At 53.8% G+C, this 57,671-nt stretch carries 51 protein-coding genes (1 of these 51 running past the window's edge); 36 read left to right on the top strand and 15 right to left on the bottom strand.

What is annotated here, in order from left to right; genetic code table 11:
* The 5 genes in view from ACQKE4_RS14165 to ACQKE4_RS14145 are tightly spaced (at most 4 nt apart) and all read left to right on the top strand, a layout consistent with a single transcriptional unit that may run on beyond the window.
* Positions 1-1,254, top strand: partial view of a MotA/TolQ/ExbB proton channel family protein gene (locus ACQKE4_RS14165; protein WP_427389061.1) — the 3' portion only. Its footprint begins 45 nt before the window's first position; only the last 1,254 of its 1,299 coding nucleotides appear in the window; the start codon falls outside the window, past its left edge; its stop codon occupies positions 1,252-1,254.
* A gap of 1 nt (position 1,255) precedes the next feature.
* A complete protein-coding gene (locus tag ACQKE4_RS14160) occupies positions 1,256-1,798 on the top strand; it encodes a MotA/TolQ/ExbB proton channel family protein (RefSeq protein ID WP_427389057.1) in 543 nt (180 codons plus the stop codon).
* Complete coding sequence (locus tag ACQKE4_RS14155) at positions 1,791-2,198, top strand: ExbD/TolR family protein (protein ID WP_290837255.1); 408 nt, start codon at positions 1,791-1,793, stop codon at positions 2,196-2,198. Before ACQKE4_RS14160 ends, ACQKE4_RS14155 begins: the two co-directional genes overlap by 8 nt.
* Positions 2,195-2,974, top strand: a complete 780-nt coding sequence (locus ACQKE4_RS14150; protein ID WP_427389056.1) for a TonB family protein — start codon at positions 2,195-2,197, stop codon at positions 2,972-2,974. Before ACQKE4_RS14155 ends, ACQKE4_RS14150 begins: the two co-directional genes overlap by 4 nt.
* Positions 2,975-2,978: 4 nt before the next feature.
* Positions 2,979-4,055, top strand: coding sequence for a hypothetical protein (locus tag ACQKE4_RS14145; RefSeq protein WP_427389055.1), 1,077 nt, complete (start codon positions 2,979-2,981; stop codon positions 4,053-4,055).
* A 36-nt stretch (positions 4,056-4,091) separates the two neighbouring features.
* Here the strand turns inward: ACQKE4_RS14145 and xthA are convergent, their stop codons facing one another.
* Positions 4,092-4,919 carry an exodeoxyribonuclease III gene (gene xthA, locus ACQKE4_RS14140; protein WP_427389054.1) on the bottom strand — a complete coding sequence of 276 codons (828 nt, stop codon included), beginning with the start codon at positions 4,917-4,919 and terminating at the stop codon, positions 4,092-4,094.
* Complete coding sequence (locus ACQKE4_RS14135) at positions 4,919-5,176, bottom strand: hypothetical protein (RefSeq protein WP_427389053.1); 258 nt, start codon at positions 5,174-5,176, stop codon at positions 4,919-4,921. The genes xthA and ACQKE4_RS14135 overlap by 1 nt, the downstream gene beginning before the upstream one ends.
* A gap of 145 nt (positions 5,177-5,321) precedes the next feature.
* On the opposite strand from ACQKE4_RS14135, the gene rhlB reads away from it, so the two are divergent.
* Positions 5,322-6,596, top strand: a complete 1,275-nt coding sequence (gene rhlB / locus ACQKE4_RS14130; protein ID WP_427389052.1) for an ATP-dependent RNA helicase RhlB — start codon at positions 5,322-5,324, stop codon at positions 6,594-6,596.
* Between the two features lie 5 nt (positions 6,597-6,601).
* Positions 6,602-8,731: an ATP-dependent DNA helicase DinG gene (gene dinG, locus ACQKE4_RS14125; RefSeq protein ID WP_427389051.1), complete on the top strand. Its 2,130-nt coding sequence runs from the start codon at positions 6,602-6,604 to the stop codon at positions 8,729-8,731.
* 31 nt (positions 8,732-8,762) lie between these two features.
* On the opposite strand, the gene ACQKE4_RS14120 is transcribed toward dinG, so the two are convergent.
* The gene (locus ACQKE4_RS14120) at positions 8,763-9,839 is read right to left on the bottom strand and encodes a 3-deoxy-7-phosphoheptulonate synthase (RefSeq protein WP_427389050.1); all 1,077 of its coding nucleotides are present in this window, start codon (positions 9,837-9,839) and stop codon (positions 8,763-8,765) included.
* Between the two features lie 420 nt (positions 9,840-10,259).
* Between ACQKE4_RS14120 and rpoE the strand changes: the two genes are divergently transcribed.
* From rpoE to acpS, 12 genes are all read left to right on the top strand, one after another.
* Positions 10,260-10,859 (top strand): RNA polymerase sigma factor RpoE, encoded by a 600-nt coding sequence (gene rpoE, locus ACQKE4_RS14115; protein WP_427389049.1) that lies wholly within the window; start codon positions 10,260-10,262, stop codon positions 10,857-10,859.
* A 264-nt stretch (positions 10,860-11,123) separates the two neighbouring features.
* A complete protein-coding gene (locus ACQKE4_RS14110; protein ID WP_427389048.1) occupies positions 11,124-11,855 on the top strand; it encodes a sigma-E factor negative regulatory protein in 732 nt (243 codons plus the stop codon).
* A gap of 54 nt (positions 11,856-11,909) precedes the next feature.
* Entirely contained in the window at positions 11,910-12,917 is a 1,008-nt protein-coding gene (locus ACQKE4_RS14105; RefSeq protein WP_427389047.1) for a MucB/RseB C-terminal domain-containing protein, read from the top strand.
* Complete coding sequence (locus tag ACQKE4_RS14100) at positions 12,918-13,370, top strand: SoxR reducing system RseC family protein (protein ID WP_427389046.1); 453 nt, start codon at positions 12,918-12,920, stop codon at positions 13,368-13,370.
* A 66-nt stretch (positions 13,371-13,436) separates the two neighbouring features.
* Entirely contained in the window at positions 13,437-14,852 is a 1,416-nt protein-coding gene (locus ACQKE4_RS14095; RefSeq protein ID WP_427389045.1) for a DegQ family serine endoprotease, read from the top strand.
* A 195-nt stretch (positions 14,853-15,047) separates the two neighbouring features.
* On the top strand, positions 15,048-16,865 hold the full coding sequence (gene lepA / locus ACQKE4_RS14090; RefSeq protein ID WP_427389044.1) for a translation elongation factor 4: 1,818 nt from the start codon (positions 15,048-15,050) through the stop codon (positions 16,863-16,865).
* A gap of 15 nt (positions 16,866-16,880) precedes the next feature.
* Positions 16,881-17,684 (top strand): signal peptidase I, encoded by an 804-nt coding sequence (gene lepB, locus ACQKE4_RS14085; RefSeq protein WP_427389043.1) that lies wholly within the window; start codon positions 16,881-16,883, stop codon positions 17,682-17,684.
* A gap of 67 nt (positions 17,685-17,751) precedes the next feature.
* Positions 17,752-18,444 (top strand): ribonuclease III, encoded by a 693-nt coding sequence (gene rnc, locus ACQKE4_RS14080; RefSeq protein WP_427389042.1) that lies wholly within the window; start codon positions 17,752-17,754, stop codon positions 18,442-18,444.
* Complete coding sequence (era, locus tag ACQKE4_RS14075; protein WP_427389041.1) at positions 18,441-19,340, top strand: GTPase Era; 900 nt, start codon at positions 18,441-18,443, stop codon at positions 19,338-19,340. The genes rnc and era overlap by 4 nt, the downstream gene beginning before the upstream one ends.
* An 8-nt stretch (positions 19,341-19,348) precedes the next feature.
* A complete protein-coding gene (gene recO / locus ACQKE4_RS14070; protein WP_427389040.1) occupies positions 19,349-20,044 on the top strand; it encodes a DNA repair protein RecO in 696 nt (231 codons plus the stop codon).
* Between the two features lie 51 nt (positions 20,045-20,095).
* Complete coding sequence (gene pdxJ / locus ACQKE4_RS14065) at positions 20,096-20,917, top strand: pyridoxine 5'-phosphate synthase (protein WP_427389039.1); 822 nt, start codon at positions 20,096-20,098, stop codon at positions 20,915-20,917.
* 47 nt (positions 20,918-20,964) lie between these two features.
* Entirely contained in the window at positions 20,965-21,342 is a 378-nt protein-coding gene (acpS, locus tag ACQKE4_RS14060; protein WP_427389038.1) for a holo-ACP synthase, read from the top strand.
* A 47-nt stretch (positions 21,343-21,389) separates the two neighbouring features.
* Here acpS and ACQKE4_RS14055 read toward each other — a convergent pair whose 3' ends face one another.
* On the bottom strand, positions 21,390-24,116 hold the full coding sequence (locus ACQKE4_RS14055) for an ATP-binding protein (protein ID WP_427389037.1): 2,727 nt from the start codon (positions 24,114-24,116) through the stop codon (positions 21,390-21,392).
* Positions 24,117-24,208: 92 nt separating this feature from the next.
* On the opposite strand from ACQKE4_RS14055, the gene cysM reads away from it, so the two are divergent.
* The 8 genes from cysM (at position 24,209) to ACQKE4_RS14015 (ending at position 34,502) form a co-directional block, all read left to right on the top strand.
* Positions 24,209-25,105, top strand: coding sequence for a cysteine synthase CysM (gene cysM / locus ACQKE4_RS14050; RefSeq protein WP_427389036.1), 897 nt, complete (start codon positions 24,209-24,211; stop codon positions 25,103-25,105).
* Between the two features lie 2 nt (positions 25,106-25,107).
* The gene (gene rlmD / locus ACQKE4_RS14045) at positions 25,108-26,511 is read left to right on the top strand and encodes a 23S rRNA (uracil(1939)-C(5))-methyltransferase RlmD (protein ID WP_427389035.1); all 1,404 of its coding nucleotides are present in this window, start codon (positions 25,108-25,110) and stop codon (positions 26,509-26,511) included.
* 144 nt (positions 26,512-26,655) lie between these two features.
* Positions 26,656-28,932, top strand: a complete 2,277-nt coding sequence (gene relA, locus ACQKE4_RS14040; protein WP_427389034.1) for a GTP diphosphokinase — start codon at positions 26,656-26,658, stop codon at positions 28,930-28,932.
* A complete protein-coding gene (gene mazG / locus ACQKE4_RS14035) occupies positions 28,932-29,816 on the top strand; it encodes a nucleoside triphosphate pyrophosphohydrolase (protein ID WP_427389033.1) in 885 nt (294 codons plus the stop codon). The genes relA and mazG overlap by 1 nt, the downstream gene beginning before the upstream one ends.
* 38 nt (positions 29,817-29,854) lie before the next feature.
* Positions 29,855-32,503: a phosphoenolpyruvate carboxylase gene (ppc, locus tag ACQKE4_RS14030; RefSeq protein WP_427389032.1), complete on the top strand. Its 2,649-nt coding sequence runs from the start codon at positions 29,855-29,857 to the stop codon at positions 32,501-32,503.
* A gap of 57 nt (positions 32,504-32,560) precedes the next feature.
* Positions 32,561-33,106, top strand: a complete 546-nt coding sequence (locus ACQKE4_RS14025; RefSeq protein WP_427389031.1) for a DUF924 family protein — start codon at positions 32,561-32,563, stop codon at positions 33,104-33,106.
* 48 nt (positions 33,107-33,154) lie between these two features.
* A complete protein-coding gene (gene rluF / locus ACQKE4_RS14020) occupies positions 33,155-34,192 on the top strand; it encodes a 23S rRNA pseudouridine(2604) synthase RluF (protein WP_427389030.1) in 1,038 nt (345 codons plus the stop codon).
* Positions 34,193-34,280: 88 nt separating this feature from the next.
* Positions 34,281-34,502 (top strand): DUF1294 domain-containing protein, encoded by a 222-nt coding sequence (locus ACQKE4_RS14015; protein ID WP_427389029.1) that lies wholly within the window; start codon positions 34,281-34,283, stop codon positions 34,500-34,502.
* Between the two features lie 13 nt (positions 34,503-34,515).
* Here ACQKE4_RS14015 and ACQKE4_RS14010 read toward each other — a convergent pair whose 3' ends face one another.
* The 9 genes from ACQKE4_RS14010 to ACQKE4_RS13970 all read right to left on the bottom strand — a co-directional run bounded on the left by ACQKE4_RS14010 (position 34,516) and on the right by ACQKE4_RS13970 (position 44,923).
* A complete protein-coding gene (locus tag ACQKE4_RS14010) occupies positions 34,516-35,094 on the bottom strand; it encodes a hypothetical protein (RefSeq protein ID WP_427389028.1) in 579 nt (192 codons plus the stop codon).
* Between the two features lie 45 nt (positions 35,095-35,139).
* Entirely contained in the window at positions 35,140-35,964 is an 825-nt protein-coding gene (locus tag ACQKE4_RS14005) for a class I SAM-dependent methyltransferase (protein WP_427389027.1), read from the bottom strand.
* A 3-nt stretch (positions 35,965-35,967) separates the two neighbouring features.
* Positions 35,968-37,671 carry an AMP-binding protein gene (locus ACQKE4_RS14000; protein ID WP_427389026.1) on the bottom strand — a complete coding sequence of 568 codons (1,704 nt, stop codon included), beginning with the start codon at positions 37,669-37,671 and terminating at the stop codon, positions 35,968-35,970.
* Positions 37,672-37,734: 63 nt separating this feature from the next.
* Positions 37,735-38,652: a hydroxymethylglutaryl-CoA lyase gene (locus tag ACQKE4_RS13995; RefSeq protein ID WP_427389025.1), complete on the bottom strand. Its 918-nt coding sequence runs from the start codon at positions 38,650-38,652 to the stop codon at positions 37,735-37,737.
* Positions 38,653-38,666: 14 nt separating this feature from the next.
* Complete coding sequence (locus ACQKE4_RS13990; protein WP_427389024.1) at positions 38,667-40,745, bottom strand: acetyl/propionyl/methylcrotonyl-CoA carboxylase subunit alpha; 2,079 nt, start codon at positions 40,743-40,745, stop codon at positions 38,667-38,669.
* On the bottom strand, positions 40,742-41,566 hold the full coding sequence (locus ACQKE4_RS13985) for an enoyl-CoA hydratase/isomerase family protein (protein ID WP_427389023.1): 825 nt from the start codon (positions 41,564-41,566) through the stop codon (positions 40,742-40,744). Before ACQKE4_RS13985 ends, ACQKE4_RS13990 begins: the two co-directional genes overlap by 4 nt.
* A gap of 12 nt (positions 41,567-41,578) precedes the next feature.
* A complete protein-coding gene (locus ACQKE4_RS13980; RefSeq protein ID WP_427389022.1) occupies positions 41,579-43,186 on the bottom strand; it encodes a carboxyl transferase domain-containing protein in 1,608 nt (535 codons plus the stop codon).
* 22 nt (positions 43,187-43,208) lie between these two features.
* The gene (locus tag ACQKE4_RS13975; RefSeq protein ID WP_427389021.1) at positions 43,209-44,378 is read right to left on the bottom strand and encodes an isovaleryl-CoA dehydrogenase; all 1,170 of its coding nucleotides are present in this window, start codon (positions 44,376-44,378) and stop codon (positions 43,209-43,211) included.
* Between the two features lie 92 nt (positions 44,379-44,470).
* Entirely contained in the window at positions 44,471-44,923 is a 453-nt protein-coding gene (locus tag ACQKE4_RS13970) for a MerR family transcriptional regulator (RefSeq protein WP_427389020.1), read from the bottom strand.
* Between the two features lie 323 nt (positions 44,924-45,246).
* Here ACQKE4_RS13970 and ACQKE4_RS13965 point away from each other — a divergent pair, with 323 nt between their 5' ends.
* From ACQKE4_RS13965 to ACQKE4_RS13925, 9 genes are all read left to right on the top strand, one after another.
* Positions 45,247-46,038 carry an ABC transporter ATP-binding protein gene (locus ACQKE4_RS13965; RefSeq protein WP_427389019.1) on the top strand — a complete coding sequence of 264 codons (792 nt, stop codon included), beginning with the start codon at positions 45,247-45,249 and terminating at the stop codon, positions 46,036-46,038.
* The gene (locus ACQKE4_RS13960; RefSeq protein ID WP_427389018.1) at positions 46,035-46,778 is read left to right on the top strand and encodes an ABC transporter ATP-binding protein; all 744 of its coding nucleotides are present in this window, start codon (positions 46,035-46,037) and stop codon (positions 46,776-46,778) included. The genes ACQKE4_RS13965 and ACQKE4_RS13960 overlap by 4 nt, the downstream gene beginning before the upstream one ends.
* A 173-nt stretch (positions 46,779-46,951) precedes the next feature.
* Positions 46,952-48,175, top strand: coding sequence for an ABC transporter substrate-binding protein (locus tag ACQKE4_RS13955; RefSeq protein ID WP_427389017.1), 1,224 nt, complete (start codon positions 46,952-46,954; stop codon positions 48,173-48,175).
* A 100-nt stretch (positions 48,176-48,275) separates the two neighbouring features.
* The gene (locus tag ACQKE4_RS13950; RefSeq protein ID WP_427389016.1) at positions 48,276-49,163 is read left to right on the top strand and encodes a branched-chain amino acid ABC transporter permease; all 888 of its coding nucleotides are present in this window, start codon (positions 48,276-48,278) and stop codon (positions 49,161-49,163) included.
* 2 nt (positions 49,164-49,165) lie between these two features.
* Complete coding sequence (locus ACQKE4_RS13945) at positions 49,166-50,158, top strand: branched-chain amino acid ABC transporter permease (RefSeq protein WP_427389015.1); 993 nt, start codon at positions 49,166-49,168, stop codon at positions 50,156-50,158.
* Positions 50,159-50,374: 216 nt separating this feature from the next.
* Entirely contained in the window at positions 50,375-51,529 is a 1,155-nt protein-coding gene (locus ACQKE4_RS13940; protein WP_427389014.1) for an acyl-CoA dehydrogenase family protein, read from the top strand.
* A gap of 36 nt (positions 51,530-51,565) precedes the next feature.
* Positions 51,566-52,681, top strand: a complete 1,116-nt coding sequence (locus ACQKE4_RS13935) for an enoyl-CoA hydratase/isomerase family protein (RefSeq protein WP_427389013.1) — start codon at positions 51,566-51,568, stop codon at positions 52,679-52,681.
* Positions 52,682-52,731: 50 nt separating this feature from the next.
* A complete protein-coding gene (mmsB, locus tag ACQKE4_RS13930) occupies positions 52,732-53,625 on the top strand; it encodes a 3-hydroxyisobutyrate dehydrogenase (protein ID WP_427389012.1) in 894 nt (297 codons plus the stop codon).
* Between the two features lie 211 nt (positions 53,626-53,836).
* The gene (locus ACQKE4_RS13925) at positions 53,837-54,463 is read left to right on the top strand and encodes a glutathione S-transferase family protein (protein WP_427389011.1); all 627 of its coding nucleotides are present in this window, start codon (positions 53,837-53,839) and stop codon (positions 54,461-54,463) included.
* Positions 54,464-55,320: 857 nt separating this feature from the next.
* Here ACQKE4_RS13925 and ACQKE4_RS13920 read toward each other — a convergent pair.
* Positions 55,321-56,241, bottom strand: a complete 921-nt coding sequence (locus ACQKE4_RS13920) for a ketopantoate reductase family protein (protein WP_427389010.1) — start codon at positions 56,239-56,241, stop codon at positions 55,321-55,323.
* A gap of 174 nt (positions 56,242-56,415) precedes the next feature.
* Positions 56,416-57,003, bottom strand: a complete 588-nt coding sequence (locus ACQKE4_RS13915; protein WP_427389009.1) for an NAD(P)H-dependent oxidoreductase — start codon at positions 57,001-57,003, stop codon at positions 56,416-56,418.
* Between the last annotated feature and the right edge of the window lie 668 nt (positions 57,004-57,671).

The raw sequence follows: 57,671 nt of genomic DNA, 5'->3' as shown, positions 1-57,671 counted from the left end.
GGTAATACGCTACGCGAAGCCCGTGAGGCTGCTGAGGCGCGCGATCAGCAGCGCCTGATGAGCTTTTTGGACGACCAGCAAGCGTTAGAAGCCGCGTTGGAGCAGGCGAGCAGCGAGCATGAAAGCGCTCAGCAGCAGTATGACGATCTACAGGCTCAGCAGGCAGAGCAAAGCCAGCTGGCGAGCGAGCTCTCTGAGCGCCAGGTAGAGCAGGGCGAAGCGCTGTCAGGCTTGCTGGCTAATCTTGCCCGGCACAGCTCAGAAATACGCAATGCATTAGGCGTCGATAGTCTGTTAACCCTGAATGAGGATGCGCTTCCTCCGCGTTTAGATGAAGTTGAAGTGCTTGAGCGCCATCAGTTAGAAACCATGGTTGATCGCCTGGCGGCCCTAACCGCCCGTACTGGGCGCGCACAACGCCTTGAGTTACCGGTCGCGGATGCCAACGGCGATGTTGTTCCTCGCGAGCTGATCCAGCTTGGGGATTTTGCTGCTTTTACCGACAGTGAGTTGCTTCAGCGTAACGAAAACGATGGCAGCTTGGCAGTGATGCCGCGCACGCCGCAGGAAATTGGCGGTCTGATACCTGGCTACTATCAGGGCGAAAGCACTGTGTTTGCCGTCGACCCCACTCAAGGCAGCGTGCTACAGGCGTTGACCCAGCGCCCTAGTTTATGGGAGCGCTTCCAGCAAGGTGGCTATGTAGGTTATGTCGTTGTGGCGTTGGGTATTTTAGGCTTGATCGTAGGCGTGGGTCAGTATTTGTACCTCGTGCTGGTCAGCGTGCGTGTTCGCCGCCAGCGCCAATCCCTTGATCAGTTGCAATCCAATAATCCGCTGGGCCGTGTGTTACTCCGTTTTGAAGGCATGGATAAACATCAAACGCCGGAGGCCTTGGAAGCGCGGCTGGATGAAGCAGTATTGGCCGAGCTGCCACGGTTAGAGCGCAGTCAGCCGATAGTTAAATTGCTGGCGGCTATCGCGCCGCTGCTCGGATTGCTGGGCACAGTGACCGGCATGATCGTGACCTTCCAGGCCATTACCGTGTTTGGCACCGGTGACCCACAGTTAATGGCCGGCGGTATTAGTCAGGCGCTGGTCACCACCGTATTGGGTTTGATTACCGCCGTGCCGCTGCTTTTTGTACAAACAGCGCTATCGGGTCGCAGCCGTTACTTAACCCACGTAATTGAAGGGCAGGCGAGCGCCACCTTGGCGGATCATCTGGAATCTCACACACCTGTGGTGAATTAACATGCCCACTCTTCCTCTTTGGCTTGAGCCGGTTGAGCGTTTAGTGGAGGCGGGTGGCGCCGTACTGGTCGTGCTGGCAGTGGTGGCCGTGCTGGTATTTGCCATGGCTATGGAGCGTTGGTGGTATTACCGGGTTACCTGGCGCATCGCGCGTCGCCAGCTATTGCGCCGCTGGGCGGCGCGCAGCGACCACCGCAGTTGGAGTGCGCGCACGTTGCGTCATGTTTGGGCCGAGGCACTGGTAGCCAAGCTGCATAAGCCGTTGCCGTGGCTAAAACTTCTGGTAGCCCTGTGTCCGTTACTGGGCTTGCTAGGCACGGTAACCGGCATGATTAGTGTATTCGACAGCCTTTCGCTGAGTGAGACTCATCAGGCGCGTGCCATGGCTGACGGTGTCGCCCGGGCAACACTGCCGACCTTGACCGGTATGGCCATCGCCGTTGTAGGGCTTTTATTTATTAGTCGTTTAGAGCACGTCATTCGTCGTGAAGACCAGCGACTGCATGATCGCTTGGCGCGGGCAGTGGAGGAGAGTGATGCGTAGACGCCGTTCTATAGATGCCACGGCTGAGAGCAATGAAGTGAACCTGACTCCCATGCTCGACGTCGTATTTATCATGCTAATTTTCTTTATCGTGACCACCAGCTTTGTCAAAGAGAGCGGTGTAGAGATTAATCGTCCTGAATCCAGCGCGGCTACCCCGCGTCCGGATGCCCAGGTGCTTGTGGCGGTTTCTCCGGAAGGCGCGGTATGGGTAGATGGCAGCCCAGTCGATATACACCGGGTTGGCCAACAGGTGGCTGAGATGCTAAGTGAAGATGGCTCAGTCGTTATTCAAGCGGATCGTGAGTCGACCACCGGGCTATTGATCGAGGTAATGGATCGCTTGCGTGAGGCGGGCGTCGATCAAATTGCGGTGGCGGCGAGTCGGAGTGGTTCATGATGCGTCACCTGCTTTCGTTACTGGGAGGTGTGGTGTTCGCGGTAGGTTTATTCTGGCTGCTAGCACAGCTGGTGACGCCACCAGAACAGCAGCCTGAAGAGCTGACCATGAGTATGGCCATGACCATGGTGGAAGCGCCCGAGGTGGCCCCAGAGCAAGAAGCGCCTGCGCCACAGCCCGTTCAGAGTGCTCCCCAGCAAGCGCCACCACCCATGCCAACGCCTGAGCCGCCACCGGTGGCCGATAGTGCGATTAGCATGCCGGAAGTCGAGCTTCCTGATGAGCCCGTTGAGCCCATTGCAATGGATAGTGAATTGCCTGAGCTAACGGAGGTGACGCCGGAGCCTCAGCCCCAGCCTGCAACAGAGCCAGAACCAACGCCATCGCCCGAGCCACCTCCTGAAGCGCCACCTGCGCCTACCCAGAGTGCTTCATCGACGGCTTCGGATGCAGCGCCTGCTGAGCGCGAAGCGGCTCCGCAAGCCCAGCCCGCACCGTCGAATGAGCCGGTTAGCGTAGGTCAAGCCACACCGACCAGCCGGGTTAATCCAAGCTACCCCACCCGGGCACAGCGGCGGGGCATGGAAGGCTTTGTAGAAGTGGCATTTATGATTCGTCGCGATGGCAGTGTGGATGCCTCGTCTATAAGGGTAACCAATGCACAGCCCCGCCGGGTGTTTGAAGAGGCTGCCCAGGAGGCGATTGCCCAGTGGCAGTTTGAGCCCAGCGATCAGTTGCGCAATGCCACTCAGCGAATCGAGTTTCAGTTGAGGTAGCGTTATGAAGCAGTTTTTATGTGTGCTTTTGCTGGGTGCCTGGTCAGCGTCCGCCCTTGCAAGTCCTGCCTTGCGCGGGGATGTGATTGCCGACCTCAACGCGCTGCAGGCCCAGTTGCAAGAGGGTGCGTTATCCAACGTTGTCGAGCGGGCAACCGCTCAAGCCGAGCGCTTGTCGGCTGGCAACCAAGCTGATCGCTGGGCCAGCGCGCTTTACCAGCAGCTCGCAGCAGGCGCGTTAGCCCGTCAAGAGCAGCCCGGCCCGGCGGCAGACCGTTTGGCAACTGCCCGTCAGTTGGAAGGTATAGATAGTGCTCAGGCGGCACGCTGGCTTCGTGAAGAGGCGTCGTTGCGCCGTGCCGCCGGTCAGCGTGATCAGGCCATTGAGTTGCTCAGTGAGTGGTTAGCCAGCCATCAAGATATCGATGCCACTTGGCAGTTAACCCGCCTGCTGGCGCAGCAAGAGCGCTGGGAGGAGGCCGCGAACTGGCTTGATCAAGCGCTTGAGCAGGCATCTGATCTCAACCAGCAGCCTGATGAAAATCAACAAGCCCTAATGCTGGCGGTCTATCGTAATGCCGGTCAAAGCGATCAGGCATTGAGCTATTTGCTGGAAGGTTTGAATGCCGAAAGCGATGCTATCCAATGGCGTCAAGCGGCTGGGCTTGCCCAGCAGGCAGGACAAGCCGGTGTTGCTGCTGGCCTATGGGAGATGGCGTGGCAGTTAGGCAAATTAACGCAATCGGAAGACCGCTGGCTGTTAATTCAGCTACATCTTGCGGGCGGTACCCCCGCGCGGGCAGCAGAGCATTTAGAGCAGGCACTGGGTGAGGGCAATATTGTCCGCGATGAAACCAATCTGCGCCTGCTTGCCAACGCCTGGCGGCAGGCCAAAGACGTTGAGAGAGCGCTCAATGCTTGGCAAGCCTTGGCGCTGCAGACTCAATCAGCTGCTGATTGGCGCGCCTATGGCCAGCTCGCTTATGCCTGGGGTAAGGATGACCAAGCCCAACAAGCCTTTGCCCAAGCCTCAGCGTTGGGCGATGAAGAAGCGTCTCAGTGGCTTGCCAGCTTTAACTAGAAAACCTCTGATGATAATGGTTAGGATTTAAGCGAGCTAAGTTTTAAGCGAAATAGCAAAGTCGCTCCAGGTAGGTGCGTGATCAGAAGGGCGTTCCATGGCGCGAAGGTCGTAGTCGATGCCCGCGTCAGTAACTTTTTCACCTAACGCCTGGGTGACCAGAATATAATCAATGCGCAGACCGCGCTTAGGCTCCTGATCAAAGCCTTTGGAGCGATAGTCAAACCAACTGAAGCGGTCATTGGTTTGTGGGTAGCAGAGGCGATAGCTATCACTAAGCCCCCAGGCTTTAATCCCTTCGAGCCATTCGCGTTCAATAGGCTGAAAGCTGGCTTTACCTTCGCGCAGCCAGCGCTTGCGGTTGGCTTCGCCGATGCCGATATCCTGATCTTCAGGGGAGATATTAAAATCACCCATCACTGCCAGCCGCTCGTCAGGGCGATGCTGATCGTTTAGCAGTCGCGCTAGCTGGCCGTAAAAGCGCTCTTTATGGGGAAATTTAGTTGGGTGGGTAACGTTTTCACCCTGAGGAAAATAACCGTTCCATACCGTGACAGGCTCGCCATCGTCGGCCAGCAGGCGAACGCCGATCATGCGACGCTGGGCGTCTTCATCATCATCGGGGAAGCCGTAAAATACGTCTTGAGGTGCTTGGCGGCACATTAATGCAACGCCATAATGGCCTTTTTGGCCATGATAAAAGACGTGATAGCCCATTGCCTCAACGTCGGCTAATGGAAACTCACTATTTTGCACCTTGGTTTCTTGCAGCCCAATCACATCTGGCTGCTGAGTATCGATCAGCGCCTGTAACTGAGGAAGGCGTGCTCGGATGCCATTAATGTTGAACGAAACCAAACGCATTACGCATCATCCCCCTGAGGTTTGTTAGCGCCGCTGTCAGCTTTATCAGGGTGAATAGCAATCTCCTGTCCAGCCTGTTGGCGAGCAAGTTTTCTGACGGCCTGGAGCTTGCGCTGTTGCTGTTTTTTAGCCACAAAACGGCGCGAAGGGGCGACTTGATCGGGGTTGTCGTGGCGCCACTTTTTATAATCTTTACGCCGACCGGTACGAATAGTCACCTTGTCGGCCAGTGAACGTGTTTTTTTCTTACGCGTCATGTCGCGCTCCTAACGTCGATTTGAGCGCTATTCTAACAGGCCTTGGGGCTCCTTCGACAGCAGGACGCGCTCTTATCGCCAAGCCCTGGTACAATGCGCACGTCAAGATGCCTAACCTCCACAGCAATGGACAGATAGACAGCCTATGAGCGAGTCGGAACAGACCACAGCACCGGCCCAGAACCGCAAGCCTAAGCGCCGCCGTCGGAAACCGCGTCGTCGCCAGTCGAACTGGGATCTTCGTCAGTTTCAGGTGCCCGCCGTGGCCGGCAAATGGCGCTTTCATGACTTTGATCTGCCGCTGCCATTAATGCGCGCTATTCATGCCCAAGGGTTTGAGTACTGCACACCTATTCAAGCTGAGGCCCTGCGCCAAACGCTTCTAGGTGGTGACATTGTCGGCAAAGCGCAAACGGGAACCGGTAAGACCGCGGCCTTTTTGATCTCTGTGATGGCCTACTTCCTCGAAGAGCCAACACCTGAGGGTCAAAAACCAGGTGCACCGCGCGCGCTGATTATTGCGCCTACCCGCGAGCTGGCACTGCAAATCGAAAAAGATGCTAAAGCGTTATCACGCTTCACCCAGCTTAATGTTGCTAGTGTCGTCGGCGGCATGGACTATCAAAAGCAGCGTGAAAGCCTGAGTAGTAAGATCGATATTCTGGTAGCAACGCCAGGGCGTCTGTTGGATTTCCATCAGAAACGCGATATTGACCTTAATGAAGTCGAAGTATTGGTACTGGATGAAGCAGATCGTATGTTGTCGATGGGCTTTATTCCTGATGTGAAGCGGATTATTCGCTACACGCCGAAAAAAGAAGAGCGCCAGACTTTTCTCTTCTCGGCCACCTTTACTGACGATATTTTGAATCTTGCAAGCCAGTGGACATTGAATCCTGCCCACGTTGAGATCGAAGTCACCGTTGAAAATCAGGCGGACATTGATCAGCGCGTGTATATGGTCTCCGATGATGACAAGCAGCGTTTGCTGGTGAATTTGCTCCAGCAGGAAAGCTTTGAGCGTGTCATGGTCTTCGGTAACCGTCGTGATTTAGTGCGCAAGCTGGATGATTTATTAAAAAAAGCAGGCGTAAGCGTTGCCATGCTTTCCGGCGATGTGCCTCAGGGGCAGCGTATCAAAACCCTGGAGAGCTTCCGCGAAGGTGAAATTCAGGTGCTGGTCGCAACCGACGTTGCTGGCCGTGGGATCCATATTGAAGACGTAAGCCACGTCATTAATTACACCCTGCCTGAAGACCCGGAAGATTATGTACACCGTATTGGCCGTACTGGCCGTGCCGGTGCCAAGGGTGTGTCGATTAGCTTCGTCGGCGAAGAGGATGCTTTCTCGTTGCCGGAAATCGAACGCTATATCAATGACAAGCTACCCTGCGTGCATCCGCCGGAAGGTATGCTCTAAGCGGTATGCTTGATACAGCCCTCAAAAGCGAAATTCAAGACGCTTACCGTCGCGTGGTGGAGAACCTTGAGCTAACCCCACGCTACGGCCAGCGCATGATGATCGCTGAAATTGCCCGCACCCTCGGTAATATTGAGAGCGACAGCGAGGGCAAGCGGACTAGCGATACCCATGTCTGCGTGCTGGAAGCAGGCACCGGTACCGGCAAAACCCTGGCCTATCTGATTGCTGCCTTGCCAATCGCTAAAGCGCGTGGCAAGCGGCTAATTATTTCAACAGCCACGGTCGCTCTCCAAGAGCAGGTGCTTAATCAGGACTTACCCTCACTCGCCAGCCACAGTGGCATCGCCTTTCGCTATGCATTAGCCAAAGGGCGCGGTCGCTATGTATGCGTGGCGCGGCTGGATCAGGCGCTCGAAGGCACTGAGCCTAACCCAACGCTGTCGCTGTTCGAACAGTCGCTGCAAACGCAAAGTAGTGACTTCACCGTGATTGCCAGCGATATGGCGCAAGCTTATGGCCAAGGCGAGTGGGAAGGTGACCGTGATAATTGGCCCGAGGCAATAGAAGACGCCCACTGGCGACGGCTGACGGTGGATCATCGCCAATGTACTGGCAGGCGCTGCGGCCACTTCGGTGCCTGCGCGTTCTTTCGTTCCAGACGCGAGCTTGAAAATGCTGACGTCATCGTTGCCAATCACGATCTAGTGCTGGCCGACTTGGCCTTGGGTGGTGGCGCTATTTTGCCTGATCCCGCTGACTGCATCTTTGTATTTGATGAAGGTCATCACCTGCCAGAGAAGGCGCTTTCCCACTTTGCTCACCGCTTTGCGGTGCATGGCTGCTTGCGCTGGCTTAAAACGCTAAAAAGCAGTTTGACCGATCTTCATCAGGCGTTGGCCATTCAGCCTACAGTGGCTCGCTTATTGGTTAGCTTGCCAGAGCTTATTCATAACCTTGAGCCTGCTCTGGGCGATGTGTTTAGCATGGGGTATCAACTGGCCGGGCGGCCAAACGGTTTGGCCGACGAAGAGGCTACCCATCAATCGCGTTTTGAGAAAGGCCAGGTGCCCGATGCCCTGCGTGAGCAAGCGCAGCAGCTATTGGTGATGTTTGCTTCGCTGTCGCGCTGCTTGGAAAGCATTAGCGATATTCTGCGTGAAAGCCTGGATCCTGATAAGCAGACCGGCCTTGACCGTGAGCAGGCAGAGGCTTGGTTGCCCTTGGTGGCGCTGCTTCATGGGCGTTCTTTAGAAGCGCATGCACTTTGGCAAGCATTTAGTGAGCAGGATGTTGCCAATGAGGCACCCAGCGCTCGCTGGATTACGCTGAGTCGTGTTGCAGGTGAGCCGGAGGTGGAGTTCTCTGCCAGTCCCGTTTCTGCTGCACATACCCTGGCCAAGCATTTATGGGGGCGCTGTCATGGAGCAGTGGTTACCTCGGCGACATTGACCGCACTTGGGCGCTTTGAGCGTCTGCAGGAGCGGGCAGGGCTTGCCAATCGCTATCGCTATCAGGCGCTGCCAAGCCCCTTCGATTATGCAAATGCCGTGCTGCGTGTGCCTAAAGAAGCCACCGACCCTGGCGACAGGGAAGGCCACGAGCGAGCTATCGTCAGCTTTGTCTCGCAGTTGGAAGATAAGGAGGCGGTACTGGTGCTGTTCTCGTCCCGTGCTCAACTGCGAGCGGTAGACAAGGCCTTGCCTGCCAGTGTGAAAGGGCGCGTGCTCGCTCAGGACGCGCTGCCTAAGCGTGAGCTTATTGAACGTCACCGGGCGGCGGTTGATCGTAGCCAGGGTAGCATTATCTTTGGCTTGGCAAGCTTTGCCGAGGGGATTGATCTACCCGGTGATTACCTGACTCATGTGGTGATTACGCGGCTGCCGTTTGCGGTGCCCGATGATCCTGTTGGCGCCACATTGGCGGAATGGATAGAGAGTCAGGGGGGCAATGCGTTTATGCGCATTAGCGTGCCAGATGCGTCTATAAAGCTGGTTCAGGCCTGTGGACGTTTGATTCGTAAAGAGAGCGATCACGGTACTATCACGCTGCTGGATAAGCGTGTGATTACCCGTCGCTACGGGCAGGCGCTGCTGGATGCACTGCCACCTTTTCGGCGCGAGATCAGCCAGTAACTGAAAACCCCGCCGTGGCGGGGTTTGAAAGCTACTTAGTGATACGCTTAACCAGTGTGTCGGTAAGCTTTTCGTTCATGCGTTTGAATGCTTCTACCGTGGTATCCCAATCTATACAGGCGTCGGTGATGGAAACACCGTACTGTAGTTGGCTAAGATCCGAGGTCAGTTTTTGGTTGCCCCAACCAATGTTGGACTCGACCATTAAGCCGATAATGGAGGTGTTACCTTCCAGTATTTGGTTGGTAACGTTCTCCAATACCAGAGGTTGAAGAGCCGCATCTTTATTTGAGTTGGCATGGGAGCAGTCAATCATGATGTTGGGTGAAAGCTTGGCTTTGGCCAGTTCGCGCTCAGCAAGTGCAACGCTAACGCTATCGTAATTAGGTTTGCCATTGCCACCACGAAGGACCACGTGACCGTAAGCATTGCCGCGGGTGCGAATAATCGCGACCTGGCCTGCTTGGTTAATACCCAGGAAATTATGTGGACTGGCAACGGACTCTAATGCGTTAATCGCAACATCTAAGCTGCCATCGGTGCCGTTTTTGAAGCCGACAGGGCAGGATAGGCCTGATGCCATTTCGCGGTGCGTTTGCGACTCTGTAGTGCGTGCGCCAACTGCGGACCAGCTAATGCAATCTTGCAAGTACTGAGGAGAGATAGGATCCAGTGCCTCAGTGGCGAGCGGCAAGCCCATTTCGGCGAGATCGACTAGTAGCTTGCGAGCAATGTGCAACCCTTCGTCAATCTCAAAGGAGTCGTTGAGGTGAGGGTCATTGATTAGGCCTTTCCAGCCTACGGTTGTGCGCGGCTTTTCAAAATAGACGCGCATAACGATATATAGACTGTCGCTCACTTGATCGGCAAGCGTGCGTAGGCGGCGGGCATAATCCAGCGCTGCTTCAACGTCATGAATTGAGCATGGGCCAACCACTACGAGCAGTCTCGGGTCGGTGCCCTCCAGGATGTTTTGAATGGTTTGACGGCCTTCAATTACGCTACGTTCTGCTGCATCCGTTAGCGGTACGGCGTTTTTGAGAGCTTCCGGCGTGGTGAGAACGTCTTGAGCGAGGACGTTAAGATTATTAACCTGCTGTTCTGACATCTTGCTACCTGTGCTTGCGTAATGGCTGAAGAAGTGGGGGCGATTAAAGTGGCGACTACTATGGCTTGCCAGGGCAGTAAAAATCAATTGTTGTGGAACTATAGATGAATGAAAAGTGTCAGCCGCTGGGTTTGAGGAAAAAGAATGGCGATTGCTGCCATGTCTTGAAGCGATTCGTTGAACGCGTAACACTGACCCTTTGTTATTAAAAATACAGTACCTTTATAAAACGTAGCTTTGTGATAAATAGCTTTGTCATAGAATGCAGTAACTGGTTTGGGCGACACGTTCGCCTTTTTATATCACTCTATTGTTAATCAATGCCCAAGGGACGCTATGCTGCTCGCTGTGAACGCCCACTTGTTAGGGCTAATAGGAATGGGGCTCGGCGCACGCCGTACGAGCTGGAGGAGCGTGTGAATGGGCACTCGGGAAACAGACCAACAGCTTGTTGAACGGGCTCAAAAAGGCGATACGCGCGCTTTCGATCTGCTGGTAAAGAAGTACCAGCATAAAATTATTGGCCTTATTGGCCGCTATGTACATGACCACTCTGAGGTTCAGGATGTGGCACAGGAGGCATTTATCAAGGCGTACCGCGCGCTAGGCAAATTTCGTGCGGAGAGTGCCTTTTACACATGGATGTACCGTATTGCGATTAATACTGCCAAAAACTATTTAGTTTCACGAGGCAGACGTCCTCCCGGCAGTGATTTGGATATCGTCGATGCTGAAATTATCGACCAAAGTGGCCGGTTAGCTGACGCTGAGTCACCAGAAGCAGCGATTGCCAGAGACCAGCTAGAGGCCGCGGTGTATCAAGCAATCGAAAACCTACCCGATGATTTGCGCACGGCAATCACCCTGCGTGAATTGGATGGTTTAGCTTATGAAGACATTGCCCAGGTAATGCAGTGCCCGGTAGGCACTGTGCGGTCGCGAATATTCCGTGCTCGTGAGGCGGTGGACGAACATATTCGGCCGTTTGTGTCTACGGCACGGAACAGTCGTGATGAGTGATAGTCTTAGCAAGTAAGCGATATGATTGTACTGGTATGCCTTCGTCAGAAATTAAGGTTTTGCTTTTTTTAGTGAACTGTCTGGCGTACAGAGCGTCATAAAGCGTGACTATCCTAATTAATACGTTTGTTGTGTTGAGTAAGCCAAGCGTTGTTAATTTAGGATTGATAACAGGGTTTTGGCCTGTGAAGTCGTCGGTGTGGTAGTGCTCAAAGAGCGACTGTCGTTCCAGTACTTCTTTTAAACAGTGTGAGGGTGTGAAGTATGAGTCAAAACACACGGGAATCACTTTCGGTGTTAATGGATGGTGAAAGTGATGATCTTGAGCTGCGCCGAGTGTTGAAGGCACTGCCAAATGATGCTGACGCTGCAGACACCTGGCGGCGTTATCACCTTGCACGCAGCATGATGCAACGTGAACGGGGTGTTGATGTAAGTGTCGATCTTTCTGCTGGTATTATGGCCAAGTTGCGCGATGAGCCTGTGCCTTCGATGCACGACGACCATATTCAGGTGGCGACGCGTTCAGGAGGAATCTCATTCGCTCGTGGCGCGGGTGTTGCTGCTGCTGTGTCGCTGATGGTGATTACTGGCGTACAGTTTTTTGGCAACGACTCGACCGTTAGTCAAAGCGGTGGCGGAATTGCTACGACATCACCTGGTACTACTACCGCTGTGCAAGTACAGCCGGTGAATCTAGGGTCACAACCTGCCGTCGCCTCGCGTACTGAGATGCCGATGTTTGAGCCTACCCCATTTCGTCTTAGTGGGCAGTCAGCTCAAAGTGGTCTCATGAATGTTAGTGACGCTGGCTTCTCTGCACAGGCACCTCAGGGTGTTAGTGCCTCGCAAGGCACTAATATTGATGTAGACCAGATTCGTTTACTGCAATCCTACTTAGAGCAACATACGCAAAGTGCAGCTTACGGTAGTGGTGATAGTTGGATGCCGTTAATGCGATCTTCAGCGGTGACTGAACCTTTAGGTCAACGCTAAAATGTATACCACCTCTTGCGAATGTGTTCACTAGGTGAGTAGGGAATGCTCAAAATGGGAATGCTTAGAGTGATAGTTTCCTGGCGAGCTAAGCCCGTATGGGTGCTGGTAGTGGCGGTGGGGTTGTTTTCACCCCAAGTATATACGGAAGACTCAGAAAGCCATGTAGGCTATGAGTGTGCTGGGACACCCCAGGCAGATATGCCGGATAATGCGATACAGTGGCTTGAGCGCGGTTTGTGGGCTAGCCACTGTTATGCTTTTCAGGCAAGAGCTGTCGCGATTGATGCGGTGGATGTTCGGACATTAGCGCTTTCGCACCGAATTCAGGATGGCATACGCCAACAGGTAGTGCAGTATCTTGATGGCCCTTCTGTCAGTATCGAGAGACGTTCACCGGTAGGAAGGCTTGCCTGGACCGAAGAGAACAGTAATGGAGAGCTGCCTTCGCCCGCGAAATGGGCGGCGCATCTTGATCAGCTTTACACGATTGAGCTTGAAGAGAATGCCCGTGTAGCAGGCAGAGATGCTGTTAAACTCGATTTCGAACCTCTCGATGAGTGGCGTTTTGCCCATGAGTGGTGGATAGATCGCGATACTGGGCTGCTGCTCAAACAAGTACTCAATGATCGGCAGGGGCGGGTCATTGAAACCTTCCAAATTACTCAGTTACAGTCACCCGAAAGATATACGGGTAGTGTTCGCGTCGACGCCCCTCAGGTGGCTTTGAATACACCCTGGCACACGACGTGGTTGCCTGAAGGTTTTGTTGCCCAACCGATCACTTTTTCAGAGGGTGATGTCCATCAGCGTGTCTATAGCGACGGCCTAGCCACGGTGAGTGTTTTTGTAGAGCCTCTTTCTTCAGAAGATACTAACGATCTGCAAGAGGGTGTTCAGCAATTGGGTGTATCTGCCGTGGCTATTCAGCACTACACCACTGACGAGGGCCGCTGGCAGCTAGTTGCCATCGGTGAACTACCTGTCGCCACTCTTCAGCGTATTGTCAGCTTAATCACTTTCGATGAAGAGAGCTTGCAACGAGAACACTCGAGAAATTGAATGGTAACATCCAGTTCCTGCGCTTCACTGTTACGCACCGGTAATGTTGTGGACTATACCGCTCATGGTCCTGTCGTCGAGATATCTGCTCAAGAAAGCTGCGAGCAGTGCGCGCAAGGCCGCGGATGTGGTTTAGGGCTGCTGTCCCGGCGGCGCAGTCAGCGCGTTGCCATTACTGTGCCGAATAAGCATGCGAAAGTAGAGCAGCTTTACCCTATAGGAAGTCATGTCACGATTAGCCTGCCGCGTACCTCTATTACGCTGCTGGCTTTTTGTATTTACGCACTGCCACTTATTGCAGCATTACTCCTATCCGGTTTGGCTTCGTTATTGAATGGAGCTGTTTGGCTTGCTCCGTTGACCTTTTTTGTTACCTTGGTAAGTGGCGCTATCAGTGTTAAATATCTATTGCGTGGGCAAAGTGAACGCTTTCGCCCGTGTTTGGTCAGTTAGTTGGCCTGCACCTCACTATGAGTTGCGCCGCCTTTGATTACTATCACCTCAAGTAGGAGCGCTTGCATGAAACGCTTGGTTCTCCCATCCACTCTATGGGTCTGCGTTGTTGCGTTGCTAACCCTAGGACCAGTCGCTAACGCGCAGAACTTGCCTGACTTTACCGAGCTGGTTGAAGAGGCTGCCCCTGGGGTAGTGAATATTTCAACCAGTAGAATGGTTCAGCGCAGTAGTGCTCCTGGGTTCGGCGGACAGGAAATTCCTGAGATTTTCCGTCATTTTTTTGGAGAGGGCTTTGGTGATAGCTTCCCGTCACCACCCAGTAGTGGCCAAGGTCGTAGTGAAGAGCGTCAATCCTTAGGCTCTGGTTTCATCATTAGTGATGATGGCTACGTGATGACCAACGCGCACGTGGTTCAAGACGCAGATGAAATTCTCGTGCGACTTAACGACCGCCGTGAGATGAGTGCAGAGCTCATTGGCAGCGACGCACAAACCGATGTGGCGTTATTAAAAATTGATGCCAGTGACTTGCCAACGCTCACACTAGGCGATTCAGATGCGCTCAGAGTAGGAGAATGGGTCGCTGCTATAGGCTCACCTTTTGGTTTTGATCACTCCGTCACTGCGGGCATTGTAAGTGCGATTAATCGCACCTTGCCACGTGACGCGTACGTACCGTTTATTCAAACCGACGTGGCTATCAACCCCGGAAACTCCGGTGGCCCTCTGTTTAATTTAGACGGAGAAGTGGTTGGTATTAATTCGCAAATTTTCACCCGCAGCGGCGGTTTTATGGGGGTTTCGTTTGCCATTCCCATCAATGTAGCCATGGATGTAGCAGATCAACTGCGTGAAGATGGGCGGGTTAACCGCGGCTGGTTAGGCGTAATGATTCAGCCGGTGTCGCGGGATCTAGCAGAATCTTTCGGTATGGACGATGCAATTGGCGCGTTGATTGCTGATCTTGATCCAGAAGGCCCAGCGGCAAGGGGTGGTCTGCAAGCGGGTGACGTCATCCTTGAAGTGAATGGCGAGGAAGTTGAACGCTCAAGCAGCCTGCCGCGTTTGATTGGCCGTGGTGCTCCAGGCAGTGAAGTTGAGCTCACCTTAATGCGTGATGGTGAAGAGATTTCTGAGTCGGTGGAGCTGGGTAGCTGGCCAAATGCAGAAGGCGAGACCGAACAAACCACTAGCAATAATCAGGTGCGCCTTGGTTTGATGGTGGCAGAAATTGACGATGCCATGCGCGAGCAGCTCAATATCCAGGGCGGTGTTGAGGTTCGTCAGGTAGAGCCTGATAGCGTGGCAGCAACCGCCGGTATCCGCCCTGGCGATGTGCTGGTGAGTATTGATCATCGCAGCGTCTCTTCATCTGAGGAGCTGGTGCAGATTGTCGAAAGCCTACCCACTGATCGCGCTATTCCACTGCGTCTGTTCCGTGAGGGGCGCTCGTTGTTCGTGGCACTTCGTCTAGAATAATCATCTTTTTTCACCTCTAGTCCGGCGGTTCTCGCCGGACTGCTGTTCCTATCCTGCGCATATCGCTACAATAGCGGATATCTTTTTGTCGAAAATAGCCCCTTCAGTTCAAACGGCTGCTGTTTTCGAGCTTCGAATTCTCGAAGCGGTCTGCTTGTAAGGCCGCTTGCGTACCACTAAGGCAGAACAGACTCGATGTCCCAAGACGTTCCCAACGGAAAGCTTAAGCACATACGTAACTTCTCTATCATCGCGCACATCGACCACGGTAAATCGACGCTCTCAGATCGTCTGATCCAGACCTGCGAAGGGTTAACTGAACGTGAGTTAAAAGAGCAAGTACTCGATTCCATGGACATCGAGCGTGAACGTGGCATTACCATTAAAGCGCAGTCGGTCACGCTGGATTACACCGCTGCCGATGGTCAGGTTTATCAGCTTAACTTTATCGACACCCCAGGACATGTCGACTTCTCCTACGAAGTGTCGCGCTCTCTCTACGCCTGTGAAGGGGCGCTACTAGTAGTTGATGCGGCGCAGGGCGTGGAAGCGCAGTCCGTAGCCAACTGCTATACCGCTATCGAGCAGGGGCTAGAAGTTCTGCCGGTACTTAACAAAATCGATTTGCCCCAAGCGGATTGCGACAAGGTTGCCCAGGAAATCGAAGAGATTATTGGCCTTGACGCTACCGATGCTTGCCAAGTATCAGCCAAAAGCGGGCTTGGTATTGATGCGCTACTTGAGCGCTTAGTGCGAGATATCCCGCCCCCCAAAGGCGATCCAGATGCGCCTTTGCAGGCACTGATCATCGACTCTTGGTTTGATAACTACCTAGGTGTTGTCTCGCTGGTACGTTTATTTGATGGCACGCTGCGCAAAGGCGATAAAATCCGTATTAAGTCAACGGGTCGTGACTGGGGTACCACGGAAGTAGGTATTTTTACTCCAGCGCGTAAACAGACCGATATCCTGCGTGCTGGTGAAGTAGGCTTTATTGTCGCTGGTATCAAAGAGATTCACGGTGCGCCGGTGGGCGATACAATTACCCACACTAAAACACCCGATGTAGCACGTTTGCCAGGTTTCCAAAAAGTGAAACCGCAGGTATACGCGGGTATGTTCCCGGTGAGTGCGGATGATTACGAAGACTTTCGTGATGCGCTTGAAAAGCTTGCGCTTAATGATGCCTCGCTTGAGTATGTGCCAGAGAATTCTGACGCCCTGGGTTTTGGTTTTCGGGTCGGCTTTCTTGGCACACTACACATGGAGATTGTCCAGGAGCGGCTGGAGCGTGAGTACGATATTGACCTGCTCACCACCGCACCTACGGTTGTCTATGAGTTAGCAATGAAAAATGGCGACGTCAACTACGTCTCCAACCCATCCAAGCTGCCTGATATGGCTGATGTGGATGAAATGCGTGAGCCGATCGTTCGCGCTAGCATTCTGGTTCCTCAAGAGTATGTGGGTAACGTGATTGCTGAGTGTGAACAGCGCCGTGGAACCCAGCGGGATATGCAGTTTTTGGGTAACCAAATTCAGTTGGCCTACGAATTGCCCATGTCTGAAGTGGTCATGGATTTCTTTGATCGCCTTAAGTCTATCTCCAAGGGGTACGCTTCGCTTGAGTACAACTTCGAGCGCTTTGAGGTGGCCAAGTTGGTGCGTCTCGATGTGTTGATTAACGGTGACAAAGTGGACGCACTAGCGGTCATCATCCACCGCGATCACGCTCATAATCGTGGCCGGTTGTTAGTTGAGAAAATGAAAGAACTGATCCCACGTCAAATGTTTGACGTGGCAATTCAGGCCGCTATTGGTGGTCAAGTCGTTGCACGCTCAACCGTAAAGGCGCTGCGCAAAAACGTAACGGCCAAGTGCTATGGCGGCGACGTCAGCCGTAAGAAGAAGCTGCTCGAAAAACAGAAAGCGGGTAAGAAACGCATGAAACAAGTGGGGCGTGTGGAAATTCCCCAGGATGCCTTCCTTGCTGTGCTCAAGGTAAACGACTAGGAAAGAACACTACCCATGGATTTTTCATTACTACTGGTAATCGCCGTTGCGCTCTCGGGCGCTATTTATCTACTGGACGTGTTGCTATTAAAGCCTAAACGTCGCCAGCGTGTCGCAACGGCGGATGCCAATACCCAGGAAGGGTTAGATGAGCCGACCCGCGAAAAGCTACTAAAAGAGCCGTGGCCCGTTGATTACGCGCGCTCGTTTTTTCCGGTGCTTTTAGTGGTCTTGGTGGTGCGCAGTTTTATCATCGAGCCGTTTCAGATTCCCTCCGGCTCAATGCGTCCCACCCTGGAAGTAGGTGACTTTATTTTAGTTAATAAATTTGCCTATGGGTTGCGGCTACCAGTGGTGAATATCCGCTTTCTTGAAGTTGACGACCCTGAAAGGGGTGATGTCATGGTGTTCCGTTTCCCCGACGAGCCCTCAGTGAATTTCATCAAGCGCGTGGTAGGCATGCCGGGTGATCTTATTCGTTATGAGGGTAAGCAGCTTTATGTGAATGGTGAGCCGGTGGCCAAAGAGTTGATCGAAGAGGGACCCATGGGGTCGCCCGAGCAGCTATTATTAGAAGAGCGTCTGGGCGAATCACGCCACCTAATTTATAACAATCCCCGTGACCCTGGCCCGCAAATGCGTGAAGTAGAAGTCCCTGAAGGGCACTACTTCACTATGGGCGACAATCGTGATCACTCTAACGATAGCCGTTACTGGGGCTTTGTACCTGAAGAGAATATTGTGGGGCGTGCCTTCGCTGTATGGATGCATTGGGACGGTGGTCTGCCAAGCTTTACCAGCGTACGGCGTATTGAATGAAGCAAATGCTTAGAATGTGTTTAGTCAGTTATGTCACTTTAGTTAACGTCAATGACGTAGGAGAGCTGTGAGTAATTCCTTGATCGCTTTTTGCCGACGAATCGGCCATACCTTTGGCGACGAAACGCTAATGGAACTGGCCATGACCCACCGCAGCTTCGGTGGTCGTAACAATGAGCGCCTGGAGTTCCTAGGTGACTCCATTGTTAACTTTGTTATTGCTGAAGCGCTGTTTCAGCGCTTTCCCCAGGCACGAGAAGGTCAGCTTTCGCGCCTGCGTGCACGATTAGTGAAAGGCCAGACGTTGGCAGAGCTGGCCCGTGAAATGGAGTTTGGCGAATGTTTACGCCTTGGCTCTGGCGAGATGAAAAGCGGCGGGCATCGGCGCGAGTCTATCTTGGCGGATGCCGTTGAAGCTGTGATTGGGGCTATTTACCTAGATGCAGGTATGGATGTGGTACGCGACCGTGTACTGGATTGGTACGCAGAGCGGTTAGAAAATATCTCGTTACAAGATACTCAGAAAGATCCTAAAACGCGGCTGCAAGAGTTTCTGCAATCGCGACAAGCCGCGTTACCGCGTTATGAAGTTGTCTGCGTAAAGGGCGAGGCGCATGCCCAGACCTTTACCGTGGAGTGCTACATTGACCTGTTGACTGAGCATACCACTGGTAAAGGCCCTAGCCGCCGCCATGCTGAACAGCAAGCGGCAGAAGAAGCGCTGTCGTACCTCGAAAAAAGTCCTGGAGACAAATCATGAGCCAAACCTGCGGATTCGTTGCCATTGTAGGCCGACCCAACGTTGGCAAGTCCACCCTCATGAACCGCATTCTGGGGCAGAAAGTTTCGATTACCTCACGGCGCCCGCAGACCACGCGTCATCAGGTTATGGGTATCAAAACGGTTGAAGAGACCCAGTTCATCTATGTGGATACCCCGGGTATGCACATTATGACCAAAGATCGTAATAAGGCTATTAACCGCTTTATGAATCAGGCCGCCACTCAGGCGCTGCGTGATGTCGATTGTGTGGTGTTTATCATCGATCGTACTCGTTGGACAGAAGAGGATCAGGCCGTATTAAAGCGCCTGGAGCACGTTAAAGCCCCGGTCATTTTAGCGGTCAATAAAGTCGACCGCCTGGGTGAAAAAGGTGATCTGCTACCCTGGTTGGCGGAGGTCGGTGCTCGCCGCAATTTCGCCGCCATCGTGCCAATTTCAGCTAAACATGGCACTCAGGTAGATACCCTCGAAGAGGAAGTGGCCAAGCATCTTCCTGAAAGCGTTCATTTCTTCCCTGAAGACCAAATCACCGATAAAAGCTTACGCTTTATGGCCGCTGAAATGGTGCGTGAAAAAGTCATGCGTCAGTTGGGTGATGAGCTGCCTTATCAGATGACCGTGGAAATTGAAGAGTTTCGCGAAACCGAGCGTGTTACCCATATTAGCGCGTTGATTCTGGTTGAACGCCAGGGTCAAAAAGTCATTCTGATTGGCGAAAACGGTGACCGCATTAAAAGCATTGGTCGCGAAGCGCGCCTGGATATGGAGCGCGCACTGGGTACCAAAGTCATGCTCAACCTATGGGTGAAAGTGAAGCGTGGTTGGTCGGATGATGAACGTGCGTTGAAAAGCTTGGGCTACGACCTCGATTGAGCGTAGCGATGCCGCCAGAGCCGGCGTTTTTACTTCATCGTCGGCCTTATCGTGAAACCAGCGCGTTGGTAGACCTATTAACGCTCAATCACGGGAGAGTGCGTGCCGTTGCCCATGGTGGGCAGCGGCCTGGCTCAAAATCGCGCCAGCGTTTACAGCCTTTTACACCTCTTTTCGTCACTTGGCAGGGGAGTCGCGAATTAAAACGACTCACGTTAATGGAGTCCAGGGGACAGACCGCACTGCTAGCAGGTGAAGGCTTACTCTGTGGGCTTTACGCGAATGAAATTGCCACCCGACTGCTACCCCTTGAGTTGCCTGCGCCAGATATGTTTGCCTTCTATACGGCGCTGCTGGAAGCATTGCCAATGCCCTCAGAGCGCGCCCTGGCACTGCGCCGCTATGAGTGGGCGCTGTTGGAAACGTTGGAGGCAACACCCCAGTTTACGACACCTGATGGTGGCGTATTGGACCCGCAACTCCGCTATCGCTTTGATGCCTCGACCCGTGCATTTATTGCCGCTGAGCGTGGGTTGGATGGGCGTACGTTACGCTATATTGAGCTGGGGGATTGGCAGCATGAGGGGCTGGGTAATGCGCTAAAGGCAGTGATGCGAGCGGCGTTGGCTCCCCATCTAGGTTCCACGGTTTTACGCTCGCGGGAATTGATGATTAATCTAGCCCGTCGTCGTCATCGTCCATAATATATTGAAGTTATCTAAACACTCTTATCTTATCGCTGCGTTGGAGGCACTATGCATCCCCCTCGGATACTGTTAGGCGTCAATATTGACCACATTGCGACACTTCGCCAAGCCCGAGGTACGCGCTATCCCGATCCCGTTCAAGCGGCGTTAGTGGCCGAGGAAGCGGGTGCCGATGGCATTACCGTGCATCTTCGTGAGGATCGTCGCCATATTCAACCGCGTGACATTCGGATATTGGCAGACGTATTGAATACACGCATGAACTTAGAGATGGCTGTCACCGAAGAGATGCTTGCCCTGGCTGAAGAAGTACGCCCAGTGCATGTTTGTCTGGTGCCCGAAAAACGCGAAGAGCTGACCACTGAAGGTGGTCTGGATGTAGTCGGTGGTTTTGATGCTATTGCCAGTGCTTGCCAGCGCCTTGCTGCAGCAGGCTGCGATGTATCACTGTTTATCGACCCTGAGATTGAACAGATTGACGCCGCTCAGCGTGCTGGGGCGCCAACCATTGAGTTACATACGGGGGCTTATGCAGAAGCACGCCCCGGTAGTGAAGTGGCTAACGCCGAATATCAGCGCTTAACAGTAGCCGCCACCCACGCTATTTCGCTGGGTTTAGTCGTCAATGCGGGTCATGGCCTACACTATCACAACGTGGAAGCGATTGCGGCGCTACCGGGTGTAAATGAATTAAATATCGGTCATGCGATTATTGCACGGGCACTGTTTGTGGGCCTCAAAGAAGCCGTGCAGGAAATGAAACGTTTGATCATCGCTGGCCAAGAGGCAGGCTTAATGGCCGCCCTGGATGCCCATGAGCATGAGCATGCCGAAACCGATCATGTTCATAATGGTTGTTGTGGGCACTAACCATAAGTATCTATTAAGAGGTTTTCTATTCAGAGGTTTTTTAAGCGATGATCGTTGGGATTGGTTCTGATATTGCCCGCATTGAGCGGTTTGCGCGGGCTATGCAGCGCCATGGCCCGCGCTTTGCACTGCGAATTTTAGGCCCCGATGAGCATGCAGTTTGGCTGCAGAAAGCCCAGCCTGCTGCGTTTCTGGCTAAGCGTTTTGCCGCTAAAGAAGCCTTTGTTAAAGCGCTGGGTTTGGGGCTGCGTGATGGCATGCAGTGGTGCGATATCCAGGTAATTAACGATGCGTTAGGTAAGCCGCATTTTTTGCTTAGCGGTGAAGCCGACCGGCTCATGAAGGTGGCCGGCGTCACTGCCAGCCATATCACGCTAAGCGACGAAGCTGATTATGCCGTCGCCTTTGTGGTGCTAGAACGCTAAAGAAAATACCTTGGCCAGTCTCTTTGATATTTCTATTAGGGTTGCGCTTAATCTTGGGTTTTGAGTAGCAAAGGACGCTGCGCTCGGAGCCGCGCCATGGCGCGGTAAAGGTCTTCAAGTAGGCCTTCTACATGGCTAAGCCCGCTGGTCCGTAAGCGCGTTTCTAACGTTTCTACCAACAGCGCCAGTTCAGGCGCGCCGCAATAACGGCTTGCACCATTAAGGCCATGCACCCAATCCAACAGCGTGGGTAAATTTTGCTGCGCAAAAGCGTTGCGCATGTGCTGCTCGCTCTCGTCAAGGCCATCAATCAGTCGCTTTAACTGCTCGCGTGCCAAGTACTCCTTACCACCTGCTAGACGGGCACCAATTTCAAGATCAATGACCGGCAGGGGAGCGGGTGAGGCATTGGCATAGTAGGTGTTATGACTGGTTAATACGTTTTTTTGTGACGGAGCGATATTGGGGTTAGTCACTCGATTATTGACTGCTAAAAAGCGGCTCAGTAACTTATTTAACTGCGACTCATCAATGGGCTTAATAAGCACATCATCCAGCCCTTCTGCCAACCATTTTTGTCGCTCACTGCTGAGCACATGAGCGGTAACGGCGATAATCGGACAGCGCGCCCAGGCGCTGCCAAGCCGTCTCAGTGCCTGAGTCGTTTGTACACCATCCATACCTGGCATTCGAATATCCATTAGCACCAAATCCGCGCTGTTTGACCGCGCAAATTCTAGCGCTTGTTGACCGCTTTCCACTGTGGTGATGTGTATAAGGGGTGTTTCAAGCATAGCTTTGAGCAGTTCTCGGTTAGGCGCGTTGTCGTCGACAATAAGCAGCTTTAATACTTGTTGAGAAGGAAGAGAGGGCAATTCGCCATCACGCTTTAGCGGTATCAATGCCGGTATTAGCAGCTGTTTAAGCGACGCCACTAATTGTGCGCGGGAGAACGGCTTGTAAAGTGTTTCTCCGCCGTGGGTTAAACGCAGCGACGGTAGATCAAAGCTGTTGCCGTTAGCCAAAATCAATACGGGGCAGGGCGTTTGGTCAATGACCGTTTGCCAATGATGCTGCCGTTCTGGAGTGAAATCGCTGTGCGCTAAGCCCAGCAACAGCAGTTGCTCTTGTTCAGGTGAGTCAAGCGGAAGGGGGATAGCTTCCCAGCGCTGCAGTAGGTGCTCAAGCAAATGACGGGTAGGAGCATGCGCCTCATATAAACGTACATTGGGGTTGGCTAAGCTAATTTCTGGTGGCCGTTCATTGGCTTTATGAGCAAGCATTGGCAGGGTAAAAGAGAATATGGTGCCAGTGCCAAGCTCACTTTCGACACTGATTTCTCCCCCCATGCGTTCAATAAGCTGACGACAAATAGTGAGTCCCAGACCGCTGCCACCAAATTGGCGGGAATGGCTCGGCTCGGCTTGGGAGAACGCGCTGAACAACTCCTGCTGATGGGCATCGCTTAGACCAATGCCTGTATCGCTGACACTTAAGTTGAGAACCACGTGCTGGCCTTCATGGTTATCCAACATAACGCGTACGATGACCCCACCCTCATGGGTGAATTTAAGCGCATTACTGATTAAGTTATTCAACACCTGATGAATGCGTAACGGATCGCCACACAGTGGGGTGGGAACATCGTCGTAAACCATCGCTACTAAGTTTAGCTGCTTGCGCTGGGCCTCTGGCGCATGCAAACCTATCACTTCATCAACCAGTGACACGATATCGATATCCGCTTCTTCCAACGTAAGGCGATTGGCTTCAAGCTTGGAAAAATCTAGCACGTCATTAACCAGCATGAGCAAATTATCGCAGGCGCGATGAACATGCTGGAGCCACTCCTGCTGACGCGTATCCAGGGAAGAGCGTCCAAGCAAGCGGCAAAAACCTATGATGCCGTTTAAAGGAGTGCGAATTTCATGGCTCATATTGGCGAGGAATTCAGATTTTACTGCGTTAGCCCGCAGTGCGCTGCGGTGAGCCAGATCGAGCTTAATGTTTTGTTCTTCGATGGTTTCCATCGACTCTTGCAGCTCACTGGTTGCCTGCTCAATTTGCGTTTGCATATCGCGCTGAGCCTGCTGGAAGTGTTCAGCCAAGGCGTTAACGTGGGAAGAGAGATGATCGAGCTCCATGGCTCTGGAAGGTGCAAGGCGTAAACGGTAATCTCCGCGTGATAGGCGATAAAGGGATTGATTAGCTTCCTCAATAGGACGGGTAGTATAGCGGCTGATGGCAAAGGCGACTAAAAACATCAGTAGGCCCAACAGCATGCCACCTAAACTGAGACTCGCAATTAGCTTGTAGCGTCCAAGGGTAAGTTCGCGGGTGTCAATCTGTGCATCTAACCATCCTACGTGATTAACTGCTGAACCGTTTTCCGAATGGTTTGCCGCTAACGGTAAGCGTAACCGCCATACGCTTTCATCCATGATGAGTTGGTGATCAGTGGGTGCGCTAAGGGGAGGTGGTTCGGATTGGCCTAATAGTAAAAGACGGTTGCCCTGGTCATCGAACAGGGCGACAGAGTTCAGTCCCTCTAAATTAATTAATTGACGCGCCAGGCTCTCCAAACGCTGAGTATCGGCATCAGCGATAGCGTCACCAAGACTTGGGGCAAGCAGTTTGCCCGCACTCTCTAGACGCTCTTTCTTTACGCTATGGGCTTCCGCGTCGCTCTGTACCACAAAGAATATACTCATCATGGCATACACCAGCAGCGGGAAACCGAGTAAGGCAAACAGAAGGCGTGTGTTCAAAGACATGTAAAGAAGCTCGCTGTTTCAATAAGGTTGCCTGTCCAGTCCAAGGCGACACCGATATAATGCAGCATAACGGTTACGATAAGGAAAGTGCGATGAATTATCCCACCTTGGAAGATGTGGTTGGCAATACGCCGCTAGTACGACTTAAGCGCATTAGTGCAGGCCGTAACAATACGTTGTTGGCCAAACTCGAAGGCAATAATCCCGCTGGGTCGGTGAAAGATCGACCAGCCATGTCAATGCTTAGCGAAGCAGAAGCCCGCGGTGATATTACTCCCGGCGATACGCTGATTGAGGCAACATCTGGCAATACCGGCATTGCGCTGGCCATGGCAGCCGCGATTAAAGGCTACAAAATGGTGCTGGTAATGCCAGAAAACGCTTCCGAGGAGCGTAAACAAGCCATGGCGGCCTATGGCGCTAAATTAATCTCCGCTAGTAAAGCGGGGGGCATGGAAGAGGCTCGCGACATAGCCGATGACATGATTACCAGAGGCGAAGGTAAGCCGCTGAATCAGTTTGCCAACCCTGATAACCCGTTAGCCCACTATCGTACTACTGGGCCGGAGGTGTGGCAGCAAACCGGTGGTGAAGTAACGCATTTCGTCAGTTCCATGGGTACCACCGGTACTATCATGGGGGTATCGCGTTATTTAAAAGAGCAGAACCCAGCGATTCAGATTGTCGGTTTACAGCCAGCCGACGGTGCCAGCATCCCGGGTATACGCCGCTGGCCCATCGAGTACTTGCCGGCTATTTTTGAAGCGCCGAGGGTGGATGTCACGCTGGATATTGGTCAACAAGAGGCCGAAGAGCATATGCGTCGTCTAGCCCGTGAAGAAGGCATTTTAGCGGGCGTATCATCCGGCGGTAGTTTGGCGGGGGCACTACGGATTGCCGAACAAACTGAGAATGCTGTCATCGTATTTATCGTCTGTGACCGTGGTGATCGTTATCTCTCCACTGGCCTATTTGCCCCAGGAGTATAACCATGGCCATGTTGGGAAAAAGGCGTCCGCCAAGGCCTGCGTCTGGTCATTCAGGGCTAGCAGGCACTCCCGGTGGCAAAGCGCGCAATCCAGTAGCGGATGATACATCGCCCTTGGTGATTGAGCGCTTGGCGCATGATGGCCGGGGTGTGGCGCACGCTGCCAACGGTAAAACCGTTTTTGTTAGTCAGGCACTGCCCGGTGAGCAAGTTGAGGTAGCGATTCACCTGAATCGTAAGCGCTTTGACGAAGCACATATAAAGTCACTACTCACTACGTCGGAGCAGCGTGTAACACCCCCTTGCCCGCATTTTGGCCATTGCGGCGGCTGCGATTTGCAACATTTAAGCGTCGATGCTCAGCGGGCCCATAAGCGTGAAGTGGTGCGCGACCTGTTTTCGCGTCAAGGCATTACGCTAGGCGAAATCGGCTCGATTCAGGGCGACGATCAAGGCTATCGGCGCCGGGCACGGTTAGGAGTCAAAGTAGATAGCCAGGGCAATGCGCGGCTTGGGTTTCGTGCAGCACATAGTCATCGCTTAGTAGATATTGAGCGCTGCCCGGTATTGGTGGATTCGCTACAACAGCTATTAAAGCCTCTTCGCGAATTGCTGGGGGCCTTGGAGGCTCCGCGCCTCGTCGGTCATATTGAATTATTGGCTACGGCGACCACCCAGGTAGTCTTGGTACGCCAGCTAAAAGAGCACCCTCTGGATGCCGAGCGCTGGCAAGCTTTTGCAAGACGCGAGCAAGTCGCCTTAGGCACTTGGTTGGGGCGTGAAACGCCTGCGCTGCACTGGCATGGCGCAGCGCCAGTGCTGGAAGAGTCGCTGACCCTTGAGGGGCAACCACCGCTGAAACTACGTTTTGCACCCGGTGATTTTCTACAGGTTAATGCTCAGATTAATCAGCAAATGGTGGCTCAGGTTATCCAGTGGCTGGTGCCCAAGCCAGGCCAACGGCTACTTGATCTGTTTGCCGGTATTGGTAATTTCAGCTTGCCGATGGCGGCAGCAGGAGCGGCTGTGCATGCGGTAGAGGGTAACCTCGCGATGGTGGAGCGCATCGCCACCAACGCTGAGCACAATCAGTTAGTGATTAGCGGACAGCAGGCTGATTTGAATGACCCCGCAAGCGTTAAGGCATTGCTGCATGCCCATCCTGCTATTGACGCGCTGGTGCTTGACCCACCTCGCAGTGGTGGCGAAGTAATTTGTCAGGCGCTAGTGCATCATCCAGTGCCACAAGTGGTCTATATTTCATGTGACCCAGCAACCCTTGCACGTGATGCGGCACACCTTGTGCAGGCGGGTTACCGAATTAAGCAAGTAGCAGTGGCGGATATGTTCCTTCACACTGCACATATGGAAACGCTGATGCTGTTTGAAGCGGATGTTAAAAACTGATGCTAAAAGCTATTTTTTAAAGCTGCTTTTAAAAGATGTTTTTAAAGATGTTTTTAAAGATAGTAGGGGCTAGTAGTAGCCAGCGCATCAAGCCACGGTGACGGCCGTGTGGAGACCGTCTCCCAGAATGGATGAGTAATAGTCATGGTGAAAGTGCGTGAAGACCAGCCGCTAACCGCTAGTGGAAAGGTGAACATACAACAATGGTTAACGCGCCTGCAAGAAGATGTGCGCTTACGGGATCCTGATCGTTTAGTACAAGCCTGCGAGCTTGCTGAAACGCTGGAGCTTGAAGCTCCGCGAACTCACCGTGTCTGGCTTTCGCCTGGCTCTAGCTTCCGTATGGGTCTAGAGATGGCGGATATTCTTGGTGAGCTAAAACTCGATCAAGCCACGTTGGAAGCTGCCGTTTTATACCGTGCGGTGCGTGAGGGGTTGTTAAGCCTTGAGGCGGTATCAAAACGCTTTGGCGATGAAGTCGCCAGCCTGATTGATGGCGTATTGCAAATGGCTGCTATCAGCTACCCGCTGGCGCCTGATCATGGCATGGGCCAACACAACCAGCAGGAAAACCTGCGCAAGATGCTGGTTAATATGGTCAGTGATGTACGTGTCGCATTGATTAAAATTGCTGAACGCACCTGTGCGCTACGCCAAGTTAAAGATGCTCCTCTGGAAAAGTGCTTACAGGTTGCTCGTGAAGTCGCCGATATTTATGCGCCGTTAGCCCATCGTCTGGGGGTGGGGCAGCTCAAGTGGGAACTTGAAGACCTCTCTTTTCGTTACCTGCATGAAGATGAATATAAAGCCATTGCCAAGCTACTGGCGGAAAAGCGCCTTGACCGCGACCGCTACATCCACGACGTAGTGGAAACTATTAAAAGCTTGATGGAAGCGCAGCACATTCACCGCTACGACGTCGATGGTCGGGCGAAACACATCTATTCGATCTGGCGCAAAATGAAGCGTAAGCGGATCGACTTTTCTCAGGTTCACGATGTGCGCGCGGTGCGTATTCTGGTTCCCGAAGTGACCGACTGCTATACCGTGTTGGGTATTATTCACTCGCGCTGGCACCATGTGCCGAATGAATTTGACGACTACATCGCCAACCCTAAAAAGAACGGCTATCAGTCCCTGCATACCGCCGTCATGGGGCCTGAGAACAAGGTGCTTGAAATCCAAATTCGTACCTTTGCCATGCACGATGAGGCAGAGTTAGGGGTTTGTGCGCACTGGCGCTATAAAGGGCACGATACCAACGCTAAAAGCCGTAGCTACGAAGAGAAAATTGCCTGGTTGCGGCAAGTGCTGGAGTGGCAGGACGAAGTGGGCGGTTTTGGCGACCTGCGCGAAGGCCTTTCCAGCGATGTAGCGCCTGATCGCATCTACGTATTTACCCCCGATGGGCACGTTATTGACTTGCCGCGTATCGCGACACCTATCGATTTTGCTTACCGGGTGCATACTGAAATAGGCCACCGCTGCCGAGGTGCCAAAATCAACGGGCGCATTGTGCCGCTCACCTACAAGTTAAAAACCGGCCAGCAAATCGAAATTCTGACCGCCACGAAAGGCGGGCCAAGTCGCGACTGGCTCAATCCCAGTTTGGGCTACGTGCGCACTTCACGGGCGCGGGCCAAAATCCAGGCATGGTTTAAGCATCAGGCGCGGGATCAAAACCTGGACGAAGGGCGCGCCCTATTTGAGCGTGAGATGCGCCGTTTAGATGTGGAAGATCTTGATCTGCCCCGGCTGGCCAAGGCAGTCAATTATCTCAACGCTGAGGATATGTATGCCGCGTTAGGCGCCGGTGACCTGCGTATTGGTCAAGTGCTTCACCAAGCGCAGCAGCTATTCGGTGAAAACGATGACCAAGAGCGCCTGGATCGCCTACTTGCCAAGCCGAAGCGCCAATCCAGTAAAGCCACCAAAAGTGACATTACGGTGCTCGGTGTCGGCAATCTTAAAACCAGCATGGCGAACTGCTGCCGCCCGGTACCTGGCGAGCCGATCATCGGCTTTATTACCCAGGGGCGTGGTGTGACCGTGCATCGTCAGGACTGCAGCAATATCCTCCAATTACGCCTGGACGAGCCCCAGCGCATTATCGAAGTGGAGTGGGGTGAGCGCGCTCAAACCCGCTACCCGGTGACCATTGAGATTCAAGCCTGGGACCGCTCCGGTCTGCTGCGTGATGTCACGGGCTTGCTGGGCAATGAAAAAGTCAATGTGCTTGCGGTGAATACATTAACCGATACCGACGAAGGCATCGCCCGGCTGCGTATCACCCTGGAAGTCGACGGCCTTGAATCACTGGGGCGCTTGTTCTCGCGCATTCAGCAGTTGCCTAACGTTACCGAAGTGCGCCGCCTGCGCAACGCCGACCCAGAGCACCAAGTTCGCAAAGGAGGGGATTAATGCGACATGGTATGGATGACCTGCTGACATTGATGCAGGTACTGCGCGATGCTGAACAGGGCTGCCCATGGGATCTGCAGCAAGACTGGGACAGTATTGTGCCGCACACCCTGGAAGAGGCCTATGAAGTCGCTGATGCCATTGAGCGACGCTCGTTTGATGAACTACCCGGTGAGCTAGGCGATCTACTTTTTCAAGTGGTGTATTACGCTCAGTTTGGCGCGGAAGAGCGGCGCTTCGACTTTGCCGATATTGTCGATACTCTGACCGCCAAAATGCTGCGCCGCCATCCCCATGTATTTCCGGATGGCACCCTGGCCTCTCGCCGCCCGTCGGGGGTGAGTGCGGATGACGTACAAACCCAGCAGGTCAACAGCCGATGGGAGTCACTCAAAGCCGCAGAACGTGAAGAGAGGGCCCAAGCTGAGCGGACAAACGATATCCCTTCTGTACTAGACGATGTCCCGCGCACCCTGCCCGCACTCAGCCGAGCAGCCAAGCTCTCAAAGCGCGCCGCACGGGTAGGCTTTGACTGGCCCGATGCCAAGGGAGTGATAGCGAAAATTCGCGAAGAACTCGCCGAAGTGGAAGAAGCACTCGCCGCCGGTGATCAATCGCATGCTCAAGAAGAAGTCGGCGACCTGCTGTTTGCAGTGACTAACTTAGCGCGCTCGCTAAAAGCCGACCCAGAACAGTGCCTGCGCGCCACCAATACCAAATTTGAGCGCCGCTTTCGCTATGTAGAGCGGGAACTAAGCGCTGCCCAGCGGCCATTATCGGATGCATCGTTAGACGAGATGGAAACCCATTGGCAGGCGGCCAAGGCACAAGAAGCCCAGTCACAAGAAAAACAGTCACAAGAAAAACAACCTTCCCATTTCTGATTTAATAATGATGCGACCCCTGCAAGGAGGCCATGCCAATGAGTCACGACCTACACGAATCTCTGCGTGATAACGTGCGTATTCTGGGCGATAGCCTGGGGCGAACCATTGCAGACGATTTGGGCCAAGCATTTGTCGATAAAATTGAAACCATCCGTGCCCATGCCAAGCGCGGGCGGCAGGGGGATTCGCTGCAGCAGCGCGAACTGATTGAATACCTGCGCCAACTCCCCGAGCGTGATTTATTGCCGGTCACGCGTGCGTTCAACCAGTTTCTGAACCTGGCTAACATTGCCGAGCAGCACTATCGGGCGCGTTTCCGCCGTGTCGAGGATTATAAGCCGGGTACCCAACCCGTGCTGGGGGAACTGTTGGCGCGCGCTCAACAAGCAGGTAATTCGCCGCGTAAGTTAGTTGAAACCCTTGCCAATATGCGCGTTGAGCTGGTGCTAACCGCGCACCCGACCGAAGTTATTCGCCGCACGCTGATTCAAAAATATGACGCCATTGATGAATGCCTAACCGCCATCGAAGGCTCAGAGGATTATCCTGAGCGCGGCACCCGTGCTCAGGGGCGTTTGGAAGAACTGATTAGTCAAGCCTGGCATACCGATGAGATTCGTCATGAGCGGCCAACGCCGGTGGATGAGGCTAAGTGGGGCTTTGCCGTCATTGAAAACTCCTTGTGGCAGGCGGTGCCTGATTTTCACCGGGACTTGGATAACCTGCTGCTGGATACCGCCGGTGAGCGACTGCCGCTGGACGCTGCGCCGATTCGTTACGCCTCGTGGATGGGCGGCGACCGGGACGGCAACCCCAATGTGACCGCTCGGGTGACCCGTGAAGTGTTGCTGCTTGGTCGCTGGATGGCCGCTGATCTCTACCTACGCGATCTTGAGCAGCTCAAAACCGAGCTCTCCATGTGGAAGGCCAATAGCGCATTAAAAGCCGAGGCGGGCGATGTCGCTGAGCCTTATCGTGAAGTGCTCAAACGCCTGCTGGCAAAAATGGAGTCGACCCGCGATTGGGCCAAAGCGGAGCTTGAGGGGCGAAATTATGATGGCGGGCCGATTATTGAAACCCGAGACCAGCTCTATTCACCGCTACTCGCCTGCTACCGCTCGCTATGCGATGTTGGCCTCGATACCATCGCTAATGGCGCGCTGCTGGATACCCTGCGCCGAGTGGCGGTATTTGGCGTCACGCTAACCAAGCTCGATCTGCGTCAAGAGGCCAGCCGCCATGCGCAGGTCATCGAAGAGCTAACCAGTGCGCTGGGTCTTGGTCACTACCGCGAATGGGATGAACCCCAACGCCAGGAATTTCTGCTCGCCGAGTTAGTCTCCCGCCGCCCGCTCATTCCGCGCCGCTGGGAGTGCTCTGCCGAGTCCCGTGAAGTGCTGGAAACCTTCAAAGTAATCGCCCAGGAGCACTCTGAAGCGCTGGGTACATACATTATCTCTATGGCCGCTGAGCCTTCTGATGTGCTCACCGTTGCACTGCTGATGAAAGAAGTGGGTGGTCAGGTCACGCTGCCTATCGCGCCGCTGTTCGAGACCCTTAATGATTTGAATCACGCAGGGGAGGTTGTTGACCAACTGCTTGCGATACCGGGCTATCGTGCGCTGATCGATGACCGCCAGGAAGTTATGATTGGCTACTCCGACTCAGCCAAAGATGCCGGGCAATTAGCTGCCGCCTGGGCCCAGTACCGGGCTCAAGAGTCGTTGGTCAATGTATGTGACCGCCATGGGGTTGATTTAACGCTGTTCCATGGCCGGGGTGGCACCGTTGGCCGTGGCGGCGGCCCGGCCCATGCAGCGATTCTTTCCCAGCCACCTGGTTCAGTGAACGGCAGCCTGCGGGTAACTGAGCAGGGTGAGATGATTCGCTTTAAATTTGGCCAGCCGGATATCGCCCTGCGCTCCATGGAGATTTATGCCTGCGCGGTATTGGAAGCCACCTTATTGCCACCACGTGTCCCTGAGCCGCACTGGCGCGAGGAGATGGATCAGCTCGCCAAGGTAGCGCATGCCGCATACGTGGGCGTCGTGCGTGAAGATCCTGATTTTGTCCCTTACTTCCGAGCAGTAACGCCGGAAGGTGCGCTGGGCAGGCTGCCATTAGGTTCGCGTCCCACCAAGCGCCGCCAAGACGGTGGCGTCGAAACCTTGCGGGCTATTCCGTGGATTTTTGCCTGGACACAGATCCGTTTAATGCTGCCAGCGTGGCTGGGCAGCGGAGAAGCCTTCTCAAAACGTATTGAAGAGCCCGGTGGCCGAGAAGTACTGCAAGAGATGCGCAATGAGTGGCCGTTTTTTGGCACCTATCTGGACATGCTGGAGATGTTGCTGGCCAAGGCCGATGTGGCCATTGCCGCCTACTATGAGCACCGTTTAGTGGATGAACCATCGCTCAAAGCATTGGGTAAACAGCTCCGTGAGCGCTTTGCACGGCTTGAAGATGCGGTGCTGGATATACTGCAACAGGAAAAATTGTTGGAGAATACACCGTTGATTCGTCAAGCAATCGATGTGCGCAATCCTTATATCGACCCGCTTCACGGCCTTCAAGCGGAACTACTGCAGCGTAACCGCGATGCTGATGGCGCGATTAGCGCCGATCTTTCCCGTGCACTGATGGTGACCATGGCGGGCATCGCCGCTGGGCTACGTAATACGGGCTAAGCAACGCGGGCTAGGCATCAAAGGCTAGGGCTATTAACCCACTATAAGGAGGCGTCAATGAACTCAGATGCTCAAGCAGTACTCGATTTTTGGTTTGAGGAGTTGACGCCTGCTCAGTGGTTTAAAAAAGACCTTGAGATGGATCGCTCAATTTTAGAGCAGTTTGGCACCCTTCATACCAGGGCTGCTCAGTGTGAGTGTTACGCTTGGCGGCTAACAGCGAAAGGGCGGCTTGCGGAAATCATTGTGCTGGATCAGTTCTCGCGCAATATCTACCGTGATGATGCCCGTGCATTTGCGACCGATCCCTTAGCCTTGGCACTGGCGCAAGAGGCGGTTGCCAGCGGTGCTGATGCAGAGCTGAGCAGCGAACAACGGGTGTTTCTGTATATGCCCTATATGCACAGTGAATCTGCGATGATTCATGATGTAGCGATGCAGCTATTTGACCAGCCAGGGTTAGAGAATAACCTCGACTTTGAAGTGCGCCATAAAGCGATTATTGATCGTTTTGGGCGATACCCGCATCGTAATGCAGTGCTGGGGCGAGCTTCCAGCGAAGAAGAAAAAACGTTTCTACAGCAGCCCGGCTCGTCGTTTTAAACCCTTTTAACGGTTTGTTTATTTCTTCCTTTAGCTACATGGCGTGTTATGTCGTTACGAAAATCTACCCGTATTAATAAGTACATCAGCGAAAGTGGGATGTGCTCTCGCCGTGAAGCAGACCGCTTTGTAGAGCAGGGCAACGTGTGGATTAATGGACGCCGTGCTACCACAGGCGACCAGGTGGTGGCAGGGGACTTGGTTAAAGTTAACGGTCAGGAGATTGAGCCTCAGGAAGAGGAGGATCTGATTCTGATTGCGCTGAATAAACCGGTGGGGATTGTGAGCACCACCGAGTCCAGCGAGAAAGACAACATTGTAGAGTTTGTAAAACATGGGGCACGTATTTTCCCCATCGGCCGGCTTGATAAAGACTCCCAAGGGCTGATTTTTTTAACCAATAATGGCGATTTGGTTAATAAGATTCTGCGCGCCAATAACAATCATGAAAAAGAGTACCAGGTGACGGTGAACAAGCCGATCACTGACGAATTTATTGATGGTATGCAGAGCGGCGTGCCGATTCTCGGCAAGATAACCAAGCGCTGTAAGGTGCAGAAAGAGTCCACCTTTGTCTTCACTATTACCTTGGTACAGGGGTTAAATCGCCAGATTCGGCGTATGTGCGAATATTTTGACTATGAAGTGACTCAACTGATTCGCACGCGGATTATGAATGTGTCGCTCAAAGGCCTGGCGCTAGGTGATTGGCGCGATCTGACGCCTAAAGAGATCGATACCATCATCTCACTTACCGAAAGCTCACAGGTTGCGCCAGAGAAGAAGAGAAGCAAACTCGAAAGGCCTAACTATAGCGGTGGGGCTGGCACGGGAAAGGGTAACCAGCCAGCCGCCAATGGGCGCTCAAAACCAGCAAAAGCGGGCGCCAAAGCCGCGGGTGCTAAAGCTCTTCCGAAGGGTAAAAAAGCCGCCAGTGGAAAAGTCAGCACCGGCCCGAAAGCCAGTGCCGGTAAACCGCATCCCAAGGGCAAAGCCCCCGGCAAGTCCGGCGCTAGAGGTAATCCAGTGGGTAAAGACCGTGGTAAGCCAGCGGCGGGCGGCAAGCCTTCCCAGCGGCGCAAATAGCATTCAGCACCTTATCCTTCAAGAGTTTCCACTGTGATTCCAATCGTCGCTTTTTACGTTGTGGTTAGCGTTATCGCTTACATTACTTATGCCATCGACAAAAAAAGCGGCGATTAAAAACCGCCGCCGGGTAAGCGAGAAGTCGTTACATCTGCTTGGGGTGTTGGGTGGCTGGCCGGGCGCGCTACTGGCCCAGCAGCGGCTGCGGCATAAAACCCGCAAAACATCTTTTCAGTTGATTTTTTGGATCACGGTGGCGCTTAATTTAGCCGGTCTATGGGGTGGAGTGGCCTATTTGCTAGAGCTTTGAAAAAGGTTAGCTATTAAAACGGCATATGCAGTGAAGCGCTTAACATATTGAGGTGGCTGAGAGTGGGAGCATCGATACGTTCATACTCAAAGCGGCTAACCAAGCGGTTGATGGTCATGGTTGCTCCAAAACCTTGTAGCAGTGCGGTTCCGCTTTCGTCTGCATTGTCTGCATAGCTTTCGCCGCGCCATTCGGTGATGCCGGATTTCGCATAGACGCTGAAAGCACCCATGCGAACACCGGCAACAATGGCACCGCCCAAACTCAGCGTATCCATTACCAGCGGATTAATAGTGTAAGAGAGGGGGACTTCTTCGCTTTCGCGATAAGCAATTTCAGCGCCGATATCGACTTGAGGTAGCCGCCAAGGACTAAAGCCTGCCGTTAGTCTGAAACCACTGGTGTAAGTATCGATACTACTGAGATCGCTGCCTTCTAAAATAACGCCATTATCAAGCTGCATGAGTTCACTGTCGGGGGAGGTGTAAGCCATCACCGGCGGGTTATCATTGGCATAGCTAGCGTTAGCATAACTGCTAAACAATGGCGCTGAACAGCAGAGCAGGGTACCTGCCAAACGTTTTATTGGCATTCCTCGTACACCTATCAGTAGGGTAAAAATGCATGTCTATTCAGACTAGCAACTGACTTGGATTTCCACCACTTTAATTGCGCCCTGGGCCAGATTATCCACCAAGTTTTTTCCCATCGTTAGGAAACGTTCGCCAAAGACCCACTGCGGAGATAGCACCGCTTGACGTGGTGTCTGCTCTTTTTGGCGCTGGCGCTGGCGCCATTCAAGGGCGGTATGAGTCCAATCTTCGACGTGCTCAAGGGTAAAACCATTTACCTCAAGCAACTGTTTTAATCCCATTAGGGTAAGTAAGTGGGAATGCTCAGCGGAGGCTGCCCATGGCACCGGATAGCGAAGCTGTGCCACATTGGGTCCACTCACCACTTCGTGCATGACGATTTGGCCACCGGCGCGGAGCACTCGGCGACTTTCAGCGAGCACCTTGCTGGCATCGGGCATATTTAACAGGCTATGTTGAAACAGCACGGCATCAAAGCTGTTATTGGCAAATGGCAGGGCGCACGCGTCACCCGTTACCCAGGCAAGCGGTGGCGCATTAGGCTGGTCAACTCGCGAGCTAAGCGCTCTGTTTAACGCGCTGAATCCAGGGGTAATATCCAGCCCGGTCATCTGAAAACCAAGCGCAGCGCCCTGGCGCATCAACCCACCCAGCCCAGCGCCAATATCCAGTACCTTCAAATGCGTTGTAGGGTCTAGGCGTTCAAGCAAACGCGCCGATGCCGCCACGCCACCAATATGCAACTGATCTAAGGGAGCCAGTTGATGCAGCGTGGGGCCAGCGGGGTAGTGGGCATCAATTTGCGCCAGCACCTCATCAGCGCGCAGGGCGCGCTGATAGTGATCTGCTAAAGGGTTGGAGGGGATCATCGCTTACGATTCTTGATCCAAACCCAGCTCTTGAATCGAAATTTCGCGCATCTTGAATTTCTGAATCTTGCCGGTAACGGTCATCGGGAATTCGTCAACGAACTTGAAATAGCGTGGAATTTTGAAGTGGGTGATCTTGCCTTTGCAGTACTCGCGCAGCTCTTCGCCCGTCACTTCGCCCGCGGTGCTGTTGAGTTTTACCCAGGCGATCAGCTCTTCGCCGTACTTCTTATCCGGCACGCCAGTGACCTGTACCTCAGAAATCGCAGGGTGAGCGTAAAGAAACTCCTCAATCTCCTTGGGATAGACGTTCTCGCCGCCGCGAATCACCATATCTTTGATGCGGCCCACGATCTGGATATAGCCCTCTTCATCCATGGTGGCCAGGTCGCCGGTATGCATCCAGCCTGATTCGTCGATGGCTTCGGCGGTGGCTTTGTCATTATTCCAGTACTTCAGCATCACGCTGTAGCCGCGAGTACACAGCTCGCCAATTTCACCACGGGGCAGGATGCCGCCGTTGCCGGGGTCGACAATTTTATTTTCCAGATGAGGCTGGGTGCGGCCCACGGTGGAAACCCGTTTCTCAATGCTGTCGTTGGCGCCAGTTTGGGTAGAAACCGGACTTGTTTCGGTCATGCCGTAGGCGATCTGTACGCCCTTCATGTTCATCTTGTTGATGACTTGCTTCATGATCTCCGCAGGGCAGATGGAACCCGCCATAATGCCGGTGCGCAGAGAAGAGAGGTCGGTGCTGGGAAAATCAGGGTGATCCAACTCGGCGATAAACATGGTCGGTACGCCGTAAAGCGCGGTGGCTTTTTGTTCGTGTACTGCCTTGAGCACTTTGCCAGGGTCAAAGCCTTCATCCGGGTAAATCATGGTGGCGCCGTGGGTGATGCAGCCCAGGTTACCCATCACCATGCCAAAGCAGTGGTAAAGCGGCACTGGAATCACCAAGCGATCTTCGCTGGTAAAGCCCATGCTCTCCGCCACAAAAAAGCCGTTATTGAGAATGTTGTGGTGGGAGAGCGTTGCGCCTTTGGGAAAGCCTGTAGTGCCTGAGGTGTACTGGATATTAATGGCGTCATCAAACTGCAGCGTCGCCTGGAGATCGTCAACATCGGTTTGGCTGACCTTGTTAGCCTCGCCCATTAAGTCAGACCAGCGCCACATGCCGCTGAGCTTTTCGCTGCTTAAATTAATAATGCATTCAAGGTCAGGCAGCTTTTGCGATTTTAGCTCGCCTTCGGTGCAGGCGTTCAGTTCTGGTGCCAATTCATACAACATGGCGCTGTAGTCGGAGCTTTTGAAGCTGTTGGCGGTGACCAAGAAGCGCGCGCCGGATTGATTAAGCGCGTACTCCAATTCGTGGGTGCGGTAAGAAGGGTTAATGTTGACCAGGATGGCGCCAATTTTGGCAGTGGCAAACTGGGTTAGCGTCCATTCGCTGCAGTTGGGCGCCCAGATGGCGACACGGTCGCCCTTGTTAACCCCAATGGAGAGCAGGGCGCGGGCACAGCGGTTAACCTCTTCCTGAAGCTGGCGATAGCTCCAGTGGATATTTTGATGCAGCACAATGAGCGCATCGTTATCGGCATACTGAGTGGCGATTTGGTCGAATTTGTCGCCAATGGTCATACCCAGCAGCGGCTTGTCCGCCATGCTGCTTGAGTAACTAGGTGCAGTGAGTGCTGGTGAAGACATGTTGAGACTCTCCGGTATTTTTTCTTATCTGAACGGGAAGGCAGAGAATAGTTAGCTGCTTTTTTAGTTTTTATTTTCAAGCGCTGATGCTTTTGCCAGGGCAACTTTTGAGCTGGGCTTGCGGCCTAGTTCATGGGTGATCCAGAAGCCGGTATCAATCACGGCTTGCAGATTAATGCCCGTTTCAATGCCTAGCCCTTCAAGCAGATAGAGCACATCTTCGGTGGCCACATTGCCTGAAGCGCCTTTGGCATAGGGGCAGCCGCCCAGGCCTGCTGTCGCCGCATCAATCACACTGATGCCTTCCTCCATCACCGCATACAGGTTAGCCAGCGCCATGCCGTAGGTGTCGTGGAAGTGTGCTGCCAAGAGCTCAATCGGTACGTGTTGGCGAGTGGCCTCAATCATACGCTTAGCGGCCAGTGGCGTGCCGACGCCGATGGTATCGCCTAGAGACACCTCATAGCAGCCCATGTCATAAAGTGCCTTAGCCACTTCGGCCACCTTGCTGGGAGCAATCTCGCCTTCGTAGGGGCAACCCAATACACAAGAGACGTAGCCGCGTACCCGCACGCCAGTATCCCGGGCACGATCAAGCACTGGCTCAAAGCGGGTCAGCGATTCAGCAATCGAGCAGTTAATGTTCTTCTGCGAGAATGCTTCTGACGCGGCGCCAAATACCGCCACCTCTTCCACGCCAACCGTAAGGGCATTTTCCAGCCCTTTCAGGTTGGGGGTCAGCGCGGAATAAACCACGCCGGGCCTGCGCTTAATACCAGCCATGACCTCAAGTGCATCGCCCATTTGCGGCACCCATTTGGGCGACACGAAACTGGCCGCTTCAATATGGGTGATACCCGCGTTGGCAAGCCGCTCAATTAGGGCAATTTTGGTCGCGGTAGGCACGATGGCCCCCGGCTCGTTTTGCAGGCCATCGCGAGGGGCCATTTCAAACAGCTTAACGGACGTAGGCAATGACATAAAAAAGCTAGCTCCTATTCGTTGGCCGCAAAGTCGAGTAAAACCGCGCCCTGACTAACCGTATCACCTGCCTGGAAGTGGAAGGTCTCGACGCTGCCATCTGCAGGGGCGGTCATGGTGTGCTCCATTTTCATTGCTTCCATCACCATCAGCGGCATGCCTTTCTCAACCGCCACGCCGGGCTCGACTAGCAATGCAACCATGGTGCCGTTCATAGGTGCGGTCAGCGTGGATTCCGCCTCGTGGTGACCGTGGTCGATGGCGTCGATACGCCGCCAGAATAGGCGAGTTTCACCGCTTGGGTCAGCCATGACGACTACATGTCCATCGCGGCGCGCTTGCAGGCGGCGGCGGTGGCCGTTTAGGGTGACGGCGACTGCATCACCGGTCAGCGGTTGCAGGCTCGCAGTGAGGGTGTCATCGCCAATGGTAAGGTTCCACAGTGACTCGCCCGCGTTGCGTTTACCTTCAACGATCACTACCGCGTCATCGCTATCAGAGGCTTGGACGTTCGCAGGATCGCAGAGCGCAATGCGAATAGTGTGGGGCGCATTCAGGCGGAAGCCGTCGTGGCGGTCCCAAGGTGAATCACTTTCGCACTCTTGGGCAAGCTGATGAAGGCCGATTAGCGCAGCACTGGCGTAGGCCTCCATGCTGTAGGTACGAGGCGCAAATAGCGTGGCTTCATTACGCTCAATAAAGCGCGTATCCAGCTCAACGTTTTTAAAACCGGGATGCGTTGCTAAGCGCATCAAGAAAGCGCGGTTGGTCACAACGCCCTGTACGTCCAAGGCCGCCAAGGCACGGTTAAGGGTCGCCAGCGCCGCATCACGGTCGGAACCATGAACAATCAGCTTGGCGAGCATAGGGTCGTAGTGCATCGACACCGCATCGCCACTCTCTACGCCACTGTCTAGGCGTACTTGGTCCTGATTTTCAAAAGAGCTTAAGCCCGCGCCTTCTAAATCCAGCGCAAAGCGGGTGAGCAGGCCGGTGGCGGGTAGGAAATCCTGATCCGGATCTTCGGCGTAAATACGCGCTTCAAAGCTGTGACCGGTAATCGTCAGCTCTTCTTGGCTGCAAGGAAGTGGTTCGCCCATGGCAACGCGTAGCTGCCACTCGACCAAGTCCTGGCCGGTGATCATCTCGGTCACCGGATGCTCGACCTGAAGACGGGTGTTCATCTCCATAAAGTAGAACGAGCCATCCTGCCCTGGTGAACCGTCTAAAAGGAACTCGACAGTACCCGCGCCTACATAGCCAATCTCTTGGGCAGCGCGCACGGCGGCATCGCCCATTGCACTGCGTAGTTCCGCCGTCATGCCGGGGGCGGGGGCTTCTTCAATGACTTTTTGATGGCGGCGCTGAACGCTGCAATCCCGCTCGAACAGGTAAACGCCGTTGCCGTGACGGTCGCAGAACACCTGCACTTCCACATGGCGTGGCTGTACCAAGTACTTTTCGATCAGCATGCGGTCATCGCCGAACGCAGCTTTGGATTCACGGCGGCAGCCATCTAACGCAGCCTGAAAACCATCACCTGATTCGACAACCCGCATACCTTTGCCACCGCCGCCCGCGCTGGCTTTGAGCATCACCGGGTAGCCGATCTTGTCGGCCTCACTGCGCAGCAGGGCATCGTCTTGATCGTCGTCGTGATAGCCTGGCACCAGCGGCACGCCGGCATTGGCCATGCGCGCTTTAGCAGCGGATTTATCACCCATGGCGGCAATCGCCGAGGCTGGCGGGCCGACAAAGGTAATACCTGCTTCTTCAAGGGCTTTAACGAAGCTGCCATTTTCGGAGAGAAAGCCGTAGCCGGGGTGAATTGCACCGGTGCCGGTGCGCTTGGCGGCGTCGATAACAGCATCAATATTAAGGTAGCTTTCCCGCGCAGCGGCAGGGCCTAAACGCACGGCTTCATCGGCTTCACGTACGTGGCGGGCCGTGGCATCGGCATCGGAGTAAACTGCGACAGTTTTCAGACCCATGCGGCGCGCAGTGCGCATTACCCGGCAGGCGATTTCACCGCGGTTGGCGACCAGAAGCGTGTCAAAAGGCGTCGTGCGAGCGGCTTTTTCGTGTTTTTTCATGAGCGACGCTCCGAAGCGTGGGGGGTGTTATTAGAATCGGCCCAGACGGGGCGGCGCTTTTCAAAGAAACTGGATAAACCCTCCTGGCCCTCTTGGCTTACCCGCAGCTTGGCGATCACCTGGCAGGTATGCTCGCGGGTGTCGTCACTGTCAGGTACTTGAGCAACCGTGGCCATCAGTGCCTTGGTGGCGCGCTGAGCCTGGGGTGAGCCTGCGAGCAGCGTCGTCAGCATGGTATCAACAGCAGTGTCTAACGCTTCGTGCTCAACCACTTGATGGGTCAAACCGAGATTGAGTGCTGTTTCGGCATCCATCACTTCGGCTGTTAACGCATAGCGGCGCATCTGACGCTCGCCCAGTGCGCGCTGCACGTAGGGGCTGATGACCGCGGGCGATAAGCCTATTTTGACTTCCGATAGGCAGAATTTAGCTTTTTCAGAAGCGACGACCACATCGCAACAGGCGGCAAGACCCACCGCACCGCCAAAGGCGGCGCCTTGAACGCGGCAAACCGTGGGACAGGGTAGGGTATCTAGGCCGTGCATGAGTGCGGCGAGCTTGCGAGAGTCAGCGAGGTTATCCTCCAGGTCGTAATCGACCATACGCTTCATCCAGTTTAGATCAGCACCTGCGGAGAAGCTTTTGCCTTCGGAACCCAGCACCAACACACGCACATCACCCGCTTCAGCAAGGGTGTGTAGCTGGTCTAAGTGTGCGTTCAGTTCAGCGATCAGGCTGTCGTCAAAGGCGTTATGTACGTCGGGGCGGTTTAAGGTCAGGCGCGCCACGCCCTCTTCTATCATCAGTGTTGAGTAAGCCATGGTGATTGCCCCTTACATCCGGAACACGCCGAAGCGTGTCTCTTCGACTTCAGCATTCATCGCAGCCGCTAGAGAGAGCCCGAGCACATCGCGGGTTTGCAGCGGATCAATCACACCATCGTCCCATAAGCGAGCGCTGGCATAATAGGGGTGACCCTGATGCTCATACTGCTCGCGAGTGGGCTGTTTAAAGGCTTCTTCTTCCTCTTTGCTCCACTCGCGGCCTTCGCGTTCATGCTGCTCGCGCTTAACCTGGGCCAGAACGCCCGCAGCCTGCTCACCACCCATCACCGAAATGCGCGCGTTGGGCCACATAAACAGCAGATTGGGGTCGTAAGCCCGTCCACACATACCGTAGTTGCCAGCGCCGAAGCTGCCGCCAATCAGTACGGTGTACTTGGGAACTTTGGCGCAGGCCACGGCAGTGACCAATTTGGCGCCGTGCTTGGCAATGCCTTCGTGTTCGTACTTGGAACCCACCATAAAGCCGGTAATGTTCTGTAGGAAAATCAGCGGAATCTTGCGCTGGGCGCATAGCTCAATAAAGTGCGCGCCTTTTACAGCACTTTCCGAAAACAGCACGCCGTTGTTGGCCACGATCCCCACTGGGAAGCCGTGAATATGCGCAAAGCCGGTAACCAGCGTTTCGCCGTAATAGCGTTTGAATTCGTCAAAATCGGAGTCATCGACGATACGGCCAATCACTTCGCGCACGTCGTAGGGCTTTTTCAGATCGGTACCGACAATGCCGTATAGCTCAGCAGGATCTAGCTTGGGTGGCTTGGGTGCCTGCATGGCGAGCTTGCCGCGTTTTTGCCAGTTCAGCCGCGACACACAGGCGCGGGCCAGCTGCAGCGCATGGGCGTCATTTTCCGCATAGTGGTCGGCGACACCGCTTATCTTGGCGTGAACATCGGCACCGCCCAGGTCTTCAGCGCTAATGCTCTCACCGGTGGCGGCTTTTACCAAGGGCGGGCCACCGAGGAAAATCGTGCCCTGCTCTTTAACAATGATCGACTCGTCTGCCATGGCAGGCACATAAGCACCGCCAGCGGTACAGGAACCCATCACCACGGCAATTTGTGGAATGCCTTCGGCCGACATGGTCGCCTGGTTATAGAAGATGCGCCCGAAGTGGTCGCGATCAGGGAACACTTCATCCTGGCAGGGCAGGAAAGCACCGCCGGAATCGACTAAATAGATGCACGGCAGGCGATGCTTGCGGGCGATCTCCTGAGCGCGAATATGTTTTTTCACCGTGAGCGGGAAGTAGGTGCCGCCTTTAACGGTGGCATCATTGGCCACGATCACGCACTCGACGCCGGAAACCCGGCCAATACCGGTCACCACACCCGCCGCAGGGATCTCACTGTCGTAAATGTTGTGGGCCGCAAGGGCGGAAAACTCTAGAAACGGCGAGCCTTCATCAATCAAATGATCGATGCGGTCACGCACAAACAGTTTGCCGCGGCTTTCGTGGCGCTCGCGAGCTTTGCTACCGCCACCTTGTGCGACGGCGGCGGTCAGCTCACGCAGTTTTTTGACTTCACCCAGCATGGAGGCTTCGTTGGCTTGAAACACATCGCTGCGGGGATTAATTTGGCTATTCACAGTGCTCATGGCGCGACCCTTATGACGTTTGTTACTTGCTTTCGTTAAAGAGTTCGCGGCCAATCAACATCCGCCGAATCTCACTGGTGCCCGCGCCAATTTCATACAGCTTGGCGTCGCGCAGCAGGCGTCCTGTGGGGTACTCGTTGATATAACCGTTGCCGCCGAGTAGCTGAATGGAATCTAGTGCCACTTGGGTAGCCTTCTCGGCGCAGTAAAGAATCACCCCGGCGGCATCTTTGCGGGAGGCTTGGCCGCGGTCGCAGGCCGCCGCCACTGCGTATAAGTAGGCGCGGCAGGCGTTCAGGGTGGTGTACATATCGGCCACTTTGCCCTGTACCAGCTGGAACTCACCAATCGACTGATTGAACTGCTTACGCTCATGGATATAGGGCATCACCACGTCCATGGCGGCCTGCATAATGCCGATGGGGCCTGCAGCAAGTACGGTGCGCTCGTAATCCAAACCGCTCATCAGTACTCGTACACCCTTGCCTTCTTCACCGAGGATATTCTCAACGGGAACGGCGCAGTCCTGAAATACCAGCTCGCAGGTGTTGGAGCCACGCATACCAAGCTTGTCGAGCTTCTGAGCGGTGGAGAAACCGGGCATGTCTTTTTCGATAATAAACGCAGTAATGCCTTTGGAGCCGGCCTCAGGATCAGTTTTGGCGTACACCACTAGCACATCCGCATCCGGGCCGTTGGTGATCCACATCTTGTTGCCATTAAGAATGTAGCGATCACCGTCTCGCTTGGCGCGCAGCTGCATAGAGACCACATCGGAACCGGCTCCGGGTTCTGACATTGCCAGTGCACCCACATGGTCACCGCTCATCAGCTTGGGCAAATATTTGGCTTTCTGTTCGGCGGAAGCGTTAATCTTCAACTGATTCACACAAAGGTTGGAGTGAGCGCCGTAAGAGAGCGCGACCGATGCGCTGGCCCGCGAGATCTCCTCCATGGCGATACAGTGGGCGAGATAGCCCATGCCGCTACCGCCATCCTCTTCAGAAACCGTGATACCTAGCAGTCCCATGTCGCCGAACTTTTTCCATAACTCGTTGGGGAATTCGTTGTTGCGGTCAATCTCCGCAGCACGGGGGGCAATCTCGCTGGCAGCAAAGGCGTTGACCTGCTCGCGCAGCATGTTCAGTTCGTCATCAAGACCGAAGTTGAGTTCTGAGTAGTGTGAAAACATGGTCAATCACCTGTTGTTAATTGTATGGCTAATTTATGTTGACTGGCTGCGTCGGCGAGTCGAGCTGGCGGCACCTATGACCAAGCGCCGAATTAGTGCATTGCGGCGGAAGAGGGAGAGGCTGCTTGATCGGTAGCGCCCGCTCGCTCTTCTTCGTTTTGTTTTTCGTGCAGCTCTTCTAACGCTTGTCGGCAGCGAATCTCGGCGCTTTCTAGCTCTAGCTGCACCATCGTGATGTCTTTCATTTGCTGGTCGAGTGCGGCACGGCGCTCGCCTATTTTGCTGAGCATTAAATGCAGCTGTTTTTTGCTACCGCTGCGGGTTTCATCCCAGAGCTCGAATAGCTCGCGAATCTCAGCCAGTGAAAACCCCAACCGCTTACCGCGAATAGTCAGTTTTAGGCGTACCCGGTCTTTACTGCTGTAAACCCTTGTTTGCCCGCGACGAGTAGGGTGGAGCAACTCCTGGTCTTCGTAGAAGCGGATGCTGCGGGTGGTTAAGTCAAACTCGCTGGCCAGTTCGCTGATCGAGTACGTTTTGCTCATGGTCGACATTCTCTGAAAGAAGGAGTTGTTCCTATAGAACACTGCCACTGAGGCTAAAACAAGTTTACGTTAACGTAAAGCAATAGTTGCTAGCTGTTGAAATGCGTTGAATTGCTGTAACCTACTGATATTTTAGAATTGTAAGTACTTATTTACATTGATAATGCGTGTTGATAGACCAAAGTTGTAATTGTAATGCGACTACTTCAGTTGCTAGTTTGCACATGCACCTTACGTTCAGGTAAGGCAGTGGAGGCTGGTGATGCTTGTACTGTCCAACCTATAAAGCATTCAGCACTACAACAATAAGAGGCTGTCACTCTATGAGTGCAAACGATGTCCTTCAGGGACCTGTCCTCGAAACCCGAGGTCTGACCAAAGAGTTTCGCGGTTTTACAGCTGTAGATGACGTTAATCTTCAGGTACAAGAAGGGCATATTCACGCACTGATCGGCCCAAACGGTGCCGGTAAAACCACCGTATTTAATCTATTAACTAAGTTTCTACCGCCGACCCATGGCGATATTTTGTACCGTGGTAAGTCGATCACCAGCAAAAAGTCTAATGAGATTGCGCAGTTGGGCTTGGTGCGTTCGTTTCAAATTTCTGCGGTATTTGCCCACATGACGGCGTTGGAAAACGTGCGTGTGGCGCTCCAGCGCAAGCTAGGTACGTCATTCCATTTTTGGAAATCTGAAAAATCCCTGGATCATTTAAACGAGCGGGCGTTAGAGCTGCTTGAAGAAGTGGGTCTGCGCGAGTACGCCGACACGCTCACCGTAGAGATGCCTTACGGGCGCAAACGGGCACTTGAGCTTGCCACGACCTTGGCGTTAGACCCCACCATGATGCTGCTGGATGAACCCACCCAGGGCATGGGCGCGGAAGATGTAGACCGGATCGTGGCATTGATCAAGCGCGTCTCGCAAGGGCGTACGGTGCTTATGGTCGAGCACAACTTAAGCGTTGTTAGTCGCCTGTGTGATCGAATTACCGTGTTGGCGCGTGGCGCCGTGTTAGCAGAAGGTGATTATCAAAGCGTGTCCCGTAACCCGCTGGTGCGTGAAGCATATATGGGTAGCGACGCTGCGGAAGAAGAGGGAGCGCACGTATGAACACTGCTGAAGCCCAGGCGCCTGTCCAGAATTCTCCCAGCCGAGAAATGTTACGCGTCAAGGATCTGCACGCTTATTACGGCGAATCGCACATCCTGCATGGGGTAAATTTTGATGTAAAACGCGGCGAACTGGTCACGTTGCTAGGCCGCAACGGCGCTGGCCGTAGCACCACCTTAAAATCAATTATGAACATGGTAGGGCGGCGTACCGGCTCTATTGTGATTAATGGCAACGAAACGCTGCAGATGAAGGCGCACCATATTCCTCGTCTGGGTATTGGCTATTGCCCGGAAGAGCGTGGCATTTTTGCCAGCTTGGATGTGCAGGAAAATCTACTGCTGCCCCCCACCGTTTCGTCGGGTGGCATGAGCCTGGATGAAATTTACGCCATGTTTCCTAACCTTTATGAACGGCGTAAAAGCCAAGGAACGCGGCTTTCCGGCGGCGAACAGCAGATGCTAGCCATGGCGCGTATTTTACGCACCGGAGCGCGCATGCTGCTGCTCGATGAAATTACCGAAGGGCTAGCCCCAGTCATCGTGCAGAAGTTGGCAGAGGTGTTGGTTCAGCTAAAAGATCGCGGTATGACCATTGTGCTTGTAGAGCAGAATTTCCGCTTTGCGGCACCGCTGGCAGACCGTCACTTTGTGATGGATCACGGCCAGATTGTCGAAGAAATCAGCGCCGCGCAGCTGCCATCGCGCCGGGAACACCTCAACTCAATGCTAGGGGTATAACGCACTCTCTATTACTCACTACCTGTTACTCATTAACTATTAAGCGCTACTTATTAAACGCTCTTTGCGCCAACGCTTCGATGCTCACAAAATCAATAAATTAATCGCTACCAAGTACGTCGTTACACAACAGCTACACAACAATAAGGGCCCACAAGGGCCAGGAGACGAACATGACCTTTATGAAGAAAACGCTGGCCGCTAGTATCGCCGTGGCAGCTGCCTCTAGTTTTGCTATTTCCACCGCCCAAGCTGATATAAGCGACGGTGAAATACGCATAGGTTATCTGGCGGATATGTCGGGTACTTATCGCGACCTGGCTGGCCCAGGCGGTCAAACCGCACTAGAAATGGCCGTTGCCGACTTTGGCGGTAGCGTAAATGGCTCCCCGATTGTTGTGTTTAGCGCGGATGACCGTAACAGCGCCGACGTAGGTGCGAACACCGTGCGCGAGTGGATCGATCAGCGCAACGTGGACATGGTGGCAGGCTTAGTCGCCTCTTCCGTGACCATTGCGGTCACCCGTGTGCTAGAAGAGAACAATGGCCTGGGTATTGTGTCGGGTTCTGCGGCGTCTAGTGTGACCAATGAGCACTGTACACCCAATCACATTCATTGGGTGTATGACACTTACCCGCTGGCAAACGGCACCGCAAAAGCGGTCGTTGAGCAGGGCGGCGACAGCTGGTTTATGTTGACCGCTGACTATGCCTTTGGCCATGCGCTTGAAGCTGACGTAACAAAAGTGGTGGAGGAGAGCGGCGGCGAAATCGTCGGCGGTGTTCGCCATCCGTTTCCGACCAGTGATTTCTCCTCCTATATTCTTCAAGCCCAGGGGTCGGGTGCCAAAATTGTTGGCCTAGCTAACGCCGGCGCTGACACCGTCAATGCGATTACCACGGCCAGTCAGTTTGGCTTGACGCAATCTGGCCAGCAGTTAGCAGGCTTGTTGATTTTCTTGAATGATGTACACGCACTCGGTTTAGAAGCAACTCAAGGGCTATTGCTCACGACTGGCTGGTACTGGGATATGGATGAGCAGTCCCGCGAGTGGGCGCAGCGCTACTACGACGAAGTAGGTCGTATGCCCACCATGGTACAAGCAGGTATTTACTCTAGCACGATGCACTATCTAAAAGCCGTTGAGGAGGCTGGCACCGACGACCCTGAAACGGTACGTGCACAAATGGCCGAAATGCCGATTGAAGACTTCTTCGCCCGTAACGGCAGCATCCGTGAAGATGGCCGCATGATTCACGATATGTACCTAGCTCAGGTGAAAACGCCAGAAGAGTCCACCGGCGAGTGGGATCTTTACGAAATCCTCAGCACCATTTCCGCCGAAGAAGCCTACCGTCCGCTGTCTGAAAGCCAGTGCAAACTGGTCCAGAACTAATTTTAAGGCATTGCTTAAGCCTGAAATAAATGTAAGTGAAGGATAGAACCGGTTGGCGGCAATTTGCCGCCAACTGCTTGACGGCGAGGAGAGTCGCGTTATGACGATGATATTCGGCGTGCCATTGGCCGTCTTCATGGGGCAGCTAACGCTGGGCCTGGTGAATGGCGCCTTTTACGCACTGCTTAGCCTGGGCCTGGCGGTCATCTTCGGCCTGTTGAAGATCGTCAACTTTGCCCACGGGGCGCAATACATGCTGGGGGCCTTCGCCGCGCTGTTAGGCTTTCGTTATCTAGGTATTAATTACTGGCTGGCGCTGGTATTGGTGCCACTGGTGGTCGGTGCCTTTGGTGTTCTGCTTGAACGCTTTTTACTCCGCCGTATCGCCCATTTGGATCACCTGTATGGGTTACTGCTGACCTTTGGTTTAGCTCTAATTTTTGAAGGCACGCTGGTTAACTTCTTTGGCGTTTCCGGCGCGCGCTATGCAACACCTGAAATTCTCCAGGGTGGTTTGAATCTAGGCTTTATGTTCTTGCCTACCTATCGTGCTTGGGTGCTGGTCGCAGCCCTGACGATGTGTCTGTTTACCTGGTTTATGATCGAACGCACCCGCTTAGGGGCTTACCTGCGAGCGGGCACAGAAAACTCGCAATTAATGCAGGCCTTCGGCGTTAATGTGCCGCTGCTTATCACGCTTACCTATGGCTTTGGTGTTGGCTTGGCTGCCTTCGCTGGCGTATTGGCTGCACCGCTTTATCCAGTATCGCCGACCATGGGTTCCAGCCTGCTGATTGTGGTATTTGCGGTGGTGGTCATTGGTGGGATGGGATCGATTATGGGCGCCATTATCACCGGCCTGTCGATGGGTATCATCGAAGGCTTGACCAAGGTGTATTACCCGGAAGCTTCCAATACCGTGATCTTTCTCGTCATGATCCTTGTGCTCATGTTGCGCCCCGCAGGGCTGTTCGGTAAGGAGGCATAACCATGACAGAATCTACTTTGATTGCGGCGCCAACGGCGGTGCTTGAACGCCAGAAGCGTGCAAGATTTCGGCGTAATATGTTCTATTTGGCGCTGATTGTCGTCGGGCTGGTGGCGCCGTTCGTCGCCTATCCCGTGTTCTTAATGAAAGTGCTCTGCTTTGCACTGTTTGCTTGCGCGTTTAACTTACTGCTTGGCTATGCAGGGCTGCTTTCTTTTGGCCATGCGGCGTTTCTCGCCACCGGTGGCTACGTTACCGGCTACCTCTTGGCAAGCTACCCAGTGTTAACCCCAGAGTTGGGCATTATTGCCGGTACCCTGTTAGCGACGCTGTTGGGGGTTGTGTTTGGGGTGCTTTCCATTCGCCGCCAAGGCATCTATTTCGCCATGGTGACCCTGGCGATCGCCCAACTGGTGTACTTCATGTTTGTGCAGGCGCCATTTACCGGTGGGGAAGATGGCCTACACGGCGTGCCTCGCGGTGAGCTGTTTGGACTGATCAGCCTGCGCAGCAATATGACAATGTACTACTTTGTTTTCGCTATCTTCCTATTTGGCTTCGCGCTTATTCAGCGCACGGTGCATTCACCGTTTGGCCAGGTGCTGAAGGCGATTCGTGAAAACGAGCCCCGCGCAGTCTCGCTGGGCTACAACACTGATGCCTACAAGTTAGTGGCCTTTGTGATTTCAGCGGGCTTGGCTGGTCTTGCCGGTTCCACCAAAACCGTGGTCTTCCAGCTGGCCTCGCTAACCGACGCTCACTGGCATATGTCCGGCGAGGTGATTCTGATGACCTTGCTTGGTGGTGTAGGTACTTTGCTTGGTCCTTTAATGGGCGCTGGGATTGTGGTCAGCCTTCAGCACCTGCTGGCGCAGTCACCGCTGGGCAACTGGGTTAGCGTGATTTTGGGGATTATCTTTGTGGTGTGTGTACTGAGTTTTCGCAGCGGGATTATTGGCGAGCTGGACAAGATGTACCGCAAAAACTTTAAGTAGCACGTTTGCTACCCTTAACACGCTTTCTGTCCCGTACTTATTGATCCTTACTGTTGGGCGCCGTTTGGCGCCCTTTTTTCTATTCAGACTTTGAGCGCCTACACCTAAGGTCGCAAGCGCTGGCAGGTTGCTTGTCGTCGGGTAAATGGATAAGTTAACGTTAACGTCAATTATAACGACAACAGCAGTGCGCATGCGCATTCGCGGAGATACGCCATGAATTTTGAGCTTAATGAAGACCAGGTCGCTTTTGCCGATATGGCGCGGGCGTTTGCCCAAAACGAGCTAGAGCCTCACGCCGCCGAATGGGATCAAACCTCGTTCTTTCCGGTTGATGTGATTCGTAAAGCGGGCGAGCTCGGCTTCTGTTCACTCTATGCGCCCGAAAACGTCGGCGGGTTAGGCCTTTCGCGACTGGATGCCAGCATCATCTTTGAGCAGCTCTCCATGGGCTGCACCTCTACGACGGCCTATCTCACCATTCACAATATGGTTACCTGGATGCTGGCGGATTTCGGTACCCCGGAAGCAGTAGAGCAGTGGGGCGAAAAGCTAGCAACGGGCGAGCTGCTGGGCTCTTACTGTTTAACCGAACCCAACTCCGGTTCAGATGCTGCTTCGCTGAAAACCACCGCCAAACGCGATGGCGACCATTACGTGCTGAACGGCAGCAAAATGTTTATCTCTGGCGCGGGGAGCACTGACTTCCTAGTGGTGATGGCGCGTACCGGTGGCGAGGGCGCCAAAGGCGTTTCCGCATTTGCAGTCGATGCTCACAGTGAAGGCGTCAGCTACGGTCGCAAAGAGGAGAAGATGGGCTGGAACAGCCAACCGACCCGCATGATCACCTTTGAAAATGTGCGGGTGCCTGCCAATCACCTGCTTGGCAACGAAGGCGAAGGATTCAAGATCGCCATGAAGGGCCTAGACGGCGGCCGTATCAACATTGCCACCTGCTCAATTGGTACCGCTCAGCAGGCGATCAACAAAGCGCGAGAGTACATGCTTGAGCGCAAGCAGTTTGGTAAGCGCCTAGCCGAATTTCAGGCGCTGCAGTTCCGCTTAGCCGATATGGTCACCGAGCTGGTTGCCGCACGACAATTGGTGCGTATGGCCGCCGCTAAACTGGATGCAGGCCACGCCGACGCCACTACCTACTGTGCCATGGCCAAGCGTTTTGCTACCGATGTGGGCTTCAAAGTATGCGACGAAGCGCTTCAGCTATATGGTGGAAACGGCTATATCAAGGAGTACCCCATGGAGCGCTACGTGCGCGATACCCGGGTACACCGGATTCTAGAAGGCACCAATGAAATCATGCGCCTGATCATCTCCCGCCGGGTGCTGGCTGAAGGGGCCACCGAGCTGTAGCGGATAGTGAATATGATCTTCGGATAAGGAATGCTAATGAGTAGCGTACTGTTTACCGAACACCCTACCGGCGATGGCCACGTAATTGCAGAGATCAAGCTCAACGCCGAGCGCTCGCTTAATGCGCTAACGCTTGAGATGTGCGAAGAGATGTTGCCGCGTTTAAACGTCTGGGCGACCGACGAGCGAGTCGTGGCGATACTGCTGGATAGCGCGGGAGAGAAAGCGTTTTGTGCTGGCGGAGATGTTGTCAACCTCTATAAAGCGATTACCGGCCAGGGCGACCCCAGCTTTCCTGAACGCTTTTTTGAGACCGAGTACCGGCTCGATTATCTACTCCATACCTACCCCAAACCAGTGATCTGCTGGGGCAACGGCATTGTGATGGGCGGCGGTATGGGGCTGTTAAGTGCCAGCAGCCACCGGGTGGTCACGGAAACCTCTCGCTTAGCCATGCCAGAGGTCACCATTGGCCTTTACCCGGATGTGGGCGCCAGCTGGTTTTTGAATCGGCTCTCTAACGGTATCGGGCGCTTTTTGGCCATGACCGGCTGCCAAATAAACGCACCGGATGCCGTTCACCTTGGCCTGGCCGACCGCAGTATTGCAAGCCACCATCGTGATACCTTGGTGCAGCAATTAACTGATGCTCATTGGGGGAAAGGCGAAAATACCGACGCCCACGGTGTGGTTAATCGCATTATGCGTGAGCTTGAACAGACATCGCAGCCGGTATTTGCCGAGCTGGATGCGCCGGTTTACCAGCATTCACCGCTGATTCGCGAGCTGATGGATCACGACAGCGTTGAGCAAATTATCGAGGCCGTTGCAGCGGTCGAAAGTGACAATAAATGGTTCAGCAAAGCACAGCAAACGCTGGCTCATGGCAGCCCGGTGTCCGTCAGACTAATCGATGAACAGCTAAAACGCGCCAAGCACATGTCATTGGCGGAGGTGTTCCAATCCGAGATGGCGCTTTCGGTACAGTGCTGCCGCCATCGAGAGTTCCCCGAAGGTGTGCGTGCGCTGCTGGTCGATAAAGACGGCCAACCGACGTGGACTTACCCGGAGGTGGCCTCTGTGGAACAACACTTTATTGATGAACTGTTAGCCTCTCCGTGGGATAAGAACCCTCTTGCTGATCTAGGCTAATAAGCAGACCAAGATTTAATCTTCATAAACAAATAATAAGGACAAAAGAAATGACAACTGTCGCGTTTATCGGTTTAGGCAATATGGGTGGCCCGATGGCTGCCAACCTCGCAAAAGCAGGCTTCAACGTGCGCGCCTTTGATCTTACTGAAGACGCACTGGAGACCGCCAAAGCCAACGGCTGCGAAGTGGCTTTTTCGGCTCAAGAGGCCGCCACCGGTGCAGATTTTGTGATCTCCATGCTACCTGCAGGCAAGCACGTGCGCGGGCTGTATGTAGAGGGCGATACGCCGCTGTTCGAAGTCATCAAGCAGAGCGCGCTGGTCATCGACTGCTCCACCATCGATGCTGACACCGCCCGTAGCGTGGCTGCTGAAGGCGAGATGTTAGGCATTGGCTTTGTCGATGCACCGGTTTCTGGCGGAGTAGGCGGCGCTCAAGCGGGCACGCTAACCTTTATCGTCGGCGGCTCTGATGCCCAGTTCGAACAGGCCATGCCAGTGCTGGAGGTAATGGGCAAAAATATCTTCCACGCCGGTGACCATGGCGCAGGGCAGGTGGCCAAAGTGTGCAATAACATGCTGCTATCTATCTTGATGGCGGGCACCTGTGAAGCGATTAATATGGGCGTTAAAAACGGCCTAGACCCAGCGGTGCTTTCAGAAATTATGAAGCAGAGCTCCGGTGGCAACTGGGCACTAAATGTTTATAACCCTTACCCAGGGGTAATGGAAAACGCACCCGCGTCTAAAAATTACCAAGGTGGCTTCCAGGTAGATCTAATGATCAAAGACCTAGGGCTGGCCATGGATGTCAGCCAACAAAGCGCATCAGCGATCCCCATGGGCTCCGCCGCCCGCTCGCTATTCACCCTTCACAAAGCCAAGGGCAACGGCAAACTCGACTTCTCAAGCCTGATGCAGTTTTATCAAGATAAAGAGTGAGGATGAGTAGTGAGGTTTGAAGGGTAATGTGTGAGGGGGGAGAGGTGTTGTAGCGCGTGGTAACGAGTGTTGCGAGGAACGAGCAACACGAGGCACCCGCGGAAGGGCGGCGAAGCCGCCCCGGCAATGCCACTCAAGTACCTCCTTGCCACCTACCTTCATCCACGGCAAATTCAGCTTATTTACTATGCTCAAACAATAAAGGACCACTATGATTACGCTTTGGGGCCGCAATAACTCCACCAACGTCAAAAAAGTGCTGTGGGTACTCGAAGAGCTGGAACTGCCTTTTGAGCAAATCCAGGCCGGTCTTGAGCACGGGGTAAATAACACCCCGGAATACCTCGCCATGAACCCCACCGGTCTGGTACCACTACTCAAAGACGACGCCACCAATAGCGTACTGTGGGAATCCAACGCCATTATTCGCTACTTAGCCGCCCAATATGGCCAGAGCAAGCTATGGATTGAAGAGCCCGCCAAGCGCGCCCAGATGGAAAAGTGGATGGAGTGGGCCAACAGCACGCTTACCCCAAGCCATCGCAAAATATTGATGGGTTATGTAAGAACGCCGCCCGAAAAACGCGATCACGCCGCTATCGAAGCCGCGATTAAAGAGAGCGAAGCACTATTTGCATTAATGGATAACGCCCTGGCAAATCAGACCTGGTTTTCCGGTGATGCGTTTGGCTTGGGCGATATCGCCATCGCGCCGTTTGTCTACAACATGCTCAACAGCGGCCTAACTTGGCAACCTCGCCCACACCTACAGCTCTGGACAGAGCAGCTAGCCGAGCGACCCACTTACCGCAAGGTAGTGATGATCCCGGTTACTTAATAGAAATACACGATACACCACTCAAAATGGCTAATAAATTATTGCAGGAGGGCGCTTCAACGCGCGAAAGGGCAGCGAAGCTGCCCCAGGTTTCACGCACGAAACTCAATCCAAACAAACGACCACCCTCTCTAGATAACGGTTAACAGTATATCTGGGGCAGTACCTTAATATCCCGCAATGATTGATACCCATTGTAGGAGGGCGCTTTAGCGCGCGAAAGGGCAGCGAAGCTGCCTCAGGTTTCACGCACGAAACTCAATCCAAACAAACGACCACCCTCTCTAGATAACGGTTAACAGTGTATCTGGGGCAGTACCCTAATATCCCACAATGATTGATACCCATTGCAGGAGGGCGCTTCAACGCGCGAAAGGGCAGCGAAGCTGCCCCAGGTTTCACGCACGAAACTCAATCCAAACAAACGGCCACTCTCTAGATAACGGTTAACAGTGTATCTGGGGCAGTACCCTAATATCCCACAATGATTGATACCCATTGTAGGAGGGCGCTTCAGCGCGCGAAAGGGCAGCGAAGCTGCCCCAGGTTTCACGCACGAAACTCAATCCACACAAACGGCCACTCTCTAGATAACGGTTAACAGTGTATCTGGGGCAGTACCCTAATATCCCACAATGATTGATACCCATTGTAGGGGGGCGCTTCAGCGCGCGAAAGGGCAGCGAAGCTGCCTCAGGTTTCACGCACGAAACTCAATTCAAACAAACGACCACCCTCTCTAGATAACGGTTAACAGTATATCTGGGGCAGTACCTTAATATCCCACAATGATTGATACCCATTGTAGGAGGGCGCTTTAGCGCGCGAAAGGGCAGCGAAGCTGCCTCAGAATAGGCCTAAAAACTAGCCTCTAGCACCGCTAACTCATCATCCAGCCCCTGCAACACCTCACACCCCACCCCATGCCGCCTGGCACTCTCAATCAACGGCCCTAAAATAGCCCCGCGTTCAGTGGGTCGCTTAGCCTCCACATCCTGCAGCATAGACGCTTTATTGCTTGCGGTTTTCTCAACCACCTGCCACACCAGCTCCAGCCACGCCTCCTCATTCTGTCCGTTATTGGGTGGCTGAATACCCAAGGCAAACATAATCGTTGCCACTTCCTTTACCACAGCCACCACACGGCCCGCATAAGCTTCACCGCGCAATTCACCATTACGCACACCATGCAGCGCCACCAACGGGTTAATCGCTGCGTTAACCGCTAGCTTCTGCCACAACCGTTGGCGAATATCATCCACTGCTCTAGCGGCAAGGCCCGCCTGGGTTAATGTCTTCGCCAGTGTTTCCGCCAGCTTGCTGTGCTGATTATTCAAATCGCCAACATAGGTATGCCCACGCCCCGCATGAACCACACCATCATCACCGGTTAAGTAAGCGCCTTCAGTAGTAGTGGCGCAAAGCACCGGCCCAGGCCAGGTTTGGGTAATGAGCGGCTGGGCATAAAAACCGTTCTGCCAAAGCACCAGCGGAGTGGAGGGCGCAATAATGCTGATAAGGCTTTCAAGCGCGGTCTCAGCCGCCATCGCTTTGGTAGTGATATGCACAAAGGCGGGCGGCACCGGCGCATCAGCCGCCAACTGCTCAGCGGTAAGTGAGGTTAAGTGCTGCGCACGCACTTCGCCCTCCGGCGTGGTTAGCAACTGTCGCGAAGGCAATACACGGCGGCCAATCACCGCCACATCAACAAACGGGGTTAGGGAGTGCGCCAATAGGCGGCCAATGGCACCAGGGCCAAGAATCCAGTGGGTATGCATGGGGAAAGTATCTTCAGCAACGAGAGTACTGTAAAGCTTACCGCGTTCGGTGTGGGGAGGCTAAAGGGAGAAAAGGGGCTATAGATAGCATTTTGTCTAGTTGCCTTGCCTCGGCCGCAAGTTCAACAACTGCGTCATGCATTACCGTCATCTACTGGTTGGCCGCTGTTAGCTTCACTTGGCTTCTTTTCCTAACTTATGCAGCTTGCGAAACCATTCGTTGCGTTTTTGCTCGCTCATTGTCTCTACACCTCCGATCAGAGTCTCACGCACTGAAGAGAAGCCGACAAAGCCAAGGACATTGCGCTCCAATGATTTGATGCTGTGCGCTCGATAAAGATGTCGATAGATCACCGCTGGCATGCCCATGGTCACCACGACTCGCGCTGTGCGTTCAGTCAGACCCTTTTTCCCCAGTGGGTGGCCTTCCACGTGCGCGAAGGCGAAGCCCGGTCGCAGCACTTGTTCTAAAAACGCTTTGACAAGAGCTGGCATGTCGCCAAGCCACAGTGGAAAGATAAGCACCAAGTGCTGACACCAACCGATGGACTCTTGCGCTGCTGTTAGTGAAGTGGGCAGAGGAGTCGTTTGCCACTCCTGCTGGCTGCGCAGTAGCGGGAATTCCAGAGAGGAGATGTTAATCAGGCGAACCTCGTGGCCGCTGGCCTGGGCGCCTTCGCTATAGTGATCCGCGAAAGAGTGACACAGGTGCGCCTTACTGGTATCGGGGTGGCCCAGCAGGATCAGGATTCGCTGGCTCATTTGTCAGGTTCTCGCTTTAAGCAGAGTAGTAGGAGCACTTGCTTTGGCGGTTATTAATCAATCTTTGCGCTTACTATTATTTAATAGCAACGCTGATTGTGCGACGCAATATGGTTTTTATCATGCAACGGCAGCCCATGAGCCAATGTCGGCCAATGCCTAAGGGTTAAGAGCCCAGCCGGTGGTATAAGCAAAGCATCTACAGCAACGTGAATGCTGCCAAGCTTTCCGCGTTCAACCCAAGGAGGCAAAGCGAAGAAAAGCGCTAGATACGTGACTATTTTCTAATGACACGGATAAGCCAGATTTGGTAGTTTTGAAGCTAAGCAGAGTTTGAGGGAGTAGGTGGTGGGGTAAGAGCGTGCATAAAAGGGTTTTTGAGCTGTTGATGGCCGCTTTCGATCCAAAGCGGTCATGCCGGGAAATGCAGCAGGAGCGCGAATTTTGGCTATACTGCCAAATTTAAATTAATAGTTGTAAGAATCATAGGCTTGGGAGAATCTGGCAGGCTGCATTTGCCGGAAAAAAGTGCCAGCACGATTGTCCAATCATAGGATGGGCAGTCTAATACCTGTTAGCACCAGAATGGTCAGACATGGCAAAGGTTAAGAAAAAGCTCACTCCGACTCAAAGACGTGCGAGGAAATTCGCCAAGGCCGAGCGACAAA

It is taken from the genome of Halomonas sp. NPDC076908 (assembly GCF_050269715.1).
Lineage (GTDB): Bacteria > Pseudomonadota > Gammaproteobacteria > Pseudomonadales > Halomonadaceae > Vreelandella.
Note: the sequence above shows the minus strand (reverse complement) of the source record. Positions and strands in the feature narration are given on the sequence as shown.

Bases quoted from the DNA above. Each gene is read 5' to 3' on its own strand.
- ACQKE4_RS14160 (WP_427389057.1), top strand. From the start codon at position 1,256: ATGCCCACTCTTCCTCTTTGGCTTGAGCCGGTTGAGCGTTTAGTGGAG.
- ACQKE4_RS14155 (WP_290837255.1), top strand. From the start codon at position 1,791: ATGCGTAGACGCCGTTCTATAGATGCCACGGCTGAGAGCAATGAAGTG.
- ACQKE4_RS14150 (WP_427389056.1), top strand. From the start codon at position 2,195: ATGATGCGTCACCTGCTTTCGTTACTGGGAGGTGTGGTGTTCGCGGTA.
- ACQKE4_RS14145 (WP_427389055.1), top strand. From the start codon at position 2,979: ATGAAGCAGTTTTTATGTGTGCTTTTGCTGGGTGCCTGGTCAGCGTCC.
- xthA (WP_427389054.1), bottom strand. From the start codon at position 4,919: ATGCGTTTGGTTTCGTTCAACATTAATGGCATCCGAGCACGCCTTCCT.
- ACQKE4_RS14135 (WP_427389053.1), bottom strand. From the start codon at position 5,176: ATGACGCGTAAGAAAAAAACACGTTCACTGGCCGACAAGGTGACTATT.
- rhlB (WP_427389052.1), top strand. From the start codon at position 5,322: ATGAGCGAGTCGGAACAGACCACAGCACCGGCCCAGAACCGCAAGCCT.
- dinG (WP_427389051.1), top strand. From the start codon at position 6,602: ATGCTTGATACAGCCCTCAAAAGCGAAATTCAAGACGCTTACCGTCGC.
- ACQKE4_RS14120 (WP_427389050.1), bottom strand. From the start codon at position 9,839: ATGTCAGAACAGCAGGTTAATAATCTTAACGTCCTCGCTCAAGACGTT.
- rpoE (WP_427389049.1), top strand. From the start codon at position 10,260: ATGGGCACTCGGGAAACAGACCAACAGCTTGTTGAACGGGCTCAAAAA.
- ACQKE4_RS14110 (WP_427389048.1), top strand. From the start codon at position 11,124: ATGAGTCAAAACACACGGGAATCACTTTCGGTGTTAATGGATGGTGAA.
- ACQKE4_RS14105 (WP_427389047.1), top strand. From the start codon at position 11,910: ATGGGAATGCTTAGAGTGATAGTTTCCTGGCGAGCTAAGCCCGTATGG.
- ACQKE4_RS14100 (WP_427389046.1), top strand. From the start codon at position 12,918: ATGGTAACATCCAGTTCCTGCGCTTCACTGTTACGCACCGGTAATGTT.
- ACQKE4_RS14095 (WP_427389045.1), top strand. From the start codon at position 13,437: ATGAAACGCTTGGTTCTCCCATCCACTCTATGGGTCTGCGTTGTTGCG.
- lepA (WP_427389044.1), top strand. From the start codon at position 15,048: ATGTCCCAAGACGTTCCCAACGGAAAGCTTAAGCACATACGTAACTTC.
- lepB (WP_427389043.1), top strand. From the start codon at position 16,881: ATGGATTTTTCATTACTACTGGTAATCGCCGTTGCGCTCTCGGGCGCT.
- era (WP_427389041.1), top strand. From the start codon at position 18,441: ATGAGCCAAACCTGCGGATTCGTTGCCATTGTAGGCCGACCCAACGTT.
- recO (WP_427389040.1), top strand. From the start codon at position 19,349: ATGCCGCCAGAGCCGGCGTTTTTACTTCATCGTCGGCCTTATCGTGAA.
- pdxJ (WP_427389039.1), top strand. From the start codon at position 20,096: ATGCATCCCCCTCGGATACTGTTAGGCGTCAATATTGACCACATTGCG.
- acpS (WP_427389038.1), top strand. From the start codon at position 20,965: ATGATCGTTGGGATTGGTTCTGATATTGCCCGCATTGAGCGGTTTGCG.
- ACQKE4_RS14055 (WP_427389037.1), bottom strand. From the start codon at position 24,116: ATGTCTTTGAACACACGCCTTCTGTTTGCCTTACTCGGTTTCCCGCTG.
- cysM (WP_427389036.1), top strand. From the start codon at position 24,209: ATGAATTATCCCACCTTGGAAGATGTGGTTGGCAATACGCCGCTAGTA.
- rlmD (WP_427389035.1), top strand. From the start codon at position 25,108: ATGGCCATGTTGGGAAAAAGGCGTCCGCCAAGGCCTGCGTCTGGTCAT.
- relA (WP_427389034.1), top strand. From the start codon at position 26,656: ATGGTGAAAGTGCGTGAAGACCAGCCGCTAACCGCTAGTGGAAAGGTG.
- mazG (WP_427389033.1), top strand. From the start codon at position 28,932: ATGCGACATGGTATGGATGACCTGCTGACATTGATGCAGGTACTGCGC.
- ppc (WP_427389032.1), top strand. From the start codon at position 29,855: ATGAGTCACGACCTACACGAATCTCTGCGTGATAACGTGCGTATTCTG.
- ACQKE4_RS14025 (WP_427389031.1), top strand. From the start codon at position 32,561: ATGAACTCAGATGCTCAAGCAGTACTCGATTTTTGGTTTGAGGAGTTG.
- rluF (WP_427389030.1), top strand. From the start codon at position 33,155: ATGTCGTTACGAAAATCTACCCGTATTAATAAGTACATCAGCGAAAGT.
- ACQKE4_RS14015 (WP_427389029.1), top strand. From the start codon at position 34,281: ATGCCATCGACAAAAAAAGCGGCGATTAAAAACCGCCGCCGGGTAAGC.
- ACQKE4_RS14010 (WP_427389028.1), bottom strand. From the start codon at position 35,094: ATGCCAATAAAACGTTTGGCAGGTACCCTGCTCTGCTGTTCAGCGCCA.
- ACQKE4_RS14005 (WP_427389027.1), bottom strand. From the start codon at position 35,964: ATGATCCCCTCCAACCCTTTAGCAGATCACTATCAGCGCGCCCTGCGC.
- ACQKE4_RS14000 (WP_427389026.1), bottom strand. From the start codon at position 37,671: ATGTCTTCACCAGCACTCACTGCACCTAGTTACTCAAGCAGCATGGCG.
- ACQKE4_RS13995 (WP_427389025.1), bottom strand. From the start codon at position 38,652: ATGTCATTGCCTACGTCCGTTAAGCTGTTTGAAATGGCCCCTCGCGAT.
- ACQKE4_RS13990 (WP_427389024.1), bottom strand. From the start codon at position 40,745: ATGAAAAAACACGAAAAAGCCGCTCGCACGACGCCTTTTGACACGCTT.
- ACQKE4_RS13985 (WP_427389023.1), bottom strand. From the start codon at position 41,566: ATGGCTTACTCAACACTGATGATAGAAGAGGGCGTGGCGCGCCTGACC.
- ACQKE4_RS13980 (WP_427389022.1), bottom strand. From the start codon at position 43,186: ATGAGCACTGTGAATAGCCAAATTAATCCCCGCAGCGATGTGTTTCAA.
- ACQKE4_RS13975 (WP_427389021.1), bottom strand. From the start codon at position 44,378: ATGTTTTCACACTACTCAGAACTCAACTTCGGTCTTGATGACGAACTG.
- ACQKE4_RS13970 (WP_427389020.1), bottom strand. From the start codon at position 44,923: ATGAGCAAAACGTACTCGATCAGCGAACTGGCCAGCGAGTTTGACTTA.
- ACQKE4_RS13965 (WP_427389019.1), top strand. From the start codon at position 45,247: ATGAGTGCAAACGATGTCCTTCAGGGACCTGTCCTCGAAACCCGAGGT.
- ACQKE4_RS13960 (WP_427389018.1), top strand. From the start codon at position 46,035: ATGAACACTGCTGAAGCCCAGGCGCCTGTCCAGAATTCTCCCAGCCGA.
- ACQKE4_RS13955 (WP_427389017.1), top strand. From the start codon at position 46,952: ATGACCTTTATGAAGAAAACGCTGGCCGCTAGTATCGCCGTGGCAGCT.
- ACQKE4_RS13950 (WP_427389016.1), top strand. From the start codon at position 48,276: ATGACGATGATATTCGGCGTGCCATTGGCCGTCTTCATGGGGCAGCTA.
- ACQKE4_RS13945 (WP_427389015.1), top strand. From the start codon at position 49,166: ATGACAGAATCTACTTTGATTGCGGCGCCAACGGCGGTGCTTGAACGC.
- ACQKE4_RS13940 (WP_427389014.1), top strand. From the start codon at position 50,375: ATGAATTTTGAGCTTAATGAAGACCAGGTCGCTTTTGCCGATATGGCG.
- ACQKE4_RS13935 (WP_427389013.1), top strand. From the start codon at position 51,566: ATGAGTAGCGTACTGTTTACCGAACACCCTACCGGCGATGGCCACGTA.
- mmsB (WP_427389012.1), top strand. From the start codon at position 52,732: ATGACAACTGTCGCGTTTATCGGTTTAGGCAATATGGGTGGCCCGATG.
- ACQKE4_RS13925 (WP_427389011.1), top strand. From the start codon at position 53,837: ATGATTACGCTTTGGGGCCGCAATAACTCCACCAACGTCAAAAAAGTG.
- ACQKE4_RS13920 (WP_427389010.1), bottom strand. From the start codon at position 56,241: ATGCATACCCACTGGATTCTTGGCCCTGGTGCCATTGGCCGCCTATTG.
- ACQKE4_RS13915 (WP_427389009.1), bottom strand. From the start codon at position 57,003: ATGAGCCAGCGAATCCTGATCCTGCTGGGCCACCCCGATACCAGTAAG.